This window comes from Variovorax sp. P2_H12 (genome assembly GCF_056403395.1).
Window position 1 is genome coordinate 55,844 of the sequence record NZ_JBFUFO010000029.1, and the last position, 53,876, is coordinate 109,719.

Below are 53,876 nucleotides of genomic sequence, written 5' to 3' on the forward strand. Positions count from 1 at the left end.
ACTGCGGAGCACAGAGATTCAATAGCATGAGCTTTTCATTGCTCCACTGCAAGCAACACATGACAAACACCCTGCGCCGCTGGCACATCACCGACTTCGGCCGACAGCATCTTCACTATGCCGAAGGCGACATCCCGCAGCCCGGACCGGGACAGGTCCTGGTCCAGGTCGAAGCCGCCTCCCTCAACTACCGCGACCTGATGCTCGTGGACAACGCCTACGGCTTGACGCCGCCGCTGCCGTTCACGCCCGCCTCGGACATGGCCGGCACGGTGCTCACAGTGGGGGCCGGCGTCACGCCATGGAAAGGCGGTGAACGCGTGATCAGCACCTTCGTCGGCGGCTGGCTGGACGGCACTTCACCCGTCGACGCCACCCCGATGGGCGGCCCCGGCCCGGGCATGCTGGCGTCGCACGTGCTGCTGGACGCACGCTGGGTCGTGGCCGCGCCTGCGACGCTCGGCGCGGCGCAGGCCTCGACCCTGCCCTGCGCCGCCCTCACGGCCTGGTTCGCTCTGGTGGAGACCGGCGCATTGCACGCCGGGCAGACCGTGCTGATCCACGGCACGGGCGGCGTGGCGCTGTTCGGCCTGCAGTTCGCGCGCATGCACGGCGCGCAGGCGATCGTGGTGTCGGGCAGCGCGGCCAAGCGGCAGAAGGCGCTCGCGCTGGGCGCCGCCCATGCCCTGGCGCGCGACGGCGACTGGCCGGCCGAAGTGCGCCGGCTGACCGACGGCCGCGGCGCGGAACATGTGCTGGAGCTGGTCGGCGGCGCCAACCTCGGGCGTTCGCTGGAAGCCGTGGCGCAGGAAGGCCGGATTTCGGTGATCGGCGTGCTGGAAGGCGGCGGGATGAGCGGCTCGGCCTTTCACGCGATCCGCAGCCGCGCCGTGATCCAGGGCATCAGCGTGGGTCATGCGCGCGCGCTCGAACGGATGGTGCGTGCCGTCGACCTGAACCGACTCGAACCCGTGATCGCCGCGGAATACGACATCCAGGATGTGCCGGCCGCCTTCGCGCACCTGGCGCAGGGCGCGTTCGGCAAGGTGGTCGTGCGCTTTTGAGCCCCCGCGCTCAGAACTTCTCGCCAACGCCCAGGTAGCGCCACTGCCCGACCGGCAGGTTGCCCAGCACCACGTGGCCGATGCGGATGCGCTTCAGGCCCACGACCTTGAGCCCGACCTGCTCGCACATGCGGCGGATCTGGCGCTTCTTGCCTTCGGTCAGCACGAAGCGCAACTGCTCGGGGTTCTGCCAGTCGACCTTGGCCGGCTTCAGTGGCTGGCCGTCCAGGCTCAGGCCGTGGCGCAGCCGGGCCAGTTCCTCGCGCGGAAAGGCGGCTTGCGAGTTCTGCGCCACCGGGCCGTAGGAGACCCGCACCAGGTATTCCTTCTCGATGCCCGAGTCCTCTCCGATCAGCTGACGCGCCACCCGGCCATCCTGCGTCAGCACCAGCAGGCCGACCGAGTCGATGTCGAGCCGGCCGGCGGGCGCCAGGCCGCGAAGCTGCGGCGGCGAGAAGCGGTTGCGGCTCGGGTCCTCGCGCCAGTGGGTGCGCGGGTTGATCAGCACGATCGCCGGCTCGTGGCCGTCCTCGGCCTGGCCGCTGACGTAGCCCATCGGCTTGTGCAGCAGGATCGTGACCTGCTGCTGTTGCTGGTTCTGCGCCTTCTTGTCGACTTCGATGCGGTCGGCGGGCAGCACCTTGACGCCCATTTCGGCCACCTGGCCATTGACCTTGACCCAGCCCTGGGCGATCCAGTCGTCGGCCTCGCGGCGCGAACACAGGCCCAGCTCGGCCATGCGCTTGTTGAGACGGGAGGGTGCGGGGATATCGGGCATGGGGACGTCTGGCTGGGGTTCGGATCGCGCTTCCCGCGGAAACGGCAGGCTCGGCGGAGCATTCTCCGCCATTCGCGCGGTCCGGGCGGACCGGCGACAGCGCCCTCGGCGCCGTGCGTTTTTCACGCAAGCCGCGACTGTTGCAACCGGGGGCGCCGCGGCGTGAATTCCTTGCTGTGCGGGCGCGCATCGGGTGCGTACAACCGGTCCCATGAACTGAGCAAGGGGCGCACCATGGACACCGATGCCATCGCACTGATCGTCGACGAACCGATCGCCGGCCATTTCTACTGGGTGCTGCAGAAGCAGGACGGCGGCGACTGCCGGCCGATCGACGCCGCCGAGGGCCCGATGCCCACCTACGGCGCGGCCATGATGGCCGGGATCGCGGCGCTGCAGCGGCGCGCCGATGCGCGCGGGCCCGACGCGCGCGACCTCCCGATCGTCACCGCCTACGTGGACCCGCGAGAGGATTTCGGGCCGCCCGCGATCCACTGACGCGGCTCGAACTCTCGGTTCGAGACGGCGGGCATCTCCAATCGCGAGCCCTGGGCACCTCTCGTTGGGGCACACTCCCGGCGCATGTGCGCCGCACCGCGGTGCCCGAACGACGAGACTCCCCGATGATCCGAAAGCTGCTCACCATCGCCGCCCTGGCGCTGGCATTCACCGCCGCGCAGGCCCAGCCCTACCCCGCCAAGCCGGTGCGCCTGATCGTGCCCTTCCCGCCCGGCGGCGGCACCGACATCCTGTCGCGGCTGGTCGCCAACAAGCTCACCGAGACCAGCAAGTGGACCGTGGTGCCCGACAACCGCGCCGGTGCCGGCGGCACCATCGGCATTGCCGAGGCGGTGCGTGCGGCGCCCACCGGCTACGACATGGTGATGGGCCAGAAGGACAACATGGTGGTCGCGCCCTGGCTCTACAAGAACCTCAGCTACGACCCGACCAAGGACCTGACGGCCGTGGCGCACGTGGCCTACACGCCGGTGGTGATCGTCACCCGCAGCGAGTCGAAGTTCAAGACGCTGGCCGACGTCGTCGCCGCCGCGCGCGCGGCACCCGACTCGATCACCTACGGCTCGCCCGGCAACGGCACCACCATCCACCTGGCCGGCGAGATCTTCAAGACCGCCGCCGGCATCAAGATGCGCCACGTGCCCTACAAGGGCTCCAACGCCGCGATGATGGACGTGCTGGCCGGCAACGTCGACCTGATGGTGTCGTCGCTGCCTTCGGCCATGGGGCAGATCAAGTCGGGCAAGCTGCGGCCGCTGGCCGTGACCTCGGCGCGCCGCAGCAGCTCGCTGCCCGAAGTGCCCACGGTGGCCGAGCTGGGCTACAAGGACTTCGACGTCAGCACCTGGTATGGCCTCTTCATGCCCGCGGGCACGCCGAAGGACATCGTCGCCACCGTCAACGCCGAGGTCAACAAGCTGCTCGCGACCCCCGAAATGAAGGCCGCGATCGTGGCCCAGGGCGCCGAGCCGCAGGCGATGACACCGGAACAGCTCGAAGCCCTGCTCAAGACCGACTACCAGAAGTGGCGCGGCATCGTGCAGGCCTCTGGAGCGGTCATCGAGTAACACCCCCAGGTTGGCTCACTGCGTGTAGCCGCCCACCCCCTTGCAGGGGGCAACACCAGCGGCCTGGCAGAGCCAGATCCGCGGTGTTCCACGAAGGGGCCTGGCTGCGCCGGCCGGGGCGGGGTCAGTCCCGAATATCTGCGACGGGGTTGGTGCCGAAGTCGGGGCGTTGCAGGAATTTGAGGATCTTGGCGGCCGCCGACGCGGGCGTGTCGAGCAGGCCGTCGGCCTTGAGTTTCTCGAAGCGCACGCGGTCCGGGAACATCTCGGCCTCGCTCTCGCGCAGGGCGACCTGCATGTCGGTGTCGATGATGCCGGGCGCCAGCGACACGATGCGCGCGCCGCGGGTCGCCGCCTTCTCCTCGAGCGCCACGGCACGCGAGAAGTGGTCCATGCCGGCCTTGGCCGCGCAATAGGGCGCCTGGCTGCCCATCGCGTTGCGGCCCAGGCCGGACGAGATATTGAGCACCTTGCGGTCGGCGCGCCAGGTCTTGGTCGCGCCAAGGAAAGCAGACGCCAGCAGCATGGGCGCCTCCAGCCCGACGCGCAGCGCCTGCGCGAGCTCGCCCGCCACCGCCTCCGACAGCGGGCGCGGGCGGCCGACCGTGCCGGCGTTGTTGATCAGGGTGGCGCTGTCGAAGGCGCCGGCCTCGAGCCCTTGCAGCCAGGCGGCCAGCCGCGCCGCGGCCGGCACCGGGTCGCAGAGGTCCAGTTGCCACTGTTCGAGTTCGGCGCCGGCTTCGCGGGCGCGGGCGGCGAGTTGCTCATCGCTCTGGCGGGAAATGCACAGCAGGCGCTGGCCCGGTTGCAGCAGCTGCTCGGCCATGGCGCGGCCGAGGCCGCGGGAAGCGCCGGTGATGATGGTGAGGCGGGATGAAATCATGGTGGTTTCGTGGATTTTCGTGAGCTAAGGCGCGCCGGCGGCTGTTGCGCCCTTCCCGGCCCTTCCAATGGTATCGGCGGCTGACTAGAATCGGCCCGCCTCCACACCCTCTCGGTCATGCCCACCCACTACCAAGCGGCAAGCGAGCCGAGCCACTTCGCCAAGCGCTTCGGTCTCGCTTGCAGTCCGGAGGCCTCGCTGATCCGCCCGGGCCAGCAGGGTTGGTTCGTGCGGCGCCCTCGCGCCGACGGCACGGCAAAGAACCCCTTGGCCGGCTTCGAGATCGCCCCCGGACGCTGGGGCCTGATCCCGCTGTTCAGCAAGGACGGCCAGGATCTCCACACCCACGAGGCGCGCAGCGAGACCGCCTTCGCCGAGCGCAATTTCTACCAGCCCTGGAAGCGCGGCCATCGCTGCGTGATCCTCGCCGATGCCGTGTTTCAGGCCGGTGACAGCGACGACTCGATCGTGCGCGTGTCGCGCATCGACGGCCAGCCGCTCGCGCTGGCCGGCCTCTGGAACGGCTGGCGCTCGCCGGCCGGCGAGTGCGTCGAGAGCTTCGCGCTCCTGACTTTCGGCTTGCCAGGCCATCCAGAGCAGCGCCGCACCGCCATCCTGCGGGATGCCTGGATCGACGACTGGCTGCATTGCCCGGTGGAGGAAACCGCGGCCTACCTGCGCCCCTACATCGACGAGAAGCTGGCGCGGGACACGCTGCCGGTCGACGTCGCGGGCTTGCCGCTCTAGGCCGGCGCCGGGCCGCCAGCGCGGCGAAGTCCGCGCTTCGCGTGGACGGGCGGCCTGCTGCGACCCCCCTCGGGGGGCAGCGACCCACACGCAGTGGGGGAGCGTGGGGGCTAATCCGCCAAGCGCAGCGCCTCGATCAGTCCGGCGATGTTGCCGACCTCGAGCTTCTCGTAGATCGCCTGGATCTGGTTGCGCACGGTGGCCGGCGAACGGGTCAGCGTCTGCGCGATCTCCTTGTGGGTATCGCCCTTGGCGATCAGCTTGGCGATGGTGAACTCGCGTGCGGTCAGGCCGTCGGCGCGGCAGCGCGGCCGGGCCTTGAGGAACAGCAGCTGCTGTTCGATGCGCGCGTCCACCACCAACGCGCGGCCGCGAAAGCGCTCGCCGTTCTGCTGGAAATGGGCCGACAGCTCGGCCGGCAGCCGGCGCTCCTGCCAATCGTCCCATTCCTCGCCCGCGAGCGCCGCGAAGCGCGCATCGACGTGGTAGACGACGCCGCGCAGATCGGCGATCGCGCTGCCGCGGGCCACTGCGCCCGGCTCCACCGGACTGAGGCGCTCCAGGTGCATCTTGCGGTTGATCGCCAGCGCCTCCATCACGTGGGGCGCCAGCAGCTCGAGCCGGGCGATCTCCTCGGGCGTGTAGCCGGCATCGCGGTCGGCCCGATAGAGCAGGATCCAGTGGGCGAATCGGGTCGACGGGTCGATGACCGTGGTCGCCAGCATGTTCTCGATCTCGAAGCGCCGCATGACGTCGCGGATCTCGCGCTGGCCAGGCTCGCAGAACCAGCTGTCGAGGCTGAAGCCGCGCGTCGCCCGCGGCTGGGCGAACATGCCCGCGACCGCCGTGTCCAGGTGCTTCACCGGCTCGTAGGCCGTCAGCATGTCGGGCGATTTGTTGTGCAGGTGCACGGTGTGGATATCGGGTCCGTCCTGCGAGGGGGCCGCGGTGCCCCATAGCGAGGAGTCGAAAGGCAGCACCCCCTTGACGAGATCGAGCGCCGCATCCTGGAAGTCGGCGATCGGCAGCTCCTGGGCCATGCGGTAGAGCCGCAGGAGCAATTGGCTGTAGCGCTGCAATTCGTCAAGTGTTTCCATCTGTGCGTGTTGTTGTGGTTGGAAATGTTGCGGGTGGATTGTCCATGCCGGCCGGCAGGCACGCTCGGGCTGGGCTAAGGCACGCCCATCCCTGCGGTCCCGCTCGCGCGCAGCGCCGCCAGGTCGAGCACGCGCAGCCCGCCATACTCGACCCGGATGGCGCCCTGCGCCTGCAGCGTGCGCAAGGCCTCGTTGACCCGCTGGCGCGACAGCCCGATCAGGTAGGCCAGCTCCTGCTGCGTGATGCGCAGCAGCTCGCCCACGCCGGGAAACAGCACCGGGTTGAACAGCGCCGCGAGATTGCGCGCCACGCGCGCGTCGGGGTCGTTGAGGCGATCGGTCTCGCGCGCCGCGATGAACTGGGCCAGCCGCTCGTTGAGCTGGTTCATCACGAAGCGGTTGAAGCCGATCGAGTGGTCGAGCAGCCAGTGGAAATCATCGATCGGCAAACCCGCCACCACGCTGTGCCGCAGCGCCTGGACGTTGTAGCGGTAGGGCTCGCGCTTGAGCACCGTGCCCTCGCCGAACCAGCCGCCCGGCGGCAGGCCGCTGTACGTCATCGAGGTGCCGTCGGCGTTGTCGTTGCTCATCTTGAGCAGGCCCGCGACGACGCCGAACCAGTAGGTCGGCGGCCGGCCGATGCGGCAGACGAGGTCGCCCGGCTCGGCATCGCTGACCACCACGGCCGCCTCGGCGCGGCGGCGCTCGGCGGGCGTGAGCGGGTGCATCCAGGGGATGTTGTCGAGCTCGCCGCCGCTGGCCGGGCGCACCCGGTCACGGATCGAGGAAGTGCCGCTGTCAGTGCCGACGTGCATCGGGAAACTCCGGAGAGTGTTGTCCCTAGGATTGTCGTTGAAACGACAAGTTGGCGTCAAAGTTGGTCCTAAAGTCCGCCCATCGTGCAGACCACCGCCACCACTTTTCCTCGCCTTCTGCTGAGCCATGCCGCGCAGCAGCCCGACGCACCCGCCGTGCGCGAGAAGGATCTCGGCATCTGGCAGACCTGGAGTTGGGGGGCCGCGGCGCGCGAGGTGCGCGAGCTGGCCTGCGGCCTCGCCAGCCTGGGCTTCAAGGCCGGCGACAACCTCGCGATCGTCGGCGCCAACCGGCCGCATCTCTACCTCGCGGTGGTCGCGGCGCAATGCCTGCGCGGCGTGCCGGTGCCGCTCTACCAGGACGCGGTGGCCGCCGAGATGGTCTTCATGCTGCAGGACGCAGCGATCGAGTTCGTGATCGCCGAGGACCAGGAGCAGGTCGACAAGCTGCTCGAATGCCGCGAGACCGCACCGGCGATCCGCCACATCATCTACGACGATCCGCGCGGCCTGCGCCACTACGACCAGCCGGGCGTCCTGGGCTACGAGCAGCTGTGCGAACTGGGCCGGGCCTGGGACGCGGCGCATCCGGGCTTCTTCGAGCAGAGCGTGGCGAGCGGCGAGCCCGGCGACGTCGCCGTGATCCTCTACACCTCGGGGACCACCGGGCGGCCCAAGGGCGTGTGCCAGACCCATTCGAGCTTCATCGCGGCGGGTCGTGGCGGCGTCGAGACCGACAAGCTGGGCCCCGGCGACAACATCATGAGCTACCTGCCGATGGCCTGGGTCGGCGACCACCTGTTCTCGGTGGCGCAGTGGCTGGTCGGCGGCTTCACGCTCAACTGTCCCGAGTCGGCCGAGACCGTGATGAACGACATGCGCGAGATCGGGCCGAGCTACTACTTCGGCCCGCCGCGCACCTTCGAGGGCCTGCTGACGGCCGTGTCGATCCGCATGGAGGACGCCGCCGCGCCCAAGCGCTGGCTGTACGCGAAGTTCATGGCGCTGGCGCGGCGCGTGGGCGCCGACATCCTCAACGGCGCGCCGGTCGGCTTCGGCGACCGCGTGCTGTACGGACTCGGCAACCTGATGGTCTACGGGCCGCTGCGCAACGTGCTGGGCATGAGCCGCATCCGCGTGGCCTACACCGCGGGCGCGGCGATCGGCCCCGACCTGTTCCGTTTCTACCGCTCGATCGGCGTCAACCTGAAGCAGTTCTACGGCCAGACCGAGACCTGCGCCTACGTCTGCCTCCAGCAGGACGGCAAGGTCAAGCTGCAGACCGTGGGCAGCGCGGCGCCCGGCATCGAGCTGCGCATCGCCGACGACGGCGAGGTGCTGGTGCGCGGCGTGTCGGTGCTGAAGGAATACTACAAGCGGCCCGACGCGACCGCCGAGGTGCTCGATGCCGACGGCTACTTCCACACCGGCGACGCCGGCGTGCTCGATGCCGAAGGGCATCTGCGCATCATCGACCGGGCCAAGGACGTGGGCCGGATGCGCGGCGGCGCGATGTTCGCGCCCAACTACATCGAGAACAAGCTCAAGTTCTTCCCGCAGATCAAGGAAGCGGTGTGCTTCGGCGACCAGCGCCAGGAAGTCTGCGCCTTCATCAACATCGACTTCGAGGCGGTGGGCAACTGGGCCGAGCGGCGCGGACTGGCCTACGGCGGCTACGTCGACCTCGCGGGCAAGCCCGAAGTGCTGACGCTGGTGGCCGAGTGCATCGCCCAGGTCAACGCCGACCTGGCGAGCGAGGAAGGCATGGACGACACGCAGATCGCGCGCTTCCTGGTGCTGCACAAGGAACTCGACCCGGACGACGACGAACTCACGCGCACGCGCAAGGTGCGGCGCGGCTTCATCGCCGACAAGTATGCGGTGCTGGTCGAGGCGCTGTATGCCGGCAAGACGGAGCAGTTCATCCAGACGCAGGTCAAGTTCGAGGACGGCCGCACCGGCGCGGTCAGCGCGACCTTGAAGATCGTCGAGGCCAAGCGCTTCCCCCCCATGAAGGCAGCGGCATGAACGGCAGGAAAGTCGGCGAGGTCATCCTCGATGTGCAGAACATTTCCCTGAGCTTCGGCGGCGTGAAGGCGCTGACCGACATCAGCTTCGACGTCCGCGAGCACGAGGTGCGCGCGATCATCGGGCCCAACGGCGCCGGCAAGAGCTCGATGCTCAACTGCATCAACGGCGTCTACCAGCCGCAGCAGGGCCAGATCACTTTCCGCGGCCAGCACTTCAGGCACATGAACTCGCGCCAGGTGGCCGAGATGGGCGTGGCGCGCACCTTCCAGAATCTGGCGCTGTTCAAAGGCATGAGCGTGCTCGACAACATCATGACCGGGCGCAACCTCAAGATGAAGAGCGGACTGCTGGCCCAGGCGCTGCGCTGGGGGCCGGCTCAGCGCGAGGAGATCGCGCAGCGCGAGTTCGTCGAACGCATCATCGACTTCCTCGAGATCCAGCTGCATCGCAAGACGCCCGTGGGCCGCCTTCCCTACGGCCTGCAGAAGCGCGTCGACCTCGGCCGCGCGCTGGCGATGGAGCCGCAGGTGCTGCTGCTCGACGAGCCGATGGCCGGCATGAACGTGGAGGAGAAGCAGGACATGAGCCGCTTCATCCTCGACGTCAACGACGAGTTCGGGACCACCATCGTGCTGATCGAGCACGACATGGGCGTGGTGATGGACATCTCGGACCGCGTGGTGGTGCTGGACTACGGCAAGAAGATCGGCGACGGCACGCCCGACGAGGTTCGCAACAACGAGGACGTGATTCGCGCGTACCTGGGCACGGAGCACTGACGATGGGCTTTTTCCTTGAAACCCTGTTCGGCGGCCTGATGGCCGGCATGCTCTACGCCCTGGTGGCGATCGGCTTCGTGCTGATCTTCAAGGCCTCGGGCGTCTTCAACTTCGCGCAGGGCGCGATGGTGCTGTTCGCGGCGCTCACGATGGCCCGCTTCGCCGAATGGATCCCGCGCTGGACTGGCCTCGAGAACATGCTGCTGGTCAATCTGCTGGCGGCCTGCGTGGCGGCCGCGGCGATGGTCGTCGTGGCCTGGCTGGTCGAGCGGCTGGTGCTGCGCCACCTGGTGAACCAGGAAGGCATCACGCTGCTGATGGCGACGCTGGGCATCAGCTACTTCCTCGACGGCGCCGGCCAGTTGCTGTTCGGCAGCAGCACCTACAAGATCGACGTCGGCATGCCGAAGGACCCGATGATCGTGCTGGAAGACACCTTCCAGGGCGGCCTGCTGCTGAGCAAGGAAGACCTCTACGCCGCGGGCATGGCGGCGGTGCTGGTGGTGCTGCTGTCGCTGTTCTTCCAGAAGACCAAGACCGGCCGGGCCCTGCGTGCGGTGGCCGACGATCACCAGGCCGCGCAGTCGATCGGCATTCCGCTGTCGCGCATCTGGGTGATCGTGTGGTCGGTCGGCGGCCTGGTCGCGCTGGTGGCCGGGATCATCTGGGGCTCCAAGCTCGGCGTGCAGTATTCGATCTCGCTGGTGGCGCTCAAGGCCTTTCCGGTGGTGATCCTCGGCGGCCTGACCTCGGTGCCGGGCGCCATCCTCGGCGGGCTCATCATCGGCGTCGGCGAGAAGCTGTCCGAGATCTACATCGGGCCGATGGTCGGTGGCGGGATCGAGAACTGGTTCGCCTACGTGCTGGCATTGGCTTTCCTGCTGGTCCGCCCGCAGGGTTTGTTCGGCGACAAGATCATCGACCGCGTCTAGGGCTCAAGAACATGTTCTATCGCGAAAACGGTCAGTTCAAGACCAGCTACCAAAGCGACCTGCAGATCTTCCCGGTCGCGCAGGACCGCATCGCGCTCGCCCTGTTTGCACTGGTGGCTTTCGTCGCCGTGCCGATGCTGGCCAGCGACTACCTGTTCCGGGCCGTGCTGGTGCCCTTCCTGATCCTGTCGCTGGCGGCCATCGGGCTCAACGTGCTGGTCGGCTACTGCGGACAGATCTCGCTCGGCACCGGGGCCTTCATGGCGGTCGGGGCCTATGCGGCCTACAACCTGAACGTGCGCATCGAGGGCATGCCCCTGCTGCTGTCGCTGATCGGCGGCGGGCTCTGCGCGATGGTCTTCGGCATCCTGTTCGGCATTCCGAGCCTGCGCATCCGCGGGCTCTATCTGGCGGTGGCGACGCTGGCGGCGCAGTTCTTCGTCGACTGGTTCACCAACCGCGTGGCCTGGGTCACGAACGGCTCCTCCTCGGGCTCCGTCAGCATCTCGGCCCTGAGCCTGTTCGGCCTTCCGCTCGACACGCCGGCGCGCAAGTACCTGCTGTGCCTCTCGCTCCTGGTGCTGCTCGGGCTCGCGGCCAAGAACCTGGTGCGCGGCGCCATCGGCCGCGAATGGATGGCGATGCGCGACATGGACGTGGCGGCCGCGGTGATCGGCATCCGCCCGGTCTACGCCAAGCTCAGCGCCTTCGCGGTGAGTTCCTTCATCGTCGGCGTGGCCGGCGCGCTGTGGGGATTCGTGCACCTGGGGTCCTGGGAGCCGGCGGCCTTCGGCATCGACAAGTCCTTCCAGCTGCTGTTCATGGTGATCATCGGCGGGCTCGGATCGATCGTCGGCGCGGTGTTCGGCGCCGCCTTCATCGTGCTGCTGCCGCTGTTCCTGAACCTGGTGCCGCACTGGCTCGGCCTGTCGATCTCGACCGGTACCGCCTCCTTTCTCGAACACATGATCTTCGGCGCGCTGATCGTCTTCTTCCTGATCGTCGAGCCGCATGGCCTGGCGCAGCTGTGGTCCACCGCACGGCAGAAGCTGCGCCTGTGGCCCTTCCCCCATTGACCGCATCGATTCCGCACCCCGTCCATTCAACAACAGGAGACAACGCATGAAGTTCCAGTCCATTGCCCTCGCGGCGGCCATCGCGGCTGCCGGGCTGTCGTCCGCGATGCTGCCGACGCCCGCCCAGGCCCAGGCGGCGGGCGAGCAGTTCATTCCGCTCTTGGTCTACCGCACCGGCCAGTTCGCGCCGCTGGGCATCCCCTGGGCCGACGGCAAGCAGGACTACCTGAAGCTGGTGAATGCGCGCGACGGCGGCGTCAACGGCGTCAAGCTGGCGTACGAGGAATGCGAGACCGCCTACGACGCCGCCAAGGGCGTCGAGTGCTACGACCGGCTGAAGGCCAAGGGCACCGGCGCCTCGGGCTTCGACCCCCAATCGACCGGCATCACCTTCGCGGTCACCGACAAGGCCTTCAACGACAAGGTCTCGATCGAGACCATGGGCTACGGGCTCTCGCAGTCGGTCGACGGCACGGTGTTCGAATGGAACTTCCCGCTCCTGGGCACCTACTGGACCGCCACCGACGTGATCCTGCAGGACATCGCCAAGAAGGAGAAGGGCAGCCTCAAGGGCAAGAAGATCGCGCTGGTCTATCACGACTCGCCGTACGGCAAGGAGCCGATCCTGCTGCTGCAGAAGCTGGCGGCGCAGGACGGTTTCGAGCTGTCGCTGTTCCCGGTCACGCCGCCCGGCGTCGAGCAGAAGTCGACCTGGCTGCAGATCCGCCAGCAGCGCCCCGACTACGTGCTGTTCTGGAGCGCGGGCGTGATGACGCCCGCCGGCATCCGCGAGGCACAGGCCAGCGGCTTTCCGCGCGAGAAGATGTACTCGGTCTGGTGGGCCGGCTCCGACCACGACGTGAAGGACATCGGCGCGGGCGCCAAGGGCTACAACACGGTGACGATCCACAACAGCGCGTCGCGCGACAAGGTGCACGACGACCTGAAGAAGTTCGTCTACGACAAGGGCCAGGGCTCGGCGCCGAGCACCAGCGAGATCGGCGTGATGGCGCACACCCGGGGCATGATGATCGCGATGCTGCAGGTCGAGGCGATCCGCGCCGCGCAGGAGAAGTTCGGCAAGGGCAAGGCGCTGACGTCCGAGCAGGTGCGCTGGGGCTACGAGAACCTCGACCTGACGGCCGACAAGCTCAAGGCGCTTGGCTTCGGCGAGATCATGCGGCCGGTCAAGACCTCCTGCAGCAACCACATGGGCACCGACTGGGCCCGCGTCGCGCAATGGGACGGATCGAAGTGGATGGTGCAGCCCGACTGGTACCAGGCACGCAAGGCCAACCTCGACCCGCTGGTGGCGGAGTACTCGGCCAAGTACGCCAAAGACAAAAACATCAAGCCGCGTTCCTGTTCATGACCACCCCCGTTGCTTGCTCACTTCGTGTAGCAGCCTCCCCCCTCGAGGGGGCAACACCAGCGGCCCGGCAAAGCCGGTTCCGCGGTGTTCCCCGAACGGGCATCGCTTCGCTTGCCGTCCTCAAGCCTTCATGATCTCCGGACAACGTCATCCATGACCAGCGTCACCGCATCCACCCCTTCCGCAGCGCCGCCGCTGCTGGACGTCAATGGCATCGAGGTCATCTACAACCATGTGATCCTGGTGCTCAAGGGCGTCTCGCTCACGGTGCCCGAGGGCGGCATCGTCGCGCTGCTGGGCGGCAACGGCGCCGGCAAGACGACCACGCTGCGCGCCGTATCGAATCTGCTGGCGGGCGAACGCGGTGCGGTGACCAAGGGCACGATCCAGCTGCGCGGCGAGCGCATCGAGGCGCTCTCGCCCGCGGAGCTGGTGAAGCGCGGCCTGGTCCAGGTGATGGAGGGGCGCCACTGCTTCGCCCACCTGACGATCGAGGACAACCTGATGACCGGCGCCTACACGCGCAGCGACGGCAAGGCCGCGATCGCGCAGACGCTGGAAAAGGTCTACGCCTACTTTCCGCGCCTGAAGACGCGGCGCACCTCGCAGGCGGCCTACACCTCGGGCGGCGAGCAGCAGATGTGCGCCATCGGCCGCGCGCTGATGGCGAACCCGAACATGGTGCTGCTCGACGAACCCTCGATGGGGCTGGCGCCGCAGATCGTCGACGAGGTGTTCGGCATCGTGAAGGACCTGAACGAGAAGGAAGGCGTGACCTTCCTGCTGGCCGAGCAGAACACCAACATGGCGCTGCGCTATGCCGACTACGGCTACATCCTGGAGAACGGCCGCATCGTGATGGACGGCGAGGCGAAGAGCCTGCGCGAGAACGAGGACGTCAAGGAGTTCTATCTCGGCGTCGGCGGCGCGGACCGCAAGAGCTTCCGCGACGTGAAGAGCTACAAGCGCAGAAAGCGGTGGCTGGCATGAATGTGGCTCGCCACGAATGGGGCAGTGACTTGTTGGATGGGAGCCAACGGCGATGACCGACTACTACGACGCGCTCGAAGCGCGCGACCCCGACGAGCGCGAGCGCGACCTGCTCTCGTCGCTGCCCAAGCAGATCCTGCAGGCACAGACGGCGACCGCGGCCTTCGCGAAGATCCTCGACGGCGTGAAGCCGGCCGAGGTCACGAGCCGTGCCGCGCTGGCGAAGCTGCCGGTGACGCGCAAGTCCGAACTGCTGGCACTGCAGAAGGAGCGCCGCGCGAGCGACCCCTTCGGCGGCTTCTCGGCGATCCGCTTCGGGTCGCGCATGACGCGCGTGTTCGCGAGCCCCGGCACGATCTACGAACCCGAGGGCGAGGCGAGAGACTACTGGCGTACCGCGCGCGCGCTGTACGCGGCGGGCTTCCGCGGCGGCGAGCTGGTGCACAACAGCTTCAGCTACCACATGACCCCCGCCGGCTCGATCATGGAAAGCGGCGCGCACGCGCTCGGCTGCACCGTGTTCGCGGGCGGCACCGGGCAGACCGAGCAGCAGGTGGAGGCGATCGCCGAACTGCGGCCCGCGGGCTACATCGGCACGCCGAGCTTTCTGAAGATCCTGATCGAGAAAGCGGCCGAGAAGAACCTCGCCCTGCCCTCGCTCACCAAGGCGCTGGTGTCGGGCGAAGCCTTCCCGCCAAGCCTGCGCGACTGGATCGCCGAGCGGGGCGTGGCCGGCATGCAGTGCTACGCAAGCGCCGACCTGGGCCTCATCGCCTACGAGACCAGCGCCCGGGAAGGCCTGGTGCTCGACGAAGGCGTGGTCGTCGAGATCGTGCGGCCGGGCACCGGCGATCCGGTGCCGCAAGGAGAGGTCGGCGAAATCGTCGTCACCTCCCTGAATCCCGACTACCCGCTGATCCGCTTCGGCACCGGCGATCTTTCCGCCGTGCTGCCCGGGCACTGCCCCACGGGCCGCACCAACGCACGCATCAAGGGCTGGCTCGGTCGGGCCGACCAGACCACCAAGGTGCGCGGCATGTTCGTTCATCCCGGCCAGGTGGCCGAGATCGCGCGACGCTTTCCCGAAGTGCAGCGGGCGCGGCTGGTGGTCGAGGGCGAGATGGCCGACGACCGCATGACGCTGAAGGTGGAGTGCCCCGCGGCCCCCGAAGGCTTGGCCGGGCGCATCGCCGAGGTGATCCGCGACGTCACCAAGCTGCGCGGCACCGTCGAGCTCGTGGCGCCCGGCAGCCTGCCGAACGACGGCAAGGTGATCGAAGACGCGCGCAGCTACCAATAAGAGGGCAAAGATGGCAAGCTGCCAGCAGGAGCACCGATATGACCATCCATGACCTGTACCAGCAGAAACTGGCGCCCGCCGCCGAGGCGATCCGCCACGTGCGCGACGGCGACCTGATCATCGTCCCCACCGGGGTCGGCGAGCCGCCCGCGCTGCTCACCGCCCTGTCCGAGCAGCGGCTCGACTTCCAGGACGTCAAGGTGGCGCAGATCCTCGCGATGCGCAAGTACGCCTACATTGACCCTGCAACCACGCAGCACGTCCGCCACGTCGCCCTGTTCTTCGGCGGCGCGACCCGCGCGGGCGGGCAGGAAGGCTGGATCGACTTCATTCCGAACTACTTCTCGGAGATCCCGGCGCAGATCGAGCGCGGGCAGATTCCCGCCGACGTGGTCTTCAGCATGGCCTCGCCGATGGACGCCCATGGCTACTTCGCGCTCAGCCTGGGGGCCGACTACACCATGGCGGCCGTCGCCCGGGCACGCGCGGTGGTGCTCGAGGTGAATCCCAACGTGCCCTTCGCGTACGGCAACTGCCACGTCCACATCTCGCAGGTCACGGCGCTGGTCGAAAGCAGCGACCCCGTGCTCGAGGTCGGACTGCCGAAGATCGGCCCCGTGCAGCAAGCCATCGGCAAGCATGTCGCCGACCTGATCGACGACGGCTCGACGTTGCAGATCGGCTACGGCGGCATCCCCGACGCCGTGGTCATGCAACTCACGGGCAAGCGCGACCTCGGCATCCACACCGAGATGCTCGGCGACGGCATCCTGAAGCTGATCGAATCGGGCGCCGTCACCAACCGCCGCAAGAACTACCTGCCCGGCAAGACGGTGGCCACCTTCGCGCTCGGCTCGAACAAGCTGTACCGTTTCATGGACCGCAATCCGGGGGTGGAGATCCACCCGGTCGACTTCACCAACGACCCGTCGCAGGCGGGCCGCAACGACAAGCTGATCGCCATCAACGCCACGCTGCAGATCGACCTGCTGGGGCAGTGCGGCTCGGAAAGCCTGGGCCATGCGCCCTTCTCCGGCACCGGCGGCCAGTCCGACTTCGTTCGCGCCGCCAACCGTTCGCGCGGCGGCAAGGCCTTCATCGTGCTGCCCTCGACCGCCAAGGGCGACACCCTCTCGCGGATCGTCCCCTCGCTCTCGCCCGGCACGCATGTCAGCACGAGCAAGAACGACATCAACTACGTCGTCACGGAATACGGCGTCGCCCAGCTGCGCGGCAAGTCGGCGAAGCAGCGGGCGCAGGAACTGATCGCGATCGCCCATCCGGACTTCCGCGCCGAACTGACCGAACAGGCCAGGCGTTCGAAGCTGCTTTGAGGCTCGGCCACGCGGAGGCCGGCCGTGGCCCCGGCGCAGGTTCAGCGACGATCGCCGGAGATGTAGTGCTGCAGCTGCTCGATGATGAAGGTCTGCTCTGAAATGATGCTCTTGACCAGATCCCCGATCGAGATCAGTCCGACCAGCTTGCCGTTGTCGATGACCGGCAGGTGGCGGATGCGGCTCTGGGTCATCAGCGCCATGCAGTCCTCCGTGGTCTGGTCCGGCCGCACGTAGATCACGGCCGGCGTCATGACATCGCGCAACGGCGTGTCCCTGGACGAACGGGCCAGCAGCACGACCTTGCGCGCGTAGTCGCGCTCGGTCACCATGCCGACGATCCGTTCGCCCTCCATCACGAGAAGCGCACCGACGTTCTTCTCCGCCATCAACGCGACCGCTTCGAACACAGATGCCGAAGGCGCGATCGAATACACGGTCGCATCGCCCTTGGACATGAGAATTTCCGCCACAGTTTTCATGTGTGCATTCTGCGCGGGCCGGGCAGTCGCCACAAGCCGGCGCGAGATACCCGCGCCGGCCGCAACAACATCGACACACCCTCAGGCCGGGCCGGGAAGGCGCCCGACCCCCTCGACCAGCAGCGGCAGCAATTCTTCCGCCTTGCCGTGCAGCACCGCGGTCGCCGAATGGTCGAGCGCCAGCGGCTCGGCGTTGAGCGTGATGAGCTGGCCGCCGTTCACCAGCGCCTGCTGCGGAAGATCCGCGGCGGGGTAGACCACCGCCGTGCTGCCGACCAGCAGGAAGACGTCCGATTCCTGCGCGGCGAGCTGGGCGTCGAGCAGCACCCCCTTGTTCAGCATCTCGCCGAACATCACCACGTCCGGACGCGCGCGCCGGCCGCAGCGGATGCAGCGGTGGAAAAGCCAGGGGCCGCGACGGTTGCCGCAGTGGTCGCAGCGCCAGCGCCGAAGCGAGCCGTGCAGCTCGAGCACGTCGGCGGCGCCTGCGCGGGTCAGGAGGCCGTCCACGTTCTGGGTCACGAGCCGGGTCGAGGGCCGCAGCCGCTGCAGGTGCGCCAGCGCGAGATGCCCGGGATTGGGCCGTGCCTCCTCGACCGCAAGAAGGCGCTGGGCCCAGAAGCGGGTGAAGCCCGCGGGGTCCCGCTCCAGATCCTCCGCATGGGAGAAGCGCACCGCCTCCTGGTTCATCCAGAGGCCGTCGGCATCGCGGTAGGTCGGAATGCCGGAGGCCTTGGACAGGCCGGCCCCCGAGAAAACCACGATGCGCCGGGCCGAGCGCAGCAGTTCGCCGGCGAGCTCGAGCGCGATGCCTTCAGTCATTCGAGCCGCGGTCCATCTACTTGTCGAGCCCCGCCAGGCAGACGTACTTGATCTCGAGGAAGTCGTCGAGGCCGTACTTCGAGCCCTCGCGGCCCAGGCCCGATTGCTTGACCCCGCCGAAGGGCGCCTCGGCGGTCGAGATCAGGCCGGTGTTGACGCCGACGATGCCGCATTCGAGCGCCTCGGCGACGCGCATGATGCGGCCGATGTCGCGGCTGTAGAAGTAGGAGGCGAGCCCGAATTCGGTGGCGTTGGCCAGCGCGATCGCCTCGTCCTCGGTGTCGAAGGCGAAGACCGGCGCCAGCGGCCCGAAGGTCTCCTCGCGCGCCACCAACATGTCGGCGGTGGCGCCGCCGATCACGGTCGGCTGGTAGAAGCGGCCGCCCAGCGCATGGCGCTTGCCGCCGGCCAGCACCTGGCCGCCCTTGGCGAGCGCGTCGGCCACGTGCTCCTCGATCTTGGCCACCGCCTTGTCGTCGATCAGCGGCCCCTGCGTGACGCCCGGCTCGGTGCCGTCGCCGACCTTGAGTGCGTTCACCTTTGTCACCAGCTTGCGCGTGAAGGTCTCCAGCACGCCGCGCTGCACGTAGATGCGGTTGGCGCAGACGCAGGTCTGGCCGGTGTTGCGGTACTTGGAGACCATCGCGCCCTCGACCGCCGCGTCGACGTCGGCATCGTCGAAGACGATGAAGGGCGCATTGCCGCCGAGCTCCAGCGAGAGCTTCTTGATCGTGTCGGCCGACTGCTTCATCAGCGTGCGGCCGACCTCGGTCGAGCCGGTGAACGTGAGCTTGCGCACGATCGGGCTGCGCGTCATCTCGCCGCCGATCTTCGAGGCCGAGCCGGTCAGCACCGACAACAGCCCCTTGGGCACGCCCGCGCGGTCGGCCAGCTCGGCGAAGGCCAGCGCCGAGAACGGCGTCTGGGTCGCCGGCTTGACCACCATCGCGCAGCCGGCGGCCAGTGCCGGGCCGGCCTTGCGCGTCAGCATCGCGGTCGGGAAGTTCCAGGGCGTGATCGCCGCCGTGACCCCGACCGGCTGCTTGAGCGCCAGGATGCGGCGGTCGGACTGCGGCGCCGGGATGGTGTCGCCGTACACCCGGCGCGCCTCCTCGGCGAACCATTCGATGAACGACGCCGCGTAGGCGATCTCGCCCTTGCTCTCGGCCAGCGGCTTGCCCTGCTCGGTGGTCATGATCAGCGCCAGGTCGTCCTGGTTGGCGAGCATCAGGTCGTTGAGCTTGCGCAGGATGGCCGAGCGCTCCTTGGCCGGGCGCCTGGCCCAGGCGCGCTGCGCGACTTCGGCGGCGGCGATGGCGCGCACGGTCTCGGCGGTGCCGCACATCGGCACGCTGCCGATGTCCTGGCCGTTGGCGGGGTTGCTCACGGGAATGGTCTGGTGGTCGTCCGCATCGACCCATTCGCCCGCGATGAAAACCTGCTGGCGCAGCAGGCTCGGATCCTTCAGTTTCAACATGGCTTCGCACTCCAGCTCTGGCATGACAGGCAGGCACGATACCCGCGATGGCGCCGGCCCACAGCGGCGCGGCGGAAAATCACGGTTCGTGCGCATTCCTTGGCCTGGATCAGGACTTGGGGAAAATCAGCTTTCGTCAGGTTCTGGTCAGCCGATAAACTTGCGGCCTTCTCAAATTGGAGACAGCATGAAGAAACTGCTCGCTATCACGGCGATCGCCACCGCCGCCGTGGGCGTCCATGCCCAGGAATTCCCGGGCAGCAAGCCCATCAGCATCGTGGTGCCATTTTCCGCCGGCGGCCCGACCGACCGCGTCGCACGCGACCTCGCGGAAGCGTTGCGCAAGCCCCTGGGCGGCATCAGCATCGTGATCGACAACGTACCCGGCGCCGGCAGCTCGATCGGCGCGGCCAAGGTGGCGCGCGCCAACCCGGACGGCCACACCCTGCTCTTGAACCACATCGGCATGTCGACCATTCCGACGCTGGTGCGCAACGTGCCGTTCAAGGTCGAGACCGACTTCGAATACCTGGGCATCGTCAACGACGTGCCGATGACGCTGATCGCCAAACCGCAGATGGCGGCCAACAACTACAAGGAACTGAGCGCCTGGATCGCCGCCAACAAGGGCAAGATCAACCTCGGCAACGCCGGCGTCGGCTCGGCCTCGCACCTGTGCGGCCTGCTCTACCAGAGCGCGATGAAGACCGAGATGACGGCGGTGCCGTACAAGGGCACGGCGCCCGCGATCACCGACCTGATCGGCGGCCAGATCGACCTCCTGTGCGACCAGACCACCAATACCTCGCCGCAGATCGAGGCCAAGAAGGTCAAGGCCTATGCCGTGACCACGCCCAAGCGCCTGACGACGCCGCTGCTGAAGAACCTGCCGACGCTCCAGGAAGAGGGCCTGAAGGACTTCGAAGTGACGATCTGGCACGGCCTGTACGCCCCCAAGGGCACGCCGCCGGCCATCGCCAAGAAGCTCAACGACGCGCTCAAGGTCGCCCTCAAGGACCCCGAGTTCATCAAGAAGCAGGAAGGCCTGGGCGCCGTGGTGGCGAGCGATGGCCGCATCGAGCCTGAAGGCCACAAGAAGTTCGTGGCTGCCGAGATCGCGAAATGGAGCCCAATCATCAAGGCTGCGGGCGTCTACGCAGACTAGCTTTGGCTCGCCCCCAGGTTGTCCCGCACTTCGTGTCGGGACGCCCACCCCCTGCCGGGGGCGCAGTCAGCGGCCCGGCAAAGCCGGTTCCGCGACTGCTCACGAACAGGCGCGCTACGCGCAGCCGAAGAAAAACCACAGCGCCGACATCACCACCGGCCGGCGCAGCCAGGCCCGTTGGTGAAACACCGTGGAACCGGCTTTGCCGGGCCACTGGTGTTGCCCCCGGTAGGGGGTGGGCGCCCGGACACGAAGTGCCGGGCAACCTGGGGGCGAGCAACAATCACTTCGGGCGGATCGCGTCGGCGGTTCCCTGGATGAAGGCCTTGATTTTGTCGACGTCCTCGGCCGTCAGCTTGCCGCTGAAGTCCGGCATGCCGCGCTCCGTCGCCGGGCCCTTGAAGACGTACTTGTCGAGGTTCTCGATGTACGACGAGTTCATGTAGCCCAGGTTCGGGATGTTGCCGCCACGGTCGACGCCGGGCACCCCGTGGCAGAAGACGCAGTTGCTCACGTACAGGTAGGTCCCGGCCTCCACTTTGGCGGGGTCGTACTTGACGCCCTGCAGCAGCTTGTCCATGCGGTACTGCACGAACTCCGGCTTGGGCGCATTGCCGCCGACCGCGAAGGTGTAGACCGTTCCCGGGCCCTGCCGCTCGGTGGCCCGCTGCGCCAGCCCGTAGACGCCGCCCCAGCCGACCGCCACCGACACGTACTGCTTGCCGTCGACCATGAAGGTGGCCGGCGCCGCCACCACGCCGGTGCCGGTGGGCGTTTCCCAGAGCTTCTCGCCGTTCTTGGCGTTGTAGGCCACCAGCCGCCCGTCCGCCGTGCCCTGGAACACCAGGTTGCCGGCCGTCGTGAGGGTGCCGCCGTTCCACGGCGACACGTAGTCGACGCCCCAGGCCTCCTTCTGCGCGACCGGGTCCCACGCGACCAGCCGGCCCATCGGCTTGCTGGTCGGCGGCTCGGCGTTGGCGAACTTGGCCGTGTTCCAGCCCAGCGCCGCATGCGGCCGGCCCGGTGCGTTCTCGTTGAACTTCCAGGCCTTGTCATCCATCAGGTTCAGCGGCACGTGCTGCGCCGGCAGGTAGGCCAGCCCCGTCTGCGGATTGAAGGACATCGGGTGCCAGTTGTGGGCGCCGAAGGGGCCGGGGATGCTGTCGTTGGGCTTGGTGCCATCGCGCGCCGAGGCCACCTCGATCGGCCGGCCGTTCTTGTCGTAGCCCGTGGCCCAATTGACCTGGACGAAGTTCTTCGCCGAGATGAACTTGCCGTTGGTGCGGTCGATGACGAAGAAGAAGCCGTTCTTGGGCGCGTGCAGGATCACCTTGCGCGGCTTGCCGTCGACCTTGATGTCGGCCAGGATCATCGGCTGGGTCGAGGTGTAGTCCCAGTTGTCGCCGGGCGTCTCCTGGTAGTGCCACTTGTACTTGCCGGTGTCGGGGTCGAGCGCCACGATCGACGCCAGGTAGAGGTTGTCGCCGCCCTTCGGGCTGCGCAGGCTGCGGGCCCAGGGCGAACCGTTGCCGGTGCCCACGTACATCAGGTTGAGTTCGGGGTCGAAGGTGAGCGAATCCCAGGCAGTGCCGCCGCCGCCCGACTCCCAGTACTTGTTGCTCGGGTCCCAGGTCTTCGCCGCCTTGGCCATCGAGGCGTCCTCGAAGGGCTTGGACGGATCGCCCGGCACCACGAACCAGCGCCACTTCTGCTCGCCCGAGGCGGCGTCGTAGGCCGTGACGTAGCCGCGCACGCCGTACTCGGCGCCGCCGTTGCCGATGATCACCTTGCCCTTGAAGACGCGCGGCGCGCCGGTGATGGTGTAGGCGCGGCTGTGGTCGATGATGGTGTCCTTCTCCCACACCACCTGCCCGGTGGCGGCGTCGAGCGCGATCAGGCGGCCGTCGTAGGCGCCCACATAGACCTTGCCCTGGTGCAGCGCCACGCCGCGGTTGACCACGTCGCAGCAGCCCTTGAAGCCCTTCGCGCGGTCGACCTTCGGGTCGTAGCTCCAGATCTTCTTGCCGGTGCGCGCATCGATCGCATGCACCACGCTCCAGGAGGCGGTGACGTACATGATGCCGTCGACCACCAGCGGCGTGGCCTCGACGCCGCGCGTAGATTGCAGGTCGTAGGACCAGACCAGGCCCAGGTCCTTCACGTTGCCGGTGTTGACCTGGTCGAGCTTGCTGAAGCGGGTCTCGGCGAAGTCGAGGCCGTAGCTGGGCCAGTCGGGCGTCTTGGCCGCATTGGCCCGGATGAAGGCGCCGTCCACGCGCTGCGTGGCGGCCTTGATGTGCTCGGGCGAGCCTTTGGCCGTCTGCGCCGGGGAATCGCTCGCGGCGCCCAGGCACAGCAGCGCGCCGAGCGCCAGCGCGGCGTGATATTTCGTCATCGTGTCGTCTCCTGTCGTTGCAAGACGAAGGATCGTGCGCGCCGGCACTTTGATCATCCTCGGGATTTCCCTAGACCCGGACTGTTCCATTGCGGAACAAATTCGACCCTCTTCCTAGCTCTGGAGTCGCCCCGTGGCCCTTTCGACGCGCACCCCGGCCGGCGGCCCACTTCAGCTGTTCGCCACCACGCCGGCCGAACGCGTGGCGCTGGCGCGGACCCAGTTCTTCGAGGAGGGCGTGCGCCCTTCCGGGCTGGTCGGCGAGGCCGTGATTCAGTCCTGGATGCGCTGTGCGCGCGCCCATGCCGACACCCGCCGCGCGGTGGCCTTCGATGCGGTCACGCCGAGCCGCCTGCATGCCACGCTGGCGCGCAACCGCGAACTGCTGGCGGCCGCGCGCAGCGAGCTGGTGGACATGGAGAGCGCGCTGGCCGGCACCGATTGCCGCGTGCTGCTGACCGATGCGCAGGGCGTGATCGTCCACGTGACGCACCATCCGGCCGCGGCCCAGCAGCCGATCCTGCACCGCACGGCGCGGCTGGGCGTCAACATCGCCGAGAGCGTGGTCGGCACCACCGCGCCCGGCATCGTGGCGAGTACCGGCCAGGCCTGCACGGTCGATGGCGCCGAGCACTATTTCGAATGCCTGCGGGCCATGCAATGCGCGGCGGCACCGATCCGCGACGTGCACGGGCAGCTGGCCGGCGTGCTCGACCTGTCGGTGGAATCGCGCCGCTTCGGCTTCGACGCGGCCTCGATGGTCGCGCTCTACGCCACCACGATCGAGAACCGCCTGCTGCTGGCGCAGTCGCGCGACCGCCTGGTGCTGCGCTTCCAGGCCAACCCGACGCTGCTGGGCACACCGCTCGAGGCGCTGGCCGGCATCGCCCCCGATGGCACCGTGGCCTGGCTCAACGCGGCCGGTGCGCGGCTGATCGGCGGCCTGCCCGAGGCGGGACCCTGCGACGTCGAGTTGCTGTTCGGCCTCGACGTCGCCGGGCTGCTGCGCCTCGGGCGCCGCGAAGCGGCACAGCCGGTGCGGCTCGCGAGCGGGCTCGGCGTCTGGCTGCAGGCCCGGACACATGCGCAGGACGGCATCGATTTCCGCCACGCCGTGAGCGTGCCCGCCGCAGCGCCGGTGCCGCCACCCGAGGCGCCGGCTGCCGCCGCCGACGTGCCGCCGCAGTCGGTCGAAGCCAGCGATCCGAACGCAAGCGATGCCACCCTGCAAGGACACGGCCGCAAGCTGATCGAGGAAACCCTGGCCGCGCACCACGGCAACATCTCGCATGCGGCGCGGCAGTTGCGAGTGTCGCGCGGCACGCTCTACCGGCGGCTCAGGCGCTGGCGCGACGACGACAGCGCCGAGGAGCGAGCGGCCCTTCGCCCGGAGTGACCGCCGACGGCGCAGCACCCTTAGGGGAGCTTTTTCATTGCGCGTCGACCGCCGCCGCGCGCTCGCGCCGCGCCTTCGAATCCGGATGCAGCGGGCGCAGGTACTCATGGAGCGCCAGCGCAGCCGCCCCGACCGCGGGCGCCCATTCGCCATAGCGCGCCGGACGCACCACCGGCGGCGGCAGGCCGGCACTTTCGGCGTAGCGCCGCACGGTCTCGATCGCGCCCGCCAAAAAGTCCGGGTGCGCATCGCAGGACTTGCCGCCGACCACGATCGCGCGCGGCTCGAAGGTGACCCACAGGTTCTGCAACAGCACCCCGAGGTAGCGGGCGGCGCGCGCCGGGCCGTCCGCATCGCGGTCGAGCACGCGCGAGCCGAGGAACACTTCGGCGCAGCCCTGGCGCCCGCACGAACAGCGCGGGCCGTCGATCTGCAGCACGGTGTGTCCGATCTCGCCGGCCATCCCGCGCGCGCCGATGAACAGGCGGTCGTTGAGCACGATGCCGGCGCCGACGCCGACGTCGCAGCTGACGAAGATCAGCGGGTCCTCGCCCTCGCCGTCCGAGAACTCGAATTCGCCGAGCGCGGCCGCGTCGGCGTCGTTCTGCAGCTGCACCGTGACACCCGACACGCCTTCGCGCGCCAGCGCTTCGGTCAATCCCGGCAACAGGCTCAGTTGACGCCAACCCAGGTTGGGCGCGAAGCGCACCGTGCCGGTGGCGTCGTCCACCGCGCCCGGCACGCCGACGCCGATGCCCGACAGCCGCAGGCCCGCGGCCAGCAGGTGCACGTGCGCCGCCGCCACCATGCGCGCGACCTGCGCGCACACCAGCGGCGGCGCATGATCGGCCAGCGGCTGCGATTCGGAGTACAGCACCTCGCCCCGCAGCGACACGCAGACCACGCGCACCACCTCGATCGCAATCTCGACGCCGACCAGCGCGCGCACGCCGACGTGGATGGACAGCGGCGTCGACGGCCGGCCCAGGCCGTCGGCCACAGGTGGGCCGGTTTCGTCAAGCCAGCCGTCGTCGAGCAGTTCGCGCACCAGCAGGCTCACGGTCGACTTGGTCAGGCCGCTTTCCGCGGCGAGCCGGGCGCGCGACAGCCCCGGCCGGGCCCGCAGCAGGCGCAGCAGCACGCTGCGGTTGATGCGCTTGACCAGTTGCTGGTCGCCGGTCGTCTTCATCCGTCCCTGGCCTCAGGCCGCTCGCCGGGCCGCCCCAAGGGCGGACTGCGCCCCCTCGGGGGGCAGCGACGACACGCAGTGCAGAGCGTGGGGGCTCATGTACCCGCCGCGTGCTCGGCCTGAGGCTTGCCCTCGGGCCGCTTGCCGGCAATGATCATTCCGAGCACCTCGTCCTCGGTCACGTCGGCCGTGCGGTAGGTGCCGACCAGCCGGCCGTTCTTCATGACCGCGAGCCGGTCGCTGAGGCCGAACACGTCGGGCATGTCGTGGGTGATCAGGAAGATGCCCACGCCGTCGGCCTTGAGCTGCTTCACCAGCGCGCCGACCATCGCGGTCTCCTCGGGTCCGAGCGCGGCGCAGGGCTCGTCCATGATCAGGATGCGGGCGTTGAAGTACAGCGCCCGCGAGATCGCCACCGCTTGCCGCTGGCCGCCCGACAGGCGCCGCACCGGCACCCGGATGTTGGTGAAGTTCTTGTTCAGGCGCTGGAACACGCGGCGCGCCTGGCCTTCCATGAAGTGATCGTCCAGCGTGCGCCACGGCGTGAGCTTCTCGCGGCCGAGGAACAGGTTGGCGACCGAGTCGAGGTTGTCGGCCAGCGCCAAGGTCTGGTAGATGGTCTCGATGCCCTGCGCCTGGGCTTCGGAGGGCGTGCGGATGTTGACCTTTTCGCCTGCGATCAGCGTGTCGCCGGAGTCGATCGGGTAGGCGCCGGCGAGCATCTTCATCAGGGTCGACTTGCCGGCGCCGTTGTGGCCCAGCAGCGCCACCACTTCGCCCGGATAGAGGTTGACGCTGACGCCGTCGACCGCCTTCACGCCGCCGAAGGCCTTGCGGATCTCGCGCAGCTCGACCAGGGGTGGGTTGGCGCTCATCTCAGTTCTCCCCGAACTTCTTGCGATACAGCACGTCGAAGACCACCGCCACGATCAGCACCTGCCCGATGATCACCATCCGCTTGCCGATCGGGACGTCGAGCAGCAGCATGCCGCTGTCGAGCGACTGCATGATCAGTGCCCCCAGCACCGAACCGAAGATCGAGCCGCTGCCGCCCGCCAGCGCCGTGCCGCCGATCACCGCGGCGGCGATCACGTACAGCTCCATGCCGGTGCCCAGCGAATTGGTGCCGGCGTTGAGCCGCGCGATCGAGACGATCGCGGCAATGGTCACCAGCACCGCCAGCAGCGCGAACAGCATCAGCGTCACGCGCTGGACCGGGATGCCGACCAGCGCCGCCGCGTCGGGGTTGCCGCCCATCGCGAACACATAGCGGCCGAAGCGCGTGCGATGCACGATGAACGACAGCACCACCGCCACCACCGCCCAGATCAGCACCGGGATCGGGATGCCCTGGGCCTCGGTCTTGGACGAGATCTGGTAGCTGTTCATGGTGGCGGCGAAGGCGAACACCGCCGCCGCCGGCAGCGCGGCCAGCAGCAGGTCCAGCCACAGCGGCTCGACCGGCATCTCGTGGCGCTGCCGCGCGCGCCGCTTCTGCAGCATGCGCGCGAACACCGCCACCGCCACCAGCGCCGCCAGCACCCAGGACGCGGTGGTGCCGATGCCGCCGTCGTAGCCGCCGCCCAGGCGCTGGAAGAACTCGTCGTTGACCGGCTGGGTCTTGCCGTCGGCGACCAGGAAGGCCGCGCCGCGGAAGGACATCAGGCCGCCCAGCGTGACCACGAAGGACGGCACGCCCAGCACCGCGGTGAGCCCGCCCTGGTAGAGCGACACCAGCAGCGCCACGGCCAGCCCGGCCAGGCAGGCCGCCGGCCACGACCAGCCCGCGCTGTACTGCAAGTAGGCGATCAGCACGCCGACGAAGCCCATCACCGACCCGACCGACAGATCGATGTGGCGCGCCACGATGACCAGCACCATCACGGTCGAGACGATGCCGACCACCGCGGTCTGCTGCGCGATGTTGTAGAGGTTCTCGGGCGACAGGAACACGCCGCCCGACATCACATGGAAAACGATCGCCATCGCCACCAGCAGCACGCTCATCAGCAGCAGCCGGAGATCGACCCCGCTGCGACGCCACATGTTCGGTGACGCGTTCATGGGGATCGCCTCCTTTCAAGAACACCGTGGAACCGGCTTTGCCGGGCCGCTGGTGTTGCCCCCGGAGATGGGGTGGGCGGCCACACGAAGTGGGCCAACCTGGGGGTGAACTTCACTTGCAGGCGGGAGGGGCCTTGTCGCCGCTCACGCCCTTGCAGAGCTCGTCCTTCTTGATCCAGCCCGCCTTCACGACCACGTCGAGGTTGTCGCGCGTGATCGGCACCGGGGTCAGGAAGCGTGAGGAGATCGCCAGCTTCTTTTCGCCACCGCTCCAGTCGACGGCCTTCTCGGCCGGCTTGCCGCCGGCCAGCGCGACCGCCGCCGAGGCGGCCTCGCGGCCCAGCTCGCGCGAGTCCTTCCAGACCGAGACGGTCTGCGTGCCAAGCGCGATCCGGTTCAGCGCCGCGAAGTCGGCGTCCTGGCCCGACACCGGAATGCCGCGGATGCCCTTGGCCGTGAGCGCCGCCACCGCGCCGCCGGCCGTGCCGTCGTTCGAGGCCACCACCGCATCGACCTTGTTGCCGGCCTTGGTGAGGATCTGCTCCATGTTCTTCTGCGCCACCTCGGGCTTCCAGCCGTCGGTGAACTCGTCGCCGACGATCTTGATATCGCCCTTCTTGACCGCCTCGGCGATCACCTCCTGTTGGCCGGCCCGCAGGAAGTTGGCATTCGGATCGGTCGGCGAGCCCTTGATCATCACGTAGTTGCCCTTGGGCTGGACCGTGTAGACGGCGCGCGCCTGCATCCGCCCGACCTCGGTGTTGTCGAAGGTGATGTAGAACACGCCGGGCGTCTCGATCAGCCGGTCGTAGGCCACCACCGGCACCTTCTGCTTCATCGCCTTGTTGACCGCCGGCAGGATCGCGTCCTTGTCCATCGCGAGCACGATCAACGCCTTGGCGCCCTTGGACATCAGGCCCTCGATGTCGCCGAGCTGCTTCTCGGGCGAGCCGCCGGCATCGGCGCTGATGTACTTGGCGCCGAGCTTCTCGAGCTGGGCCTTGATCGCGGCCTCGTCGGTCTTCCAGCGCTCTTCCTGGAAATTGGACCAGCTCACGCCGACCACGGTCTGGGCAGCGGCGCCGAGGGCGCTGAGGCCCAGGGCCAGGACGGCCAGGGCAGAAAGGGTACGGGCGAGCTTCATGGGGTCGTCTCCAGCTTTGAGGTTGTGCGGCTCTATTAGTTTGAGCAACGAACTAACTATGTCTGCCGCTCGGTGCGGCGGCATCAGGACAATCCCTGCGGGTAAATGCGCGGCCGCCTGATTAGTCACAACCGATACGATTTCTGGCTGAGTGCACGTGGTGCATGAGCCGGAGACAAGATGGATTCTGAGATTTCAGCGCCGGAGCGCCTGGCGCTCTACCGCACGATGGTGCGCATTCGCGCCTTCGAGAACGCCGCCGAGGCGGCCAGCCAGGGCGGCGTCAGCGCCTATGGCCAGGAAGCGGCGGGAGCCGCCAAGGTGCGCGGGCCGCTGCATCTGTCGACCGGCCAGGAGGCCGTGCCGGCCGGCGTCTGCGCCCACCTGGCGCCCGCCGACTACCTGACTTCCACCCATCGCGGCCATGGCCACACGCTGGCCAAGGGCGCCGACCTGAGCCGCATGATGTGCGAGCTGTTCGGCAAGGCCAGCGGCTTCAACGGCGGCAAGGGCGGCTCGATGCACATCGCCGACTTCTCGGTCGGCATGCTGGGCGCCAATGGCGTGGTCGCGGCCGGCCTGCCGATCGCGGTCGGTGCGGCGCACGCCCAGAAACTGCAGAAAAAGGACGCCATCACGGTCTGCTTCTTCGGCGACGGCGCGATCAATCGCGGGCCCTTCCTCGAATCGCTGAACTGGGCCCGCGTGTACCGGTTGCCAGTGCTGTTCGTCTGCGAGGACAACCGCTGGAGCGCCACCACCGCCAGCGGCCCGATGACCGCCGGCGACGGCGCCKCGGCCCGTGCCGAGGCGCTCGACATCGCGGCCACCCAGGTCGACGGCAACGAGGTGTTCGCGGTCCACGCCGCGGCCCGCCGGCTGGTCGCCGAGGTGCGCGCCGGCGGCGGCCCGCGCCTGCTGCACGCCCTCACCTACCGCGTGAAGGGCCATGTCTCGGTCGACCCCGCCGCCTACCGGGATCCGGCCGAACTGGCGTCCGCGCTCCAGACCGACCCGATCGCACGGGCGCGCGACCGGCTGGTCGCGAGCGGCATCGAGCCCGCCGCGCTGGCCGCGATCGAGAACCAGGCCCACGCCGAGGTCGAATCGGCCCTCGCCACCGCCGACGCCGCGCCCTGGCCCGACGCCGGCGCTGCCTTCACCGACGTGCAGACCACCGGAGCCGGACAATGGATATGACACAGGACCTGTCGGCCACCGCGGTCCGGCAGCTCAGCTACGCCGAAGCCGCCGTGCTGGCGGTGCAGCGCGAGATGGAAGCCGACCCGCGCGTGGTGGTGCTCGGCGAGGACGTCGGCCGCGGCGGCATCTTCGGCCAGTACAGGGGCCTGCAGCAGCGCTTCGGCGCCGAGCGCGTGATCGACACGCCGATCTCCGAGGCCGCCATCATGGGCGCCGGTGTCGGCATGGCGCTGGCGGGGCTGCGGCCGGTGGTCGAGATGCGGGTGGTCGATTTCGCGCTCTGCGGCATGGACGAGCTGGTCAACCAGGCCGCCAAGAACCGCTTCATGTTCGGCGGCCAGGGCCGCGTGCCGCTGGTGGCCCGCATGCCCGGCGGCATCTGGGATGCCTCGGCGGCGCAGCATTCGCAGTCGCTCGAAGCCTGGTTCGCGCACCTGCCGGGCGTGGTGGTGGTCTGCCCGGCCACGCCGCAGGACAACTATTCGCTGCTGCGCGCCGCGCTGCAGTGCGGCGATCCGGTGGTCTACATCGAGCACAAGACCTTGTGGAGCGCGCAGGGCCCGGTCGACGAAAGCCTCGAGGTGCCGCTCGGCAAGGCCGCCCACCGGCGCCGCGGCGACGCGCTCACGCTGGTGAGCTGGGGTCGGCAGATCCAGGTCTGCAGCACCGCCTGCGAGACGCTGGCGGCCGAAGGCATCGAGGTCGATCTGATCGACCTGCGCACGCTGTGGCCGTGGGACCGCGAGGCGGTGCTCGAATCCTGCTGCCGCACCGGGCGCCTGCTGGTGGTTCACGAGGCGGTCCAGGCCGCGGGCTTCGGGGCCGAGATCGCGGCCACCGCGGCCGAGGCGACCGGCTGTCGCGTGGCCCGCCTGGGCGCGCCGCGCATCCCGGTGGGCTACGCGCCCGTGCTCGAAGCGCAATCGCGTGTCGGCGCCGAGCAGATCGTCAACGCCGCCCGGACCTTGCGGGGATGAACCCGGCGGGCGCCGAGGCGGTGGAAGACATGGTCTTCCTGAAGCTGGTGCGGGTCGTCAACCTGACGGCTCGGCCCTTCCAGCAGCGCGTCGGCCGCGAGCACCAGCTCACGCTCAACGAATGGCGCGTGATGGCGTTGCTCGGCGGCTGTCCCGGCCTCACGGCGACGCAGCTCGCCGACCTCACGGGGCTCGACAAGATGGCGGTGAGCCGTGCCCTCGCGGGTTTGCAGCGCGCCAAGCGCCTGCACCGGCACGAGGACCCGACCGACCAGCGCCGCAGCCGGCTCCACCTGAGCAGTGCCGGCAAGGCCGTCTACGCGGCGGTCGTGGTGCAGGCGCGCCAGCGCGAGGCCGAACTGTTCGCAGGCGTCGCCGCCGAAGAACTGCAGCAGCTCAACGGCACGCTCGACAAGCTGATCGCCTCGGTGGCGGATGCACAGGCCTCAGGCTGAGAAGCCGCCGTCGATGCTGAGGCTGGCGCCGGTCACGAACGCGGCCTCGGGGCTCGCGAGGTAGGCCACCATGCCGGCGATCTCCTCGCCACGGCCGTGCCGCGGCAGCGCCATCAGCGCGTGCATCGATTCGGCGTTCGGACCGCCGGCCGGATTCATCTCGGTGTCGACCGGGCCGGGTTGCACGTTGTTGACCGTGATGCCGCGCGACCCGAGGTCGCGCGCCAGCCCGCGGGTCAGGCCGCTGAGTGCCGACTTGCTCATCGCATAGGCGGCGAAGCCGGGCCAGGGCATGCGCTCGGCGTTGGTGCTGCCGATGGTGATGACGCGGCCGCCCTCGCCCATGTGGCGCACGGCCGCCTGCGTGGCGACGAACACCGCCCGCACATTGACGTCGAGCGTGCGGTCGAAGTCCTCGAGCGTCATCTGGTCGATGCTGCCGCCGAGAAAGACACCGGCGTTGTTGACCAGGATGTCGAGCCGGCCGAAGGTCTTCGCCGCCAGCGCGACCGCCGCGCCGAGCGCGCCGGCATCGGCGCTGTCGGCCTGGATCGCCAGCGCATGGCCGCCGGCGGCCTCGATCTCGCTGGCCAGCGCCCGGGCCGCGGCCTCGTTGGCGGCATAGGTGAATGCGACCGCGGCGCCGTCGCGAGCAAGGCGCCGCACGACGGCGGCACCGATGCCGCGCGAGCCGCCGGTGACGAGGGCGACCTTGCCGGCCTGGAGGGGTTGAAGGGCTTGAACAGAGGGGACGATGGACATGATTTGCTCCTGAAGCAGTGGGTATGCCCTCAGTGTCGGTATTCCATTGCCCTCACGGTAGCCATCAATCTGCCGCATTAAATTCAACCATCAGTTGAAAATGGCGGGATGCAGCCTCTCAGCCACCTCGAATCCTTCGTCCGCAGCGCCGAGGCCGGGAGCTTTTCAGCTGCTGCCCGCCAGCTCGGCCTCACACCCGCGGCCGTGAGCAAGAACGTGGCGCGGCTGGAGACCGGCCTCGGCGTGCGGCTGTTCCAGCGCAGCACCCGCAAGCTGACGCTGACCGAAAGCGGCGAGCGCCTGTTCCGTCAGATCGGCGGTGCCCTCGGCACGCTGGTCGACGCCGTCGCCGGCATCGCGCAGGACGACGGCGCGCCCGCCGGCACCCTCAAGGTCAGCATGGGCCAGGCTTTCGGCCGCGCCTACATGCTGCCGCTGCTATCCGACTTCCTGGCGCGCTATCCGGCCGTGCTGCCCGACTGGCACTTCGACAACCGGCAGGTCGACCTGATCGGCGAAGGCTTCGATGCCGGCGTCGGTGGCGGCATCGAGCTGACACAGGGCCTGGTGGCGCGCGAGTTGGCGCGCATCCACATCGTGGCCACCGCCGCTCCGAGCTACCTGGACGGCAAGCCGCTGCCACGCCGTCCGGGCGACCTCGCCGCCCACGAGGGCATCGTCCGCCGCTCCTCCCCGACCGGCCGCGTGCGGGCCTGGACACTGCGCAACAGGGCCGGCGACGAAGGCGTGGCAGAGACCCGGCCGCGGCTGATCTTCAGCGACCCCGAAGCGATGCGCGATGCCGCGGTCATGGGCCTGGGCGTGGCACTGCTGCCGATGGCATTTGCCCTGCCCGCCCTGCAGAGCGGCGCGCTGGTGCGCCTGCTGCCCGGCTGGTATGCGGACAACGGGCCGATCTCGCTCTACTACCCGAGCAAGAAGCTGCTGCCGGCCAAGACCCGGCTCTTCGTCGATTTCGTGGTCGAACGGCTGCGCGAGCAGGACTTCGCGCGGCGCATGCTGGGCGGCTGAGGCCCGGCGGTCGTTTTCGGACCGCCCGGGGTTTCCACCTGCGACGCCAAGGCGGCTTAGCCGCTACAAACAGCCCATGACCTTCTCCCCTTCTTTTCCGCGCCGCGCCGCCCTGACGCTGGCGGTGACCGCCGCACTGATCCTCCTGGCCGGCCCTGCAGCGGCCCAGGCCACCTGGCCGACCAAGCCGGTGCGCATCGTGGTGCCCTTCGCACCCGGCGGCACCACCGACATCCTGGCCCGCGCCGTGGCGCCCGAGCTGTCGAAGGCCTTCGGCCAGCAGTTCATCGTCGACAACCGCGCCGGGGCCGGCGGCAACGTGGGCGCCGAGATCGTCGCCCGGGCGCCGAACGACGGCTACACGCTGTTGATGGGCACGGTCGGCACGCACGGCATCAACCGCGCGCTCTACCCCAAGCTGCCCTACGACCCGATCAAGGACTTCGTGCCGATCACGCTGGTGGCGGCGGTGCCCAACGTGATGGAAATGAACGTCGACAAGGCGCGCGCGCTCAACATCAACAACGTGGCCGACTTCATCAAATACGCGAAGGCCAATCCCGGCAAGCTCAACATGGCCTCGAGCGGCAGCGGCACCTCGATCCACCTGGCGGGCGAGCTCTTCAAGAGCATGACCGGCAGCTACATGACCCACATCCCGTATCGCGGCTCGGGCCCGGCGCTGATGGACATGGTGGGCGGCAATGCCGACGTGATGTTCGACAACCTGCCGTCCTCGATGCAGCAGATCAAGGGCGGCAAGCTCAAGGCGCTGGCCGTGACCAGTTCGCAGCGTTCGCCGGCCCTGCCTGACGTGCCGACCGTCGAGGAAGCCGGCGGCCCCGCGCTCAAGGGCTACGAGGCCAGTTCGTGGTTCGGCCTGCTGGCCCCGGCCGGCACGCCGCCGGACATCGTCAACCGCATCCAGCAGGAAGTGGCGAAGGCGCTGGCCGCCCCCGCCGTGAAGGAAAAACTGGTCGCCCAGGGCGCCATCCCCAGCGGCAATTCACCCGCCGACTTCGCCAAGCTGATCGACTCCGAGCACACCAAGTGGGCAAAGGTCGTCAAAGCCTCCGGGGCGAAGGTGGACTGACCCCCAGGTTGGCTCACTGCGTGTAGCCGCCCACCCCCTTCCAGGGGGCGCGCTACGCGCAGCCGAAGTAGAAATGCTGCGCCGGTTTCACCGGCCGGCGCAGCCAGGCCCGTTGGTGAAACACCGCGGAACTGGCTCTGCCAGGCCGCTGGTGTTGCCCCCGGTAGGGGGTGGGCGCCCCGACACGAAGTGCGGGGCAACCTGGGGGCGAGCTCAAGTATTCCAGATGACGTCCTTGCCGTCCGCCAGCGAGTCCTTGAGCATGTGCAGCAGCGGCGCGGCACGCTGGTGCAGGCCGATGTGCTGCTTCTCGGCTTCGTTGTCGTGGCCCTCGACCGCATAGTCGTCGGCATTGTGGACATTGCGGCCCTCGCGCGCCACGGCCGCCTCGAGCGCCGAAATGGCGGCCGGCATCTGTGCTCCCGTGATGACACCCTCGTGCGCCGGCGCCTTGCCGATGATTTCGAGCAGCTGGCGCGCGTGGATTTCGAGCATCACGAAGGGGGGGGTGGCTCGCGAATGGAATCGATACAGCATGGTGCCTCTCTCATTTGTAGATGTGGTCGCGAACGAAAGGGTACTCCGATTGCGCGCCACGCAGCGCGCGCGCCTCGACCCCGCCCGCCCGCCTCGGCGTTCTCCCCCTGGCGGCCGCCGCCCCGCTGGAGCACTTCGCGCGCCTCGCCGAGCCGCGCCTCGAGGGCGTCGGACCAGGCCCACAGCGTGCGCGCATAGTGCGGCCGCAGGTTCTCGGTATCGACCATCTCCAGCCCCGCAGCCGCGGTCTCGCGCAGCACGTGGGTCACGTGCAGCAATTCGCCACCCGGGAAGATGTACTTCTCGATGAAGTCGCCCATGCCGGCGCCGAGTTGCCGGTAGTCGAGCTGGCCCGAGGTGATGCCGTGGTTCATCACCAGGCCGCCGGGCAACAGCAGCGAATGGAGCTTGCGAAAGTAGGTCCCCATGTTGGCGCTGCCGACGTGCTCGAACATGCCGACCGACGAGATCTTGTCGAAGGGCTTGGCACTGTCGAGCTGGCGGTAGTCGCGCAGCTCGACCCGCACCCGACCCTGCAGCCCCTTCTCCTCGATCAGGTGCTGCACGTGGGCATGCTGGTTCTTCGACAGCGTGATGCCGGTGGCGTCCACGCCGTAGTGCTCGGCCGCCCACATCAGCAGCGCGCCCCAGCCCGAGCCGATGTCCAGGTAGCGCTCGCCCGGCTTCAGCATCAGCTTGCGGCAGATGTGGTCGAGCTTGGCCTCCTGGGCCTGCGACAGCGTCATGTCGGCGCTGCGGAAATAGGCGCACGAATAGACCCGCCGCGGATCGAGCCACAAGGCGTAGAAATCGTCGGAGACGTCGTAGTGGAACTCGATCTGGGCCGCATCCTTGCCCAGCGAATGCGAGCCGCGTGACTTGGCGCGGCGCTGCAGGCGGCTCCACCAGCTGGTGTTGGTCTCGGCCGGATTGCCGGGCAGCAGGCCGACCGCGGCATCGATCAGGTCGCGCATGGCGCCCTCGATCTGGATGCGGCCCTCGACGTAGGACTCGCCGATGGAGCCGATCTGGCGACCCGCCAGCTTGGTCAGCTCGGACCAGTCCTTGAAGGCCAGGGTGACACGGGCCCCGGCCTTGGCCACCTGCCGGCCATCGGGGAGTTGCAGCGCGATGGGAACGGACAGCGAGGAAAGCTGGGACTCGATCTTCGGTATCAGGCTTTGCATACAGAACATTCTTGCCAGCGAAATGAGGCTCGTCAACCGGTGGGGCCGGGAACCTCGGGCTTCCCATGGTTGACACGAGATCGTTTATGTCTAAACTATTTACCCATGAATAGCTTCACACCGAATCTTCGCCGCGTGCTCTGCATCGGCGGCGGCCCCGCTGGGCTCTACTTCGCGCTTCTGATGAAGGCCCGGCAGCCTTCGCTGGAGGTCACGGTGATCGAACGCAACCGCCCGTTCGACACCTTCGGCTGGGGCGTGGTGCTGAGCGACCAGACGCTGGCCAACCTCGCCGCCGCCGACGCCCCCACCGCGGCGCTGATCGGCCGCGAGTTCCATCACTGGGACGACATCCAGGTCTTCTTCAAGGGCCGGCAGGTGCGTTCGGGCGGCCATGGCTTCTGCGGCATCGGGCGCAAGCGGCTGCTCAACATCCTGCAGGAGCGCTGCCTCGAGCTCGGCGTCGAGCTGGTGTTCGAGACCGACGCCACCGACGACCAGGCCCTGGCGGCGCAGTACAAGGCCGACCTCGTGATCGCCAGCGACGGCCTCAACAGCCGCATCCGCCAGCGCTACGCCGAGGTCTACCAGCCCGACATCGACCTGCGCCAGTGCCGCTTCGTCTGGCTCGGCACCCACCAGACTTTCGACGCCTTCACCTTCGCCTTCGAGCAGACCGAGCACGGCTGGTTCCAGGCCCACGCCTACCAGTTCGACGACAAGACCTCGACCTTCATCGTCGAGACGCCCGAGGCCGTCTGGCAGGCCCACGGACTCGACAAGATGGAGCAGCCCGAAGCCATCGCCTTCTGCGAGAAGCTGTTCGCCAAGTACCTGGGCGGCCACACGCTGATCAGCAACGCCACCCACCTGCGCGGCTCCGCCAACTGGATTCGCTTCCCGCGCGTGGTCTGCGCCCACTGGACGCACCACATCGAGGTCGACGGCAAGACGGTGCCCGTGGTGCTGATGGGCGACGCCGCCCACACGGCGCACTTCTCGATCGGCTCGGGCACCAAGCTGGCGCTCGAGGACGCGATCGACCTGGCGAACGAATTCGAAAGCGGCGGCGACATCGGCCCGGTGCTCGAGGCCTACGAGGCCCGCCGCAGCGTCGAAGTGCTGAAGATCCAGAACGCGGCGCGCAACTCCACCGAGTGGTTCGAGAACGTGCCGCGCTACACCGGCATGGAGATCGAGCAGTTCGCCTATTCGCTGCTCACGCGATCGCAGCGCATCAGCCACGAGAACCTGCGCCTGCGCGACACGCAATGGCTGGGCGGCTACGAGCAGTGGCTGTCGGGCGGCAAGCCGATCGCCCCGATGCTGATGCCGCTCAAGGTGCGCGGGCTCGAGCTCAAGAACCGCATCCTGGTCTCCCCGATGGCGACCTACAGCGCAGTCGACGGCGTGCCGCAGGACTTCCTGCTGGTGCACCTGGGCGCACGCGCGCTCGGCGGCGCTGCGATGGTGATGGTCGAGATGACCAGCCCGACGCCCGAAGGCCGCATCTCGCCGGCCTGCACCGGGCTCTACAACGACGCCCAGCAGGCGGCGTTCCAGCGCATCGTCGACTTCGTCCACGGCCAGTCGAGCGCGAAGATCGGCATGCAGCTCGGCCACAGCGGCCCCAAGGGGTCGACCCGCATCGGCTGGGAAGGCACCGACGAGCCGCTCGAGGACGGCAACTGGCCGCTGCTGGCCGCCAGCGCGCTGGCCTATGGCGAGCAGAATCAGCTGCCCGCGGCGATGACCCGGGCCGAGATGGACCTGATGCGCGACCAGTTCGTCGCCTCCGCCCGCCGCGCCGCCGAGATCGGCTTCGACTGGCTCGAGCTCCATTGCGCCCACGGCTACCTGCTGTCGGCCTTCCTGAGCCCGCTGACCAACCTGCGCACCGACGACTACGGCGGCAGCATCGAGAACCGCCTGCGCTACCCGCTCGAGGTGTTCCGCGCGATGCGGGCCGCCTGGCCGGCCGAGCGCCCGATGAGCGTGCGGATCTCGGCCCACGACTGGGCGCCCGGCGGCAACACCGACGCCGACGCGGTCGTGATGGCACGCGCCTTCAAGGCGGCCGGCTGCGACTTCATCGACGTCTCCTCGGGCCAGACCACGCGCGCCGCCAAACCGGTGTACGGCCGCATGTACCAGACGCCCTTCGCCGACCGGATCCGCAACGAGGTCGGCATCTCGACCATCGCGGTGGGCGCCATCACCGACGCCGACCAGGCCAACAGCATCATCGCCGCGGGCCGCGCCGACCTCTGCGCGATCGCCCGGCCGCACCTGGCCGACCCGGCCTGGACGCTGCATGAGGCCGCCAAGCTGCAAACGCGCGAGGTCGACTGGCCCAAGCAGTACCTGAGCGGGCGCGACCAGATGTACCGCGAGATCGCCAAGCAGCAGCAGCTGGCGGCGGCGCTGGCAGCGGCACCGCGAGCCGAGGAAGAACACTAGGATGAAACACCCCCGAAGCGCCTGCGGCGCCTCCCCCTCGAGGGGGCGATACCAGCGGCCCGGCAAAGCCGGTTCTGCGGTATCCCTGGCATTTGGCTGCGCCGGTTTCATGCGGCGCGGGTCACGCGATCACGTGGTGGAGCACTGACATGGACCTCGAAGCCCGCGCCCACAGCGAGCACCCGGACGAGCTCCGGCTCTGGCTGCGCCTGCTGACCTGCACCCAGCTGATCGAGAAGCAGGTCCGCAACGAGTTGCGCGAGCAGTTCGCCACCACGCTGCCGCGCTTCGACCTGATGTCGCAGCTCGAGCGCGCGCCCGAGGGGCTCAAGATGAACGAGCTGTCGCGCCGCATGATGGTCACGGGCGGCAACGTCACCGGCATCACCGACCAGCTGGTCGCCGAGGGACTGGTCGAGCGCGTCGACGTCGCCGGCGACCGCCGCGCCTGGCGCGTGCGACTCACGGCACGCGGCCGCAAGCTGTTCAACGAGATGGCGCAACAGCACGAAGCCTGGATCTGCGACGCCTTCGCGTCGCTGACCCCGAAGGAAATCACCCAGCTCCACAAGCTGCTCGGCAAGGTCAAGCAGCATTCTCATCAACAAATGGCGGAGGCCCTATGAAGCACTACATCGGCGCGGCAAGTCCCATGCGCGCACAGTTCGAACCCAAGGCCGGCTACCAGGCCGAGCATTTCTCGTGGGCCTTCGAGGCCGGCGTCGGCACCGTGACGCTGAACCGTCCCGAACGCAAGAACCCGCTGACCTTCGACTCCTACGCCGAATTGCGCGACCTGTTCCGGGCGCTGAGCTTCGCCACCGACGTCAAGTCGATCGTGGTCACCGGCGCGGGCGGCAACTTCTGCTCCGGCGGCGACGTGCACGAGATCATCGGCCCCCTGACGCAGATGAAGATGCCCGAGCTGCTCGAGTTCACGCGCATGACCGGCGACCTCGTCAAGGCCATCCGCCATTGCCCGCAGCCGATCGTCGGTGCCATCGACGGCGTCTGCGCCGGTGCCGGCGCCATGATCGCGCTGGCCTGCGACCTGCGCTACGGCTCGCCCGCCACCCGCACCGCCTTCCTGTTCACGCGGGTCGGACTGGCCGGCGCCGACATGGGCGCCTGTGCGCTGCTGCCGCGCATGATCGGCCAGGGCCGCGCTTCCGAGCTGCTCTTCACCGGCCGCGCCATGACCGCCCAGGAAGGCCATGCCTGGGGCTTTTTCAATGCACTGCACGAGAGCGATGCCCTGCTCGGCGCCGCGACGGCGGTCGCCCGCGACCTGGCCGAAGGCCCCAGCTTCGCCCACGGCATGACCAAGACCATGCTGTCGCAGGAATGGTCGATGACCATCGACCAGGCGATCGAGTCCGAGGCCCAGGCGCAGGCGATCTGCATGCAGACCGGGGACTTCAAGCGCGCCTACGAGGCCTTCGCCGCCAAGCGCAAGCCCGCCTTCCAGGGAGATTGAGCTCATGGCCGCCTCCGCAGTAGATCCCTCGACGGCGCACCTCGCGCTGCCCTTCTTCGACGCCGCGCACCACGCCCTCGCGCGCGAGCTGCTGCCCTGGGCCGCGGCGCAATCGGTGGACGAGCGCGACGACCGCGCCGCCTGCCGCGACTGGGTGCGGCGTCTCGGCGATGGCGGCTGGCTGCGCTACTGCGTGCCGGCGAGTTCCGGCGGCGCGCTCGAGCGCCTCGATTCGCGCGCCCTGGTGCTGCTGCGCGAAACGCTGGCCTTCCACTCGCCGCTGGCCGACTTCGCCTTTGCGATGCAGGGACTGGGAAGCGGCGCCATCACGCTCGCCGGCACCGGCACGCAGCACGCCGACTACCTGGCCCCGGTGGGCCGCGGCGACAAGATCGCGGCCTTCGCGCTGAGCGAGCCCGAGGCCGGCTCCGACGTCGGCGCGATGGCGATGCGCGCCGAGCCCAGCGCCGACGGCTGGCGCCTCACCGGCGAAAAAACCTGGATCAGCAACGGCGGCATCGCCGACTTCTACTGCGTCTTCGCCAAGACCGATCCGAGCGCCGGCTCGCGCGGGATCACGGCCTTTATCGTCGATGCGAACACGCCCGGCCTCGACACCTCCGCGCACATCGAGGTCATGGCGCCGCATCCGCTCGCGACCCTGCGCTTCGACGGCTGCACGGTGCCGCGCACGGCCCAGCTCGGCGAGCTCAACGGCGGCTTCAAGCTGGCGATGCGCACGCTCGACATCTTCCGCGCCTCGGTGGCCGGCGCCGCGCTCGGCATGGCCCGCCGCGCCCTGTCCGAGGCCGTCCAGCATGCACAGAAACGCAAGATGTTCGGCCAGACGCTGGCCGACTTCCAGCTCACGCAGGCCAAGCTCGGCGAGATGGCGGCGCTGATCGACAGCGCGGCGCTGCTGACCTACCGCGCGGCCTGGATGCGCGACGACAGCGAGCGCCGCGGCGAGCCCGCCGTCGGCGACCTGACGGCGGCCGCCGCCATGGCGAAGATGTGCGCCACCGAGAATGCCAGCCGGGTGATCGACATGGCCCTGCAGATGCACGGCGGCCTGGGCGTCAAGGTCGGCACCAAGGTCGAGAGCCTCTACCGCGACATCCGCTCGCTGCGCATCTACGAGGGTGCGACCGAAGTCCAGCAACTGATCATCGGCAAGGCCGTGTTGAGGAACCCATGACTCAGAGCGCGCAAACCGACCGCTTCGTGCATGACCGGCTGCCGCCGGCGGAGCAGTTGCCGATCTTCCGCTACGACCTGCCCGAGCTGCAGTTGCCCGACCAGCTGAACCTGGTCGAGGAGTTGCTCGACAAGGCAGTCGCCCGGGGCTTTGGCGACCAGCCGATGCTGCGCGCTCCCGGCCGCACGCTGAGCTATGCCGAGGCGGCGACGGAGGTCAACCGCATCGCACAGGTGCTGACCGAGGACCTCCGCCTGGTGCCGGGCAACCGGGTGCTGCTGCGCGGGGGCAATTCGATCGCGATGGCGCTGGCTTGGCTTGCCGTGGTCAAGGCCGGCCTGATCGCGGTCGCCACCATGCCGCTGCTGCGCGCCAAGGAGCTTGGCGAGATCATCGAGAAGGCACAACCCACGGTCGCACTGTGCGAACGGAAGCTGCTCGACGAACTGGAGGTGGCGCAACGGGCTCACCCGGTGCTGCGCACGATCGTGGCGTTCGATGGGCTGGACGCGCCCGACTCCCTGACTGCGCGCGCCGCGGCGAAGAGCGGCGTCTTCCAGGCCTGCCCCACGGCCGCCGACGACATCGCGCTGCTGGCCTTCACCTCAGGGACCACCGGCAAGCCCAAGGCGCCGGTGACCACGCACCGCGACGTGCTCGCGATGTGCCAGACCTGGCCGCGCCATGTGCTGCAGGCACGCAGCGACGACATCGTGCTCGGTTCGCCGCCGCTGGCCTTCACTTTCGGCCTCGGCGGGCTGCTGGTCTTCCCCATGTGGGCCGGCGCCTCGGTGTACTTCCACGACAAGCCCTACACGCCCGAGACGATGGTCGCCGTGATCCGGGAGATCGGCGCCACCATCTGCTACACGGCGCCCACCTTCTACCGCCAGATGGCCGCCTTCGCGAAGGCGGCCGGCGTCCCCAGCCTGCGCATCAGCGTGAGCGCAGGCGAAGCGCTGCCCGACGCCACGCGCCAGCTCTGGAAGCAGGCCACCGGCCTCGAGATGCTCGACGGCATCGGCGGCACCGAGGTGTTCCACATCTACATCTCGGCCGCCGGCGACCAGGTGCGGCGCGGCGCGGTCGGCAAGGCCGTGCCGGGCTTCACGGCCAGGGTGGTCGACGACGAGGGCCACGAGGTCCCGCGCGGCACGGTCGGCAAGCTGGCGATCATCGGACCGGTAGGTTGCCGCTATCTGGACGATCCGCGGCAGGCCGACTACGTCCGGGGCGGCTGGAACTATCCCGGCGATGCCTTCGTCGAGGACGAGGACGGCTATTTCTTCTACCAGTCGCGCGCCGACGACATGATCGTCACGGCCGGCTACAACGTGGGCGGCCCCGAGGTCGAGGATGCACTGCTCAGGCACCCGGCGGTCGCCGAATGCGGCGTCATCGGCAAGCCCGACGAGGAGCGCGGCATGATCGTCAAGGCCTTCTGCGTGCTCAAGCCCGGCCGCACCGGCGATGCGGCGCTGACCAAGGCCCTGCAGGATCACGTCAAGGCCAGCATCGCGCCCTACAAATACCCCCGCGAGATCGCGTTCGTGGCCCAGCTGCCGCGCACCGAAACCGGAAAACTCCAGAGATTCAAACTGAGGCAAATGACATGATCAAGCAACTGCAACCCCCAGGCTGGCTGCCGCCCAAAGGCTACGCGAACGGCATCGCCGCGCGCGGGACGACGGTCTTCGTCGGCGGCCAGATCGGCTGGAATGCGCAGCAGCAATTCGAGTCCGACGACTTCATCGAGCAGGCGGGCCTGGCGCTGCGCAACATCGTCGAAGTGCTGCGCGAAGGCGGAGCCGGCCCGGAGCACATGGTGCGCATGACCTGGTACATCACGGATCGCGACGAGTACAACCGCCGCCTCGGCGAGCTGGGCCCGGTCTACCGCGAGGCGATGGGCCGGAATTTCCCCGCGATGACCTGCGTGCAGGTGGCGGCGCTGGTCGAGGCGCGCGCAAAGATCGAGATCGAAGTCACGGCGGTCATTCCTGACTGACCCCCAGCCTCGCCCACTTCGTGTGGCTCGGGCACCCCCTTTCAGGGGGCAACACCAGCGGCCCGGCAAAGCCGGTTCCGCGGTATTTCCCGAAAGGGACCATGGCATCGCTGGTTCAGAATTTCAGAAACAAAAAAGCCCACTGGAAAGTGGGCTTTTTTGCTTCGTCGACAACCTGGTAGGGTTATCGGGAATTTGGTTGCGCGAGCAAGATTTGAACTTGCGACCTTTGGGTTATGAGCCCAACGAGCTACCAGGCTGCTCCATCGCGCGGCAAGATGGAATTATATACTATTCGGCGGCGTTTTGCTCGGCGCCCGAAACTTCTTCAGAGATTTCGGGGCGATCGACCAATTCGACCAGGGCCATGGGTGCATTGTCGCCCACGCGGAAACCCATTTTCAGGATGCGCGTATAGCCGCCCGGACGTGCCTGGTAGCGCGGACCGAGTTCGCCGAACAGCTTGACGACGCTGTCGCGGCTGCGCAGGCGGTCGAAAGCGAGGCGCTTGTTGGCGACCGTGGGCTTCTTGGCCAGGGTGATCATCGGCTCGATGACGCGGCGCAGTTCCTTGGCCTTGGGGACCGTGGTCTTGATGACTTCGTGCTCGATGAGCGAATTCATCATGTTCTGCAGCATCGCGAGGCGGTGCGAGCTGGTGCGATTGAGTTTGCGGAGTCCGTGTCCGTGACGCATGGTGCTTTTTCCTTTACTTTATAAAAACAGGCAGCCGTGTCAGGTACTGCCCGGTGCACTGGCCCTCTTCTTCAGGGCCAACTTCGAATTATCGCTTGTCCAGGCCGGCCGGCGGCCAGCTCTCGAGCTTCATGCCCAAGGTCAGGCCGCGCGAGGCGAGCACTTCCTTGATTTCGTTGAGCGACTTGCGACCCAGGTTCGGGGTCTTGAGCAGCTCGTTCTCGGTGCGCTGGATCAGGTCACCGATGTAGTAGATGTTCTCGGCCTTCAGGCAGTTGGCCGAACGCACCGTGAGTTCGAGTTCGTCGACCGGACGCAGCAGGATCGGATCGAACTGCTGGGCGCTGCGCGGTGCCGGCGCATCGAATGCAGCCAGTTCGCCGCCTTCCAGCTGTGCGAACACGGCCAGTTGCTCGACCAGGATCTTGGCCGAGGCGCGGACCGCGTCTTCGGCGGTGATCGCACCGTTGGTCTCGATTTCGACCAGCAGCTTGTCGAGGTCGGTACGCTGTTCGACACGGGCGCTTTCGACCGTGTAGCTCACGCGCTTGACCGGCGAGAACGAGGCGTCGAGCACGATCCGGCCGATCGACTTGGTCGGCTCGTCGGCGTAGCGGCGCATCGTGCCGGGCACGTAGCCACGGCCCTTCTCGACCTTGATCTGCATGTCGAGCTTGCCGCCTTGCGACAGGTGCGCGATGACGTGGTCGGGATTGATGATCTCGACGTCGTGCGGCGTCTGGATGTCGGAAGCCGTGACCGGGCCTTCGCCGTCCTTGCGCAGGCTCAGCGTGACTTCATCGCGGTTGTGGAGCTTGAACACCACGCCCTTGAGGTTCAACAGGATGTTGACGACGTCTTCCTGCACGCCATCGATCGACGAGTACTCGTGCAGCACGCCCGCGATCGTCACTTCGGTGGCCGAGTAGCCGACCATCGACGACAGCAGAACGCGGCGCAGTGCATTGCCGAGCGTGTGGCCGTAGCCGCGCTCGAACGGCTCGAGCGTGACCTTCGCCTTGTTGGGGGCGAGTTGCTCGACCTGGATGGTCTTGGGTTTCAGCAGGGTTGTTTGCATGCAGGACTTCCTCTCAATACCCCCGGCTCGTTACACCGGTAAGGCTGGTGAAGCGCCCGGCGGGAGTACCTCCCGGCGGGAACAAAAAATCAAAAGTACGGGCCGCGTCAGCGGCACGTTATCGTCCGTTTAACGCGAATAGAGTTCGACGATCAGCGATTCGTTGATGTCGGCCGCGAATTCGTCGCGATCGGGGACCTTCTTGAAGGTGCCCTCGGCCTTGTCGGCGTTGACGTCGACCCAGGCCGGCATCCCGACTTGGGCGGCCAGCTGGAGCGCTTCGGCCACGCGGGTCTGCTTCTTCGACTTGTCGCGCACGGCGATCACGTCGCCGGTCTTGACCAGGTACGACGGGATGTTGACCGACTGGCCATTGACCGTGATCGCCTTGTGCGACACGAGCTGGCGTGCTTCGGCGCGCGTCGAGCCGAAGCCCATGCGATAGACCACGTTGTCCAGGCGCGATTCGAGGATGAACAGCAGGTTGGCGCCGGTGTTGCCACGGCGGCGGTCGGCTTCCTCGAAGTAGCGGCGGAACTGCTTCTCGAGCACGCCGTACATGCGCTTGACCTTCTGCTTTTCGCGCAGTTGCAGGCCGAAGTCGGAGGTGCGCTGACCCGAGGTGCGGCCGTGCTGGCCGGGCTTGGAGTCGAACTTGGCCTTGTCCTGGATCGAACGACGGGCGCTCTTCAGGAACAGGTCGGTGCCTTCGCGGCGGGAGAGTTTGGCCTTGGGGCCGAGGTAGCGTGCCACTTGATCTTCCTTCTATGTCATCTGCCGCAGGGTGACTGCGGGAGCCATCAGCGGCGTGCCGATGGCGGTGGGCTTGTTGAAAAACAAAAAATGCGCAGCCGCTGTGAAGCAGGCTGCGCTGAGCATTGTCGCCTTAGATGCGACGACGCTTTTGCGGACGGCAGCCGTTGTGCGGAACCGGGGTCACGTCGGCAATGGAGTTGATCCGGATGCCGAGCGCAGCCAGGGCGCGCACCGACGATTCGCGACCCGGGCCGGGGCCCTTGATCTCGACGTCGAGGTTCTTGATGCCTTGGTCGACCGCAGCGCGGCCGGCCACTTCAGAGGCGACCTGCGCAGCGAACGGCGTCGACTTGCGCGAACCCTTGAAGCCTTGACCACCCGACGACGCCCACGACAGAGCATTGCCCTGGCGGTCGGTGATCGTGATGATCGTGTTGTTGAACGAGGCGTGCACGTGGGCGATGCCGTCCGCAACGTTCTTGCGAACCTTCTTGCGAACGCGTTGTGCCGCGTTGTTGGCAGGAGCTTTAGCCATGGTCTATCCTTATTTCTTCAGGGACTGCGCTGCCTTGCGCGGACCCTTGCGAGTGCGGGCATTGGTGCGCGTACGCTGGCCGCGCATCGGCAGGCCGCGACGGTGACGGAAGCCGCGGTAGCAGCCGATGTCCATCAAGCGCTTGATGTTCATCGTCGTTTCGCGACGCAGGTCACCTTCGATGGTGAAGAGAGCGATCTGGTCGCGGATCTTCTCGAGATCGGCGTCGGTCAGATCCTTGATCTTCTTCGCATAGTCGATGCCGCTCGCTTCGCAGATCTTGCGTGCGCGGGTGCGACCGATGCCGAAAATGGCGGTCAGGCCGATTTCAGCGTGCTTGTGCGGCGGAATGTTGATGCCAGCAATACGTGCCATGTGCGTCCTCTATATCTCTAACAATCAACCCTGGCGCTGCTTGTGGCGCGGGTCGGTACAGATCACGCGCACCACACCCTTGCGGCGGATGATCTTGCAATTACGGCAGATGGTTTTGACCGAAGCCGAAACTCTCATTTCTTTCTCCTAAGACTCTGTTCAACTCGGCGAACCATTCGCCTGAAAATTCGTTGCGCTCAAGACCCGTACAACTACGACGTCTTGAAGCTGGCTTTCTTCAGCAGCGACTCGTACTGCTGCGACATCATGTAGTTCTGCACCTGGGCCATGAAGTCCATCGTCACGACCACGATGATCAACAAGGACGTCCCGCCGAAATAGAACGGCACGTTGTACTTGAGGATCAGGAACTCCGGCAGCAGGCAGACGAAGGTGATGTACACCGCGCCGGCCAACGTCAGTCGAACCAGGATCTTGTCGATATAGCGCGCGGTCTGGTCACCCGGGCGAATGCCAGGAATGAACGCACCGCTCTTCTTCAGGTTGTCGGCGGTCTCGCGGCTGTTGAACACCAGCGCCGTGTAGAAGAAGCAGAAGAACACGATCGCGGTGGCGTACAGCAGCACGTAGATCGGTTGCCCCGGCTGCAGCGCGCTCGCGATGTCCCTGATCCAGCGCATGCTCTCGCCGGTGCTGAACCAGCCCACGACCGTCGTCGGCAGCAGGATGATAGACGACGCGAAGATCGGCGGGATCACGCCGGCCATGTTCAGCTTCAGCGGCAGGTGCGACGACTGACCGCCGTAGACCTTGTTGCCGACCTGTCGCCGCGCATAGTTCACGAGGATCTTGCGCTGGCCGCGTTCGACGAACACCACGAAGTAGGTCACCAGCACGACCACAGCGATGATGAACAGCGCGACGATCGGATTCATGGCACCCGTGGTGACCAGCGATGCCAGGCCGCCGATCGCACCCGGCAATCCGGCCGCGATGCCGGCGAAGATCAGGATCGAGATCCCGTTGCCGAGACCGCGTTCGGTGATCTGCTCGCCGAGCCACATCAGGAACATCGAGCCTGCCGTCAGGCTGATCATTGCGGTGAGCCGGAAGCCGAAGCCGGGCGAAATCACCAGGCCTGCGGAAGACTCGAGCGCCACTGCGATGCTGAAGGACTGGAACAAGGCCAGGCCCAGCGTGCCGTAGCGCGTGTACTGCGTGATCTTGCGCCGCCCCGCCTCGCCTTCCTTCTTCAACTGCTCGAAGGTCGGCACCACGTAGGTCATCAGTTGCATGATGATCGACGCGGAGATGTACGGCATGATGCCCAACGCGAACACGGTGAAGCGCGACAGCGCACCGCCCGAGAACATGTTGAACAGGCTCAGGATGCCGCCCTGCTGACCTTGGAACAGCTGCGCCAGTTGGTCCGGGTTGATGCCCGGCACCGGGATGTGAGCCCCGACGCGATAGACCACGAGCGCGAGCAGCAAAAAGACCAGCCGGCGACGCAGGTCGCCGAACTTGCCTGTCTTTGCGAGCGTTGCCGCGTTGGTTGCCACGAAGAACTTCTTTCAGTCCGAGTGTTTAGGCGACGCTGCCGCCAGCGGCCTCGATCGCGGCCTTGGCGCCGGCGGTCGCGCCGATGCCCGTCAGCTTGACGGCCTTGGTGAGCTCACCGGTCTTGATGATCTTGACGACCTTCGCGATCTGGCCCACGAGACCCGCTTGCTTGAGCGCCAGCAGATCCACTTCGGCCAGGCCGAGCTGCTCGAGCGCGGTCAGCGTGACTTCGGCGTTGTACTTGAGCAGTTGCGACTTGAAGCCGCGCTTCGGCAGGCGGCGCTGCAGCGGCATTTGACCGCCTTCGAAGCCCACCTTGTGGAAACCGCCTGCGCGCGACTTCTGACCCTTGTGACCGCGACCCGCGGTCTTGCCGATGCCGGAGCCGATGCCGCGGCCGACACGGCGCTTTGCATGCTTGGCGCCGTCGGCCGGCTTGATGCCATTGAGTTCCATATGCGTCTCTCTCAGTGGCTCTGGTTAGAGCACTTTGACCAGATAACTGATCTTGTTGATCATGCCGCGCACTGCGGGCGTGTCCTGCAGCTCGCTCACGCTGTTGAGCTTGCGCAGGCCCAGGCCGCGCACGGTGGCGCGATGCGATTCCTTGGTACCGATCGGGCTCTTGACCAATTGGACCTTGACGGTTTGTTGTTGCGTCGTCATGTTGCTGCTCCGGTTCAGGCGAAGAGCTCTTCGACCGTCAGGCCGCGCTTGGCGGCGACTTCGGACGCGGTCGTCGAGTTCTTCAGGCCGTCCAGCGTGGCGCGGACCATGTTGTAGGGGTTCGACGAACCATGGCTCTTGGCCACGATGTCGGTGATGCCCATCACTTCGAACACGGCGCGCATCGGGCCGCCGGCGATGATGCCGGTACCCTTCGGAGCCGGGATCATGACGACCGAAGCGGCGCCGTGATGGCCGGTCACGCGGTGATGCAGCGTGCCGTTCTTGATCGAGATCTTCGCGAGGTTGCGGCGGGCTTCTTCCATCGCCTTCTGCACGGCGGCCGGCACTTCCTTCGACTTGCCCTTGCCCATGCCGACGCGACCGTCGCCGTCACCCACCACGGTGAGTGCTGCGAAACCGAGGATACGACCGCCCTTCACCACCTTGGTGACGCGGTTGATCGCGATCATCTTCTCGCGCAGACCGTCTTCGGGGCCTTCGTTCTGCGTTCTTGCCTGAATCTTTGCCATTTTGAATCTCGTGTCCGGTTAGAACTGCAGGCCGGCTTCGCGGGCCGCATCGGCCAGCGCCTTGACGCGGCCGTGGTAGGCGAAACCTGCGCGGTCGAAGGCGACCTTCTCGACGCCGGCAGCCTTCGCCTTTTCAGCGATGCGCTTGCCGATGGCGGTGGCCGCGGCAGCGGTGGCACCCTTGCCCGAAGCGCCCAGCGAAGCGCGCATTTCGGCTTCGGCGGTCGATGCGGTGGCGATCACCTTGGAGCCGTCGTCGGAGATGACGGTGGCGTAGATGTGCAGGTTGGTGCGGTTCACCGTCAGGCGCGCCACGCCCTGCGTCGCAATGCGAATGCGGGTCTGGCGCGAGCGGCGAAGGCGCTGTGCTTTCTTGGTCAACATCATTTTGCTGCCCCTTATTTCTTCTTGGTCTCTTTGATCACGATCTTCTCGTCCGAATAACGGATGCCCTTGCCCTTGTAAGGCTCAGGCGGACGAATAGCGCGGATCTCAGCGGCCACTTGGCCGACGCGTTGGCGGTCGGCACCCTTGATGATCACTTCGGTCGGGGTGGGCGTTGCCACCGTGATGCCTTGCGGCATGTCCTTGTTGACCGGATGCGAGTAGCCGACCTGGAGGTTCAGCTTGCTGCCCTGCGCCGCGGCCTTGTAGCCGACGCCGACCAGGTTGAGCTTCTTCTCGAAGCCCTTGGTCACACCGACCACCATGTTGTTCACGAGCTGGCGCAGCGTGCCGCTCATCGCATTCGCTTCACGCGAATCGTTGGCGGGCTCGAAGCTCAGCTGGCCGTCCTTGGAGACGACGTTGACCAGCGCATTGCGCGGCAGGTTGAGCGAACCGCCCGTACCCTTGACGCTGATCTGGTCTTCCTTGATCGACACATCCACGCCTGCGGGGATGGCGACTGGCATTTTTCCTACTCGGGACATTTCAGTAACTCCTCGATGTCTCGGTTAGGCGACGTAGCACAGGACTTCGCCACCGACACCGGTAGCGCGCGCCTTGCGGTCGGTCATCACGCCCTGGGGGGTCGTGACGATCGCGACGCCGAGGCCGTTCTGGACTTGCGGGATGGCTGCGCTGGCCTTGTAGACGCGCAGGCCGGGACGGCTCACACGCTCGATGCGCTCGATGACCGGACGGCCAGCGTAGTACTTCAGCGTGATGACGAGTTCGGACTTGCCGTCTTCGGTCTTGACCTGGAAACCGTCAATGTAGCCTTCGTCCTTCAGGACCTGCGAGATCGCGATCTTCACCTTGGAAGACGGGACCGACACAGTGGGCTTCGCCACCATCTGCGCGTTACGGATACGCGTCAGCAGGTCAGCAATGGGATCACTCATGCTCATGTTTTTTACTCCTGCCTGGCTTACCAGCTGGCCTTGGTGACACCGGGGATGTCGCCAGCGAAAGCCAGTTCACGGATCTTGGCGCGGCCCAGACCGAATTGACGGAAGGTGCCACGCGGACGACCGGTGATTTCGCAGCGGTTGCGCTGTCGCGTCGGGTTCGCGTTGCGCGGCAGCTTTTGCAGGCCCAGACGGGCAGCTGCACGCTCTTCATCGCTCTTCTTGAAGTCGTTGGCGATCGCCTTGAGTTCGGCGTGCTTCGCCGCGTACTTGGCGACCAGGTTGTCGCGCTTGAGTTCGCGCTGGATCAAAGATGCTTTAGCCACAGGTCGCCTCAGTTCTTGAACGGGAAACGGAAGCCAGCGAGAAGCGCCTTGGCTTCTTCATCGGTCTTGGCCGTCGTCGTGATGCTGATATTGAGACCGCGCAGGGCATCGACCTTGTCGTATTCGATCTCGGGGAAAATGATCTGCTCTTTGACGCCGATGTTGTAGTTGCCGCGGCCGTCGAAGGCGCGACCCGAGATCCCGCGGAAGTCACGAACGCGCGGCAGTGCCACGGTCACGAAACGATCCAGGAATTCGTACATCTGAACGCCACGCAGCGTGACCATGCAGCCGATCGGCTGGTTCTCGCGAATCTTGAAGCCGGCGATGGCCTTCTTCGACTTGGTCACGACCGGCTTCTGGCCGGCGATCTTGGTCAGGTCGGCGACAGCGTTGTCGAGAACCTTCTTGTCGGCGACGGCCTCACCCACGCCCATGTTGAGCGTGATCTTGGTCAGGCGCGGAACCTGCATCGGCGAGGTGTAACCGAACTTCTCGGTCAGATCCTTGGCGATCTTTTCGCGGTAGTGTTGTTGGAGACGTGCCATGTGAGTACTCCTTAGGCCAGCTTGATTTCGTCGCCGCTGGACTTGAAGACGCGCACGCGCTTGCCGTCCGAGACCTTGATGCCCACGCGATCGGCCTTGCCGGTCGCAGCATTGAAGATCGCCACGTTGGATTGGTGAATGGGCATGGTCTTTTCAACGATGCCACCGGTCGTACCCTTGAGGGGGTTCGGCTTGGTGTGCTTCTTGACCATGTTGATGCCGTCGACGATCAGGTAGGAATCGTCCTTGCGCAGCGACACAGTGCCGCGCTTGCCCTTGTCGCGCCCGGCCAACACGATGACCTGGTCGCCTTTGCGAATCTTGTTCATGGCGTTGTTGTCCTTAGAGAACTTCGGGTGCCAGCGACACGATCTTCATGAACTTCTCGGTGCGCAGTTCGCGCGTGACCGGTCCGAAGATGCGGGTGCCGATGGGCTCCAGCTTGGCGTTGAGCAACACGGCTGCGTTGCCGTCGAATTTGACGAGGGAACCGTCTGCACGACGGATGCCCTTGGCGGTGCGAACCACCACTGCACTGTAGATCTCGCCTTTTTTGACGCGACCGCGCGGAGCAGCTTCCTTGATGCTGACCTTGATGACGTCGCCCACGCTGGCATAACGCCGCTTGGAGCCACCGAGCACCTTGATACACAGGACGGATTTCGCGCCCGTGTTGTCGGCCACATCGAGCCGGGATTCAGTTTGGATCATGTCTTGATATTCCCAACTTGTACCGTTTGCCACCCCGGCTGGATCCGGTTGTGTAGCGCTGCGGTCAGTCTTGGGCCCGTCGTCCACACACCAAAACCACTTCGGTGTGCTTCCGCTGGGCAGAAACTTTCGCCTTTTGAAGCGAAGCCCGCGATTGTTGCATAGTCCAAACGCCTCGTCAACACCCCGATCTGCAGAAATCTGCCAAACCGTAGACTCTCGCGGTGCACGCCAGACCATCGCCGCCTCTCATCCGCCGCCGGCTGCTGCTGGCGGCCGGGGTCGTCGGCCTTCTCCCGGGCTGCCGCAACGCCCCTGCGGGCCTGCCGCCCTCATCGCTGGTCCGGCAGGCCCAGGCGCTGCGCCTGGTCGGCGAAGCGCGGTGGCCGCATCGGGCGGAGTTCCAGGGCACCGCCCTGGGAGGCTTCTCCGGCATCGACTACGACCCTGCGCGGGGCGAATACCTGCTTCTCAGCGATGACCGGTCGGATCTGGCAGCCGCACGGTTCTATCGCATGCGCTGGCCCTCGGTCGGCGCAGAGCCGCCGCAACCTGCGGGCGTCACCTTGCTGCGACAGGCCGGCGGCGCGACCTGGCCGGCGCGGCGTGCCGCGACGGCGGACATCCCGGTGGTCGACCCCGAGGCGATCCGCTGGCGCCCGGACACCGGCACGGTGCTCTGGACCAGCGAGGGCGACATCGCACGCGGCTTCGGCCCGGCGCTCTACGAATCGCGGGGCGACGGCACGCTGGTGCGCGAGATCGCGTTGCCCGCGATGTTCGCGGCCGACCGCCGCGGCCGCAGCGGCCCCCGGGACAACCTCGGGCTGGAGGGGCTCGCGCTGACGCCCGACGGCCGCGACGCCTGGGTGGCGATGGAGAACGCGCTGCGGCAGGACGGACCGGTGCCCACGCTGCGCGCCCCCGGCGGGCCCTGCCGCTTCACCCGGATCGACCTCGCGACCGGCCAGGCCCGGCGCCAGATCGCCTACCTGCCCGACGCGATTCCCCTGCGCCCGCTGCTACCCGGCACCTATGCCGACAACGGCGTCAGCGAGGTCCTGATGATCGACGGCCACCGAATGCTGGTGCTCGAGCGCGCCTATGCGACCGGGATCGGCAATTCGCTGCGCCTCTACGAGATCGACACCCGCGAGGCCAGCGACACCCTGGCCCTCGACGCGCTGTCGCCCGACAATCACCGTCCGGCGCCGAAAACGCTGGTGGCGGACTTCGCCGCGCTCGGGCTGTCGCGCCTGGACAATACCGAAGGGCTCTGCTGGGGCCCCGATCTGCCCGGCGGCCGGCGGATGCTGGTCGCGGTGAGCGACGACAATTTCAATCCGCTGCAGGTCACCCAGTTCGCAGCCTTCGAATTCACGGACACGTCATGAACATCGCAGTCACCTTCCTGCCGCGCCAGGACCCGCTCCCCCTGCCCCCGATCGCATTCATCGGCGGCGGCAACA

59 protein-coding genes and 1 tRNA gene (1 of these 60 cut by a window edge) are annotated in these 53,876 nt (G+C 67.6%); 27 read left to right on the plus strand and 33 right to left on the minus strand.

Annotated features, from left to right (window positions below; translation table 11 throughout):
- The first annotated feature begins 59 nt into the window (after positions 1-59).
- Positions 60-1,064 carry a zinc-dependent alcohol dehydrogenase family protein gene (locus AC1DYK_RS22165; RefSeq protein ID WP_478168283.1) on the plus strand — a complete coding sequence of 335 codons (1,005 nt, stop codon included), beginning with the start codon at positions 60-62 and terminating at the stop codon, positions 1,062-1,064.
- A 10-nt stretch (positions 1,065-1,074) separates the two neighbouring features.
- Here the strand turns inward: AC1DYK_RS22165 and AC1DYK_RS22170 are convergent, their stop codons facing one another.
- Complete coding sequence (locus AC1DYK_RS22170; protein ID WP_478168284.1) at positions 1,075-1,842, minus strand: pseudouridine synthase; 768 nt, start codon at positions 1,840-1,842, stop codon at positions 1,075-1,077.
- A 234-nt stretch (positions 1,843-2,076) separates the two neighbouring features.
- On the opposite strand from AC1DYK_RS22170, the gene AC1DYK_RS22175 reads away from it, so the two are divergent.
- Together AC1DYK_RS22175 and AC1DYK_RS22180 are read left to right on the plus strand one after the other, a co-directional pair.
- Positions 2,077-2,340, plus strand: a complete 264-nt coding sequence (locus AC1DYK_RS22175) for a hypothetical protein (protein WP_478168285.1) — start codon at positions 2,077-2,079, stop codon at positions 2,338-2,340.
- Between the two features lie 125 nt (positions 2,341-2,465).
- On the plus strand, positions 2,466-3,428 hold the full coding sequence (locus AC1DYK_RS22180) for a Bug family tripartite tricarboxylate transporter substrate binding protein (protein ID WP_478168286.1): 963 nt from the start codon (positions 2,466-2,468) through the stop codon (positions 3,426-3,428).
- 124 nt (positions 3,429-3,552) lie between these two features.
- Here AC1DYK_RS22180 and AC1DYK_RS22185 read toward each other — a convergent pair whose 3' ends face one another.
- Positions 3,553-4,311 (minus strand): SDR family NAD(P)-dependent oxidoreductase, encoded by a 759-nt coding sequence (locus tag AC1DYK_RS22185; RefSeq protein WP_478168287.1) that lies wholly within the window; start codon positions 4,309-4,311, stop codon positions 3,553-3,555.
- A 117-nt stretch (positions 4,312-4,428) separates the two neighbouring features.
- On the opposite strand from AC1DYK_RS22185, the gene AC1DYK_RS22190 reads away from it, so the two are divergent.
- The gene (locus AC1DYK_RS22190; RefSeq protein ID WP_478168288.1) at positions 4,429-5,058 is read left to right on the plus strand and encodes an SOS response-associated peptidase family protein; all 630 of its coding nucleotides are present in this window, start codon (positions 4,429-4,431) and stop codon (positions 5,056-5,058) included.
- Positions 5,059-5,168: 110 nt separating this feature from the next.
- On the opposite strand, the gene AC1DYK_RS22195 is transcribed toward AC1DYK_RS22190, so the two are convergent.
- Together AC1DYK_RS22195 and AC1DYK_RS22200 are read right to left on the minus strand one after the other, a co-directional pair.
- Entirely contained in the window at positions 5,169-6,155 is a 987-nt protein-coding gene (locus AC1DYK_RS22195; protein WP_478168289.1) for a helix-turn-helix transcriptional regulator, read from the minus strand.
- A 74-nt stretch (positions 6,156-6,229) separates the two neighbouring features.
- Complete coding sequence (locus AC1DYK_RS22200) at positions 6,230-6,970, minus strand: Crp/Fnr family transcriptional regulator (protein WP_478168290.1); 741 nt, start codon at positions 6,968-6,970, stop codon at positions 6,230-6,232.
- Positions 6,971-7,054: 84 nt separating this feature from the next.
- Here AC1DYK_RS22200 and AC1DYK_RS22205 point away from each other — a divergent pair, with 84 nt between their 5' ends.
- The 8 genes from AC1DYK_RS22205 (at position 7,055) to AC1DYK_RS22240 (ending at position 16,784) form a co-directional block, all read left to right on the plus strand.
- On the plus strand, positions 7,055-8,998 hold the full coding sequence (locus tag AC1DYK_RS22205) for an AMP-dependent synthetase/ligase (protein ID WP_478168291.1): 1,944 nt from the start codon (positions 7,055-7,057) through the stop codon (positions 8,996-8,998).
- Entirely contained in the window at positions 8,995-9,780 is a 786-nt protein-coding gene (locus AC1DYK_RS22210) for an ABC transporter ATP-binding protein (protein WP_478168292.1), read from the plus strand. The genes AC1DYK_RS22205 and AC1DYK_RS22210 overlap by 4 nt, the downstream gene beginning before the upstream one ends.
- A gap of 2 nt (positions 9,781-9,782) precedes the next feature.
- Positions 9,783-10,712: a branched-chain amino acid ABC transporter permease gene (locus AC1DYK_RS22215; protein WP_478168293.1), complete on the plus strand. Its 930-nt coding sequence runs from the start codon at positions 9,783-9,785 to the stop codon at positions 10,710-10,712.
- An 11-nt stretch (positions 10,713-10,723) separates the two neighbouring features.
- Positions 10,724-11,788, plus strand: coding sequence for a branched-chain amino acid ABC transporter permease (locus AC1DYK_RS22220; protein ID WP_478168294.1), 1,065 nt, complete (start codon positions 10,724-10,726; stop codon positions 11,786-11,788).
- 46 nt (positions 11,789-11,834) lie between these two features.
- A complete protein-coding gene (locus AC1DYK_RS22225; protein WP_478168295.1) occupies positions 11,835-13,160 on the plus strand; it encodes an ABC transporter substrate-binding protein in 1,326 nt (441 codons plus the stop codon).
- Between the two features lie 153 nt (positions 13,161-13,313).
- Positions 13,314-14,150: an ABC transporter ATP-binding protein gene (locus AC1DYK_RS22230; protein ID WP_478088437.1), complete on the plus strand. Its 837-nt coding sequence runs from the start codon at positions 13,314-13,316 to the stop codon at positions 14,148-14,150.
- Between the two features lie 52 nt (positions 14,151-14,202).
- Positions 14,203-15,450 carry a phenylacetate--CoA ligase family protein gene (locus AC1DYK_RS22235; protein ID WP_478168296.1) on the plus strand — a complete coding sequence of 416 codons (1,248 nt, stop codon included), beginning with the start codon at positions 14,203-14,205 and terminating at the stop codon, positions 15,448-15,450.
- Between the two features lie 38 nt (positions 15,451-15,488).
- Positions 15,489-16,784 (plus strand): acetyl-CoA hydrolase/transferase family protein, encoded by a 1,296-nt coding sequence (locus tag AC1DYK_RS22240; RefSeq protein ID WP_478168297.1) that lies wholly within the window; start codon positions 15,489-15,491, stop codon positions 16,782-16,784.
- A gap of 41 nt (positions 16,785-16,825) precedes the next feature.
- Here AC1DYK_RS22240 and AC1DYK_RS22245 read toward each other — a convergent pair whose 3' ends face one another.
- From AC1DYK_RS22245 to AC1DYK_RS22255, 3 genes are all read right to left on the minus strand, one after another.
- A complete protein-coding gene (locus AC1DYK_RS22245) occupies positions 16,826-17,266 on the minus strand; it encodes a CBS domain-containing protein (RefSeq protein WP_478168298.1) in 441 nt (146 codons plus the stop codon).
- A gap of 81 nt (positions 17,267-17,347) precedes the next feature.
- Positions 17,348-18,088, minus strand: a complete 741-nt coding sequence (locus AC1DYK_RS22250) for an SIR2 family NAD-dependent protein deacylase (RefSeq protein ID WP_478168299.1) — start codon at positions 18,086-18,088, stop codon at positions 17,348-17,350.
- 16 nt (positions 18,089-18,104) lie between these two features.
- Positions 18,105-19,565, minus strand: a complete 1,461-nt coding sequence (locus AC1DYK_RS22255; RefSeq protein ID WP_478168300.1) for an NAD-dependent succinate-semialdehyde dehydrogenase — start codon at positions 19,563-19,565, stop codon at positions 18,105-18,107.
- 187 nt (positions 19,566-19,752) lie between these two features.
- On the opposite strand from AC1DYK_RS22255, the gene AC1DYK_RS22260 reads away from it, so the two are divergent.
- Positions 19,753-20,730 carry a tripartite tricarboxylate transporter substrate-binding protein gene (locus AC1DYK_RS22260; protein WP_478168301.1) on the plus strand — a complete coding sequence of 326 codons (978 nt, stop codon included), beginning with the start codon at positions 19,753-19,755 and terminating at the stop codon, positions 20,728-20,730.
- Between the two features lie 283 nt (positions 20,731-21,013).
- On the opposite strand, the gene AC1DYK_RS22265 is transcribed toward AC1DYK_RS22260, so the two are convergent.
- Positions 21,014-23,125, minus strand: a complete 2,112-nt coding sequence (locus AC1DYK_RS22265; protein WP_478168302.1) for a PQQ-dependent dehydrogenase, methanol/ethanol family — start codon at positions 23,123-23,125, stop codon at positions 21,014-21,016.
- 133 nt (positions 23,126-23,258) lie between these two features.
- Between AC1DYK_RS22265 and AC1DYK_RS22270 the strand changes: the two genes are divergently transcribed.
- Positions 23,259-24,521 (plus strand): helix-turn-helix domain-containing protein, encoded by a 1,263-nt coding sequence (locus AC1DYK_RS22270; RefSeq protein ID WP_478168303.1) that lies wholly within the window; start codon positions 23,259-23,261, stop codon positions 24,519-24,521.
- Between the two features lie 34 nt (positions 24,522-24,555).
- On the opposite strand, the gene AC1DYK_RS22275 is transcribed toward AC1DYK_RS22270, so the two are convergent.
- The 4 genes from AC1DYK_RS22275 to xylF form a co-directional block, all read right to left on the minus strand.
- Positions 24,556-25,710, minus strand: a complete 1,155-nt coding sequence (locus AC1DYK_RS22275) for an ROK family transcriptional regulator (RefSeq protein ID WP_478168304.1) — start codon at positions 25,708-25,710, stop codon at positions 24,556-24,558.
- 95 nt (positions 25,711-25,805) lie between these two features.
- A complete protein-coding gene (locus AC1DYK_RS22280; protein WP_478168305.1) occupies positions 25,806-26,585 on the minus strand; it encodes an ATP-binding cassette domain-containing protein in 780 nt (259 codons plus the stop codon).
- Position 26,586: 1 nt separating this feature from the next.
- Positions 26,587-27,774, minus strand: coding sequence for a sugar ABC transporter permease (locus AC1DYK_RS22285; protein WP_478168306.1), 1,188 nt, complete (start codon positions 27,772-27,774; stop codon positions 26,587-26,589).
- Between the two features lie 112 nt (positions 27,775-27,886).
- Positions 27,887-28,918, minus strand: coding sequence for a D-xylose ABC transporter substrate-binding protein (xylF, locus tag AC1DYK_RS22290; protein WP_478168307.1), 1,032 nt, complete (start codon positions 28,916-28,918; stop codon positions 27,887-27,889).
- Between the two features lie 180 nt (positions 28,919-29,098).
- Here xylF and AC1DYK_RS22295 point away from each other — a divergent pair, with 180 nt between their 5' ends.
- The 3 genes from AC1DYK_RS22295 to AC1DYK_RS22305 are packed head-to-tail and all read left to right on the plus strand — an operon-like array spanning position 29,099 to position 31,553.
- Positions 29,099-30,118, plus strand: a complete 1,020-nt coding sequence (locus AC1DYK_RS22295) for a thiamine pyrophosphate-dependent dehydrogenase E1 component subunit alpha (protein WP_478168308.1) — start codon at positions 29,099-29,101, stop codon at positions 30,116-30,118.
- Entirely contained in the window at positions 30,109-31,098 is a 990-nt protein-coding gene (locus AC1DYK_RS22300) for an alpha-ketoacid dehydrogenase subunit beta (RefSeq protein ID WP_478168309.1), read from the plus strand. The genes AC1DYK_RS22295 and AC1DYK_RS22300 overlap by 10 nt, the downstream gene beginning before the upstream one ends.
- Positions 31,095-31,553, plus strand: coding sequence for a MarR family winged helix-turn-helix transcriptional regulator (locus AC1DYK_RS22305; protein WP_478168310.1), 459 nt, complete (start codon positions 31,095-31,097; stop codon positions 31,551-31,553). The genes AC1DYK_RS22300 and AC1DYK_RS22305 overlap by 4 nt, the downstream gene beginning before the upstream one ends.
- Here AC1DYK_RS22305 and AC1DYK_RS22310 read toward each other — a convergent pair.
- A complete protein-coding gene (locus AC1DYK_RS22310; RefSeq protein WP_478168311.1) occupies positions 31,545-32,315 on the minus strand; it encodes an SDR family oxidoreductase in 771 nt (256 codons plus the stop codon). The two genes, AC1DYK_RS22305 and AC1DYK_RS22310, sit on opposite strands and share 9 nt — an antisense overlap.
- A gap of 108 nt (positions 32,316-32,423) precedes the next feature.
- Between AC1DYK_RS22310 and AC1DYK_RS22315 the strand changes: the two genes are divergently transcribed.
- Both AC1DYK_RS22315 and AC1DYK_RS22320 read left to right on the plus strand, forming a co-directional pair.
- On the plus strand, positions 32,424-33,347 hold the full coding sequence (locus AC1DYK_RS22315) for a LysR substrate-binding domain-containing protein (protein ID WP_478168312.1): 924 nt from the start codon (positions 32,424-32,426) through the stop codon (positions 33,345-33,347).
- Between the two features lie 76 nt (positions 33,348-33,423).
- Positions 33,424-34,440 (plus strand): Bug family tripartite tricarboxylate transporter substrate binding protein, encoded by a 1,017-nt coding sequence (locus tag AC1DYK_RS22320; protein ID WP_478168313.1) that lies wholly within the window; start codon positions 33,424-33,426, stop codon positions 34,438-34,440.
- A 213-nt stretch (positions 34,441-34,653) separates the two neighbouring features.
- Here AC1DYK_RS22320 and AC1DYK_RS22325 read toward each other — a convergent pair whose 3' ends face one another.
- On the minus strand, positions 34,654-34,977 hold the full coding sequence (locus AC1DYK_RS22325; protein ID WP_478168314.1) for a DUF1840 domain-containing protein: 324 nt from the start codon (positions 34,975-34,977) through the stop codon (positions 34,654-34,656).
- The gene (locus AC1DYK_RS22330) at positions 34,935-36,164 is read right to left on the minus strand and encodes a class I SAM-dependent methyltransferase (RefSeq protein WP_478168315.1); all 1,230 of its coding nucleotides are present in this window, start codon (positions 36,162-36,164) and stop codon (positions 34,935-34,937) included. The genes AC1DYK_RS22325 and AC1DYK_RS22330 overlap by 43 nt, the downstream gene beginning before the upstream one ends.
- A gap of 105 nt (positions 36,165-36,269) precedes the next feature.
- Between AC1DYK_RS22330 and AC1DYK_RS22335 the strand changes: the two genes are divergently transcribed.
- From AC1DYK_RS22335 to AC1DYK_RS22360, 6 genes are all read left to right on the plus strand, one after another.
- Positions 36,270-38,624: a bifunctional salicylyl-CoA 5-hydroxylase/oxidoreductase gene (locus tag AC1DYK_RS22335; protein WP_478168316.1), complete on the plus strand. Its 2,355-nt coding sequence runs from the start codon at positions 36,270-36,272 to the stop codon at positions 38,622-38,624.
- Between the two features lie 149 nt (positions 38,625-38,773).
- The gene (locus tag AC1DYK_RS22340; protein ID WP_478088664.1) at positions 38,774-39,250 is read left to right on the plus strand and encodes a MarR family winged helix-turn-helix transcriptional regulator; all 477 of its coding nucleotides are present in this window, start codon (positions 38,774-38,776) and stop codon (positions 39,248-39,250) included.
- Positions 39,247-40,101, plus strand: a complete 855-nt coding sequence (locus AC1DYK_RS22345; RefSeq protein WP_478088666.1) for an enoyl-CoA hydratase family protein — start codon at positions 39,247-39,249, stop codon at positions 40,099-40,101. The genes AC1DYK_RS22340 and AC1DYK_RS22345 overlap by 4 nt, the downstream gene beginning before the upstream one ends.
- 4 nt (positions 40,102-40,105) lie before the next feature.
- Positions 40,106-41,299: an acyl-CoA dehydrogenase family protein gene (locus AC1DYK_RS22350; protein ID WP_478168317.1), complete on the plus strand. Its 1,194-nt coding sequence runs from the start codon at positions 40,106-40,108 to the stop codon at positions 41,297-41,299.
- Positions 41,296-42,915 carry an AMP-binding protein gene (locus AC1DYK_RS22355; RefSeq protein WP_478168318.1) on the plus strand — a complete coding sequence of 540 codons (1,620 nt, stop codon included), beginning with the start codon at positions 41,296-41,298 and terminating at the stop codon, positions 42,913-42,915. The genes AC1DYK_RS22350 and AC1DYK_RS22355 overlap by 4 nt, the downstream gene beginning before the upstream one ends.
- On the plus strand, positions 42,912-43,307 hold the full coding sequence (locus tag AC1DYK_RS22360) for a RidA family protein (RefSeq protein ID WP_478168319.1): 396 nt from the start codon (positions 42,912-42,914) through the stop codon (positions 43,305-43,307). The genes AC1DYK_RS22355 and AC1DYK_RS22360 overlap by 4 nt, the downstream gene beginning before the upstream one ends.
- 196 nt (positions 43,308-43,503) lie before the next feature.
- Here the strand turns inward: AC1DYK_RS22360 and AC1DYK_RS22365 are convergent.
- From AC1DYK_RS22365 to rplN, 18 genes are all read right to left on the minus strand, one after another.
- Positions 43,504-43,580: transfer RNA gene (locus AC1DYK_RS22365), tRNA-Met, on the minus strand.
- Positions 43,581-43,598: 18 nt separating this feature from the next.
- The gene (gene rplQ / locus AC1DYK_RS22370; RefSeq protein WP_442282001.1) at positions 43,599-44,003 is read right to left on the minus strand and encodes a 50S ribosomal protein L17; all 405 of its coding nucleotides are present in this window, start codon (positions 44,001-44,003) and stop codon (positions 43,599-43,601) included.
- An 88-nt stretch (positions 44,004-44,091) separates the two neighbouring features.
- Positions 44,092-45,081, minus strand: a complete 990-nt coding sequence (locus tag AC1DYK_RS22375) for a DNA-directed RNA polymerase subunit alpha (RefSeq protein ID WP_093382585.1) — start codon at positions 45,079-45,081, stop codon at positions 44,092-44,094.
- Between the two features lie 129 nt (positions 45,082-45,210).
- A complete protein-coding gene (gene rpsD / locus AC1DYK_RS22380) occupies positions 45,211-45,834 on the minus strand; it encodes a 30S ribosomal protein S4 (RefSeq protein ID WP_478087515.1) in 624 nt (207 codons plus the stop codon).
- A gap of 133 nt (positions 45,835-45,967) precedes the next feature.
- Complete coding sequence (gene rpsK / locus AC1DYK_RS22385) at positions 45,968-46,372, minus strand: 30S ribosomal protein S11 (RefSeq protein WP_162565645.1); 405 nt, start codon at positions 46,370-46,372, stop codon at positions 45,968-45,970.
- 9 nt (positions 46,373-46,381) lie between these two features.
- Positions 46,382-46,747 (minus strand): 30S ribosomal protein S13, encoded by a 366-nt coding sequence (rpsM, locus tag AC1DYK_RS22390; protein WP_286371094.1) that lies wholly within the window; start codon positions 46,745-46,747, stop codon positions 46,382-46,384.
- A 24-nt stretch (positions 46,748-46,771) separates the two neighbouring features.
- The gene (rpmJ, locus tag AC1DYK_RS22395) at positions 46,772-46,885 is read right to left on the minus strand and encodes a 50S ribosomal protein L36 (RefSeq protein WP_038201958.1); all 114 of its coding nucleotides are present in this window, start codon (positions 46,883-46,885) and stop codon (positions 46,772-46,774) included.
- Positions 46,886-46,959: 74 nt separating this feature from the next.
- Complete coding sequence (gene secY, locus AC1DYK_RS22400; protein WP_478168320.1) at positions 46,960-48,270, minus strand: preprotein translocase subunit SecY; 1,311 nt, start codon at positions 48,268-48,270, stop codon at positions 46,960-46,962.
- Between the two features lie 25 nt (positions 48,271-48,295).
- Positions 48,296-48,727, minus strand: a complete 432-nt coding sequence (gene rplO / locus AC1DYK_RS22405) for a 50S ribosomal protein L15 (RefSeq protein WP_442281998.1) — start codon at positions 48,725-48,727, stop codon at positions 48,296-48,298.
- A gap of 24 nt (positions 48,728-48,751) precedes the next feature.
- A complete protein-coding gene (gene rpmD / locus AC1DYK_RS22410) occupies positions 48,752-48,937 on the minus strand; it encodes a 50S ribosomal protein L30 (protein WP_286606142.1) in 186 nt (61 codons plus the stop codon).
- A gap of 14 nt (positions 48,938-48,951) precedes the next feature.
- Positions 48,952-49,470, minus strand: coding sequence for a 30S ribosomal protein S5 (rpsE, locus tag AC1DYK_RS22415; protein WP_028250822.1), 519 nt, complete (start codon positions 49,468-49,470; stop codon positions 48,952-48,954).
- A gap of 18 nt (positions 49,471-49,488) precedes the next feature.
- The gene (gene rplR / locus AC1DYK_RS22420) at positions 49,489-49,854 is read right to left on the minus strand and encodes a 50S ribosomal protein L18 (protein WP_442282243.1); all 366 of its coding nucleotides are present in this window, start codon (positions 49,852-49,854) and stop codon (positions 49,489-49,491) included.
- Positions 49,855-49,868: 14 nt separating this feature from the next.
- Positions 49,869-50,402, minus strand: coding sequence for a 50S ribosomal protein L6 (rplF, locus tag AC1DYK_RS22425; RefSeq protein ID WP_442281997.1), 534 nt, complete (start codon positions 50,400-50,402; stop codon positions 49,869-49,871).
- A 24-nt stretch (positions 50,403-50,426) separates the two neighbouring features.
- Positions 50,427-50,822, minus strand: a complete 396-nt coding sequence (gene rpsH, locus AC1DYK_RS22430) for a 30S ribosomal protein S8 (protein WP_478168321.1) — start codon at positions 50,820-50,822, stop codon at positions 50,427-50,429.
- A 20-nt stretch (positions 50,823-50,842) separates the two neighbouring features.
- Positions 50,843-51,148: a 30S ribosomal protein S14 gene (rpsN, locus tag AC1DYK_RS22435; RefSeq protein WP_442281995.1), complete on the minus strand. Its 306-nt coding sequence runs from the start codon at positions 51,146-51,148 to the stop codon at positions 50,843-50,845.
- Between the two features lie 8 nt (positions 51,149-51,156).
- Positions 51,157-51,696 carry a 50S ribosomal protein L5 gene (rplE, locus tag AC1DYK_RS22440; protein WP_286371087.1) on the minus strand — a complete coding sequence of 180 codons (540 nt, stop codon included), beginning with the start codon at positions 51,694-51,696 and terminating at the stop codon, positions 51,157-51,159.
- Between the two features lie 11 nt (positions 51,697-51,707).
- A complete protein-coding gene (gene rplX / locus AC1DYK_RS22445) occupies positions 51,708-52,025 on the minus strand; it encodes a 50S ribosomal protein L24 (RefSeq protein ID WP_286601597.1) in 318 nt (105 codons plus the stop codon).
- A gap of 13 nt (positions 52,026-52,038) precedes the next feature.
- Positions 52,039-52,407, minus strand: a complete 369-nt coding sequence (gene rplN, locus AC1DYK_RS22450) for a 50S ribosomal protein L14 (RefSeq protein ID WP_068674584.1) — start codon at positions 52,405-52,407, stop codon at positions 52,039-52,041.
- A gap of 224 nt (positions 52,408-52,631) precedes the next feature.
- Between rplN and AC1DYK_RS22455 the strand changes: the two genes are divergently transcribed.
- Complete coding sequence (locus AC1DYK_RS22455; RefSeq protein ID WP_478168322.1) at positions 52,632-53,801, plus strand: esterase-like activity of phytase family protein; 1,170 nt, start codon at positions 52,632-52,634, stop codon at positions 53,799-53,801.
- On the plus strand, positions 53,798-53,876 hold the 5' portion of the coding sequence (proC, locus tag AC1DYK_RS22460) for a pyrroline-5-carboxylate reductase (RefSeq protein ID WP_478168323.1). The gene runs 776 nt beyond the window's last position; the window shows 79 of its 855 coding nt (coding positions 1-79); the start codon lies at positions 53,798-53,800; its stop codon lies beyond the right edge, outside the window. Before AC1DYK_RS22455 ends, proC begins: the two co-directional genes overlap by 4 nt.

Excerpts from the sequence above, each read along its gene's own strand:
- AC1DYK_RS22335 (WP_478168316.1), top strand. The coding sequence starts at position 36,270 with ATGAATAGCTTCACACCGAATCTTCGCCGCGTGCTCTGCATCGGCGGC.
- AC1DYK_RS22185 (WP_478168287.1), bottom strand. The coding sequence starts at position 4,311 with ATGATTTCATCCCGCCTCACCATCATCACCGGCGCTTCCCGCGGCCTC.
- AC1DYK_RS22330 (WP_478168315.1), bottom strand. The coding sequence starts at position 36,164 with ATGCAAAGCCTGATACCGAAGATCGAGTCCCAGCTTTCCTCGCTGTCC.
- rpmD (WP_286606142.1), bottom strand. The coding sequence starts at position 48,937 with ATGACGACGCAACAACAAACCGTCAAGGTCCAATTGGTCAAGAGCCCG.
- AC1DYK_RS22375 (WP_093382585.1), bottom strand. The coding sequence starts at position 45,081 with ATGCAAACAACCCTGCTGAAACCCAAGACCATCCAGGTCGAGCAACTC.
- AC1DYK_RS22325 (WP_478168314.1), bottom strand. The coding sequence starts at position 34,977 with ATGCTGTATCGATTCCATTCGCGAGCCACCCCCCCCTTCGTGATGCTC.
- AC1DYK_RS22345 (WP_478088666.1), top strand. The coding sequence starts at position 39,247 with ATGAAGCACTACATCGGCGCGGCAAGTCCCATGCGCGCACAGTTCGAA.
- AC1DYK_RS22265 (WP_478168302.1), bottom strand. The coding sequence starts at position 23,125 with ATGACGAAATATCACGCCGCGCTGGCGCTCGGCGCGCTGCTGTGCCTG.
- AC1DYK_RS22240 (WP_478168297.1), top strand. The coding sequence starts at position 15,489 with ATGACCATCCATGACCTGTACCAGCAGAAACTGGCGCCCGCCGCCGAG.
- rpsH (WP_478168321.1), bottom strand. The coding sequence starts at position 50,822 with ATGAGCATGAGTGATCCCATTGCTGACCTGCTGACGCGTATCCGTAAC.
- rplN (WP_068674584.1), bottom strand. The coding sequence starts at position 52,407 with ATGATCCAAACTGAATCCCGGCTCGATGTGGCCGACAACACGGGCGCG.
- AC1DYK_RS22320 (WP_478168313.1), top strand. The coding sequence starts at position 33,424 with ATGACCTTCTCCCCTTCTTTTCCGCGCCGCGCCGCCCTGACGCTGGCG.
- AC1DYK_RS22350 (WP_478168317.1), top strand. The coding sequence starts at position 40,106 with ATGGCCGCCTCCGCAGTAGATCCCTCGACGGCGCACCTCGCGCTGCCC.
- rpsM (WP_286371094.1), bottom strand. The coding sequence starts at position 46,747 with ATGGCACGTATTGCTGGCATCAACATTCCGCCGCACAAGCACGCTGAA.
- rplO (WP_442281998.1), bottom strand. The coding sequence starts at position 48,727 with ATGGAACTCAATGGCATCAAGCCGGCCGACGGCGCCAAGCATGCAAAG.
- rplQ (WP_442282001.1), bottom strand. The coding sequence starts at position 44,003 with ATGCGTCACGGACACGGACTCCGCAAACTCAATCGCACCAGCTCGCAC.
- AC1DYK_RS22305 (WP_478168310.1), top strand. The coding sequence starts at position 31,095 with ATGAACCCGGCGGGCGCCGAGGCGGTGGAAGACATGGTCTTCCTGAAG.
- AC1DYK_RS22245 (WP_478168298.1), bottom strand. The coding sequence starts at position 17,266 with ATGAAAACTGTGGCGGAAATTCTCATGTCCAAGGGCGATGCGACCGTG.
- AC1DYK_RS22260 (WP_478168301.1), top strand. The coding sequence starts at position 19,753 with ATGAAGAAACTGCTCGCTATCACGGCGATCGCCACCGCCGCCGTGGGC.
- rpsK (WP_162565645.1), bottom strand. The coding sequence starts at position 46,372 with ATGGCTAAAGCTCCTGCCAACAACGCGGCACAACGCGTTCGCAAGAAG.
- AC1DYK_RS22210 (WP_478168292.1), top strand. The coding sequence starts at position 8,995 with ATGAACGGCAGGAAAGTCGGCGAGGTCATCCTCGATGTGCAGAACATT.
- AC1DYK_RS22310 (WP_478168311.1), bottom strand. The coding sequence starts at position 32,315 with ATGTCCATCGTCCCCTCTGTTCAAGCCCTTCAACCCCTCCAGGCCGGC.
- AC1DYK_RS22220 (WP_478168294.1), top strand. The coding sequence starts at position 10,724 with ATGTTCTATCGCGAAAACGGTCAGTTCAAGACCAGCTACCAAAGCGAC.
- AC1DYK_RS22195 (WP_478168289.1), bottom strand. The coding sequence starts at position 6,155 with ATGGAAACACTTGACGAATTGCAGCGCTACAGCCAATTGCTCCTGCGG.
- AC1DYK_RS22250 (WP_478168299.1), bottom strand. The coding sequence starts at position 18,088 with ATGACTGAAGGCATCGCGCTCGAGCTCGCCGGCGAACTGCTGCGCTCG.
- rplE (WP_286371087.1), bottom strand. The coding sequence starts at position 51,696 with ATGGCACGTCTCCAACAACACTACCGCGAAAAGATCGCCAAGGATCTG.
- AC1DYK_RS22230 (WP_478088437.1), top strand. The coding sequence starts at position 13,314 with ATGACCAGCGTCACCGCATCCACCCCTTCCGCAGCGCCGCCGCTGCTG.
- rplF (WP_442281997.1), bottom strand. The coding sequence starts at position 50,402 with ATGTCCCGAGTAGGAAAAATGCCAGTCGCCATCCCCGCAGGCGTGGAT.
- AC1DYK_RS22360 (WP_478168319.1), top strand. The coding sequence starts at position 42,912 with ATGATCAAGCAACTGCAACCCCCAGGCTGGCTGCCGCCCAAAGGCTAC.
- AC1DYK_RS22275 (WP_478168304.1), bottom strand. The coding sequence starts at position 25,710 with ATGAAGACGACCGGCGACCAGCAACTGGTCAAGCGCATCAACCGCAGC.
- AC1DYK_RS22215 (WP_478168293.1), top strand. The coding sequence starts at position 9,783 with ATGGGCTTTTTCCTTGAAACCCTGTTCGGCGGCCTGATGGCCGGCATG.
- rplR (WP_442282243.1), bottom strand. The coding sequence starts at position 49,854 with ATGTTGACCAAGAAAGCACAGCGCCTTCGCCGCTCGCGCCAGACCCGC.
- AC1DYK_RS22190 (WP_478168288.1), top strand. The coding sequence starts at position 4,429 with ATGCCCACCCACTACCAAGCGGCAAGCGAGCCGAGCCACTTCGCCAAG.
- AC1DYK_RS22235 (WP_478168296.1), top strand. The coding sequence starts at position 14,203 with ATGACCGACTACTACGACGCGCTCGAAGCGCGCGACCCCGACGAGCGC.
- rplX (WP_286601597.1), bottom strand. The coding sequence starts at position 52,025 with ATGAACAAGATTCGCAAAGGCGACCAGGTCATCGTGTTGGCCGGGCGC.
- AC1DYK_RS22180 (WP_478168286.1), top strand. The coding sequence starts at position 2,466 with ATGATCCGAAAGCTGCTCACCATCGCCGCCCTGGCGCTGGCATTCACC.
- AC1DYK_RS22340 (WP_478088664.1), top strand. The coding sequence starts at position 38,774 with ATGGACCTCGAAGCCCGCGCCCACAGCGAGCACCCGGACGAGCTCCGG.
- AC1DYK_RS22225 (WP_478168295.1), top strand. The coding sequence starts at position 11,835 with ATGAAGTTCCAGTCCATTGCCCTCGCGGCGGCCATCGCGGCTGCCGGG.
- AC1DYK_RS22300 (WP_478168309.1), top strand. The coding sequence starts at position 30,109 with ATGGATATGACACAGGACCTGTCGGCCACCGCGGTCCGGCAGCTCAGC.
- AC1DYK_RS22285 (WP_478168306.1), bottom strand. The coding sequence starts at position 27,774 with ATGAACGCGTCACCGAACATGTGGCGTCGCAGCGGGGTCGATCTCCGG.
- xylF (WP_478168307.1), bottom strand. The coding sequence starts at position 28,918 with ATGAAGCTCGCCCGTACCCTTTCTGCCCTGGCCGTCCTGGCCCTGGGC.
- AC1DYK_RS22355 (WP_478168318.1), top strand. The coding sequence starts at position 41,296 with ATGACTCAGAGCGCGCAAACCGACCGCTTCGTGCATGACCGGCTGCCG.
- AC1DYK_RS22315 (WP_478168312.1), top strand. The coding sequence starts at position 32,424 with ATGCAGCCTCTCAGCCACCTCGAATCCTTCGTCCGCAGCGCCGAGGCC.
- AC1DYK_RS22280 (WP_478168305.1), bottom strand. The coding sequence starts at position 26,585 with ATGAGCGCCAACCCACCCCTGGTCGAGCTGCGCGAGATCCGCAAGGCC.
- AC1DYK_RS22165 (WP_478168283.1), top strand. The coding sequence starts at position 60 with ATGACAAACACCCTGCGCCGCTGGCACATCACCGACTTCGGCCGACAG.
- AC1DYK_RS22255 (WP_478168300.1), bottom strand. The coding sequence starts at position 19,565 with ATGTTGAAACTGAAGGATCCGAGCCTGCTGCGCCAGCAGGTTTTCATC.
- AC1DYK_RS22175 (WP_478168285.1), top strand. The coding sequence starts at position 2,077 with ATGGACACCGATGCCATCGCACTGATCGTCGACGAACCGATCGCCGGC.
- AC1DYK_RS22200 (WP_478168290.1), bottom strand. The coding sequence starts at position 6,970 with ATGCACGTCGGCACTGACAGCGGCACTTCCTCGATCCGTGACCGGGTG.
- AC1DYK_RS22170 (WP_478168284.1), bottom strand. The coding sequence starts at position 1,842 with ATGCCCGATATCCCCGCACCCTCCCGTCTCAACAAGCGCATGGCCGAG.
- rpmJ (WP_038201958.1), bottom strand. The coding sequence starts at position 46,885 with ATGAGAGTTTCGGCTTCGGTCAAAACCATCTGCCGTAATTGCAAGATC.
- rpsE (WP_028250822.1), bottom strand. The coding sequence starts at position 49,470 with ATGGCAAAGATTCAGGCAAGAACGCAGAACGAAGGCCCCGAAGACGGT.